Source organism: Tepidimonas fonticaldi, from assembly GCF_007556755.1.
Lineage (GTDB): Bacteria > Pseudomonadota > Gammaproteobacteria > Burkholderiales > Burkholderiaceae_C > Tepidimonas > Tepidimonas fonticaldi.
Genome location: NZ_VJOO01000019.1, coordinates 1 through 54,395 on the forward strand (window position 1 = coordinate 1; position 54,395 = coordinate 54,395).

At 70.4% G+C, this 54,395-nt stretch carries 53 protein-coding genes, 1 tRNA gene and 5 pseudogenes (1 of these 59 running past the window's edge); 30 read left to right on the plus strand and 29 right to left on the minus strand.

The features are described 5' to 3' along the window. Window positions 1-1,067, plus strand: a 1,067-nt coding sequence (locus Tfont_RS09720; protein ID WP_260682348.1) for an IS5 family transposase, incomplete at its 5' end; no start/stop codon positions are given. Here the strand turns inward: Tfont_RS09720 and Tfont_RS09725 are convergent. Both Tfont_RS09725 and Tfont_RS09730 read right to left on the minus strand, forming a co-directional pair. Beyond that, window positions 1,053-1,631: a cytochrome P460 family protein gene (locus Tfont_RS09725; RefSeq protein WP_143969289.1), complete on the minus strand. Its 579-nt coding sequence runs from the start codon at window positions 1,629-1,631 to the stop codon at window positions 1,053-1,055. The genes Tfont_RS09720 and Tfont_RS09725 overlap by 15 nt on opposite strands. A gap of 27 nt (window positions 1,632-1,658) precedes the next feature. Continuing rightward, window positions 1,659-2,192: a carboxymuconolactone decarboxylase family protein gene (locus Tfont_RS09730; RefSeq protein ID WP_143969290.1), complete on the minus strand. Its 534-nt coding sequence runs from the start codon at window positions 2,190-2,192 to the stop codon at window positions 1,659-1,661. A gap of 117 nt (window positions 2,193-2,309) precedes the next feature. Here Tfont_RS09730 and Tfont_RS14785 point away from each other — a divergent pair. From Tfont_RS14785 to Tfont_RS09740, 3 genes and pseudogenes are all read left to right on the plus strand, one after another. After that, window positions 2,310-2,715: pseudogene (locus tag Tfont_RS14785) on the plus strand (cupin domain-containing protein); the annotation flags it as partial. A 129-nt stretch (window positions 2,716-2,844) separates the two neighbouring features. Then, entirely contained in the window at window positions 2,845-3,153 is a 309-nt protein-coding gene (locus tag Tfont_RS14790) for a helix-turn-helix domain-containing protein (protein WP_453822417.1), read from the plus strand. Window positions 3,154-3,621: 468 nt separating this feature from the next. Further along, window positions 3,622-4,833: a M20 aminoacylase family protein gene (locus Tfont_RS09740; RefSeq protein ID WP_143969291.1), complete on the plus strand. Its 1,212-nt coding sequence runs from the start codon at window positions 3,622-3,624 to the stop codon at window positions 4,831-4,833. 18 nt (window positions 4,834-4,851) lie between these two features. Here the strand turns inward: Tfont_RS09740 and Tfont_RS09745 are convergent, their stop codons facing one another. From Tfont_RS09745 to Tfont_RS09755, 3 genes are all read right to left on the minus strand, one after another. Continuing rightward, window positions 4,852-5,688, minus strand: a complete 837-nt coding sequence (locus tag Tfont_RS09745) for a type III pantothenate kinase (protein ID WP_068607156.1) — start codon at window positions 5,686-5,688, stop codon at window positions 4,852-4,854. A gap of 39 nt (window positions 5,689-5,727) precedes the next feature. Continuing rightward, entirely contained in the window at window positions 5,728-6,852 is a 1,125-nt protein-coding gene (locus Tfont_RS09750) for an MBL fold metallo-hydrolase (protein ID WP_068607154.1), read from the minus strand. A 69-nt stretch (window positions 6,853-6,921) separates the two neighbouring features. Further along, entirely contained in the window at window positions 6,922-7,167 is a 246-nt protein-coding gene (locus Tfont_RS09755) for a metal-sensitive transcriptional regulator (protein ID WP_068607153.1), read from the minus strand. A 150-nt stretch (window positions 7,168-7,317) separates the two neighbouring features. Between Tfont_RS09755 and Tfont_RS15065 the strand changes: the two are divergent. The 4 genes and pseudogenes from Tfont_RS15065 to Tfont_RS09775 form a co-directional block, all read left to right on the plus strand. Next, window positions 7,318-7,437 (plus strand): annotated as a pseudogene (locus Tfont_RS15065) (C4-dicarboxylate ABC transporter); the annotation flags it as partial. Then, a pseudogene (locus Tfont_RS09765) lies at window positions 7,437-7,943 on the plus strand (TRAP transporter large permease subunit); the annotation flags it as partial. The pseudogenes Tfont_RS15065 and Tfont_RS09765, both read left to right, overlap by 1 nt. A gap of 224 nt (window positions 7,944-8,167) precedes the next feature. Next, on the plus strand, window positions 8,168-11,473 hold the full coding sequence (gene icmF, locus Tfont_RS09770; RefSeq protein WP_143969292.1) for a fused isobutyryl-CoA mutase/GTPase IcmF: 3,306 nt from the start codon (window positions 8,168-8,170) through the stop codon (window positions 11,471-11,473). Between the two features lie 40 nt (window positions 11,474-11,513). Continuing rightward, window positions 11,514-12,434 carry a DMT family transporter gene (locus Tfont_RS09775; RefSeq protein WP_068607147.1) on the plus strand — a complete coding sequence of 307 codons (921 nt, stop codon included), beginning with the start codon at window positions 11,514-11,516 and terminating at the stop codon, window positions 12,432-12,434. Window positions 12,435-12,487: 53 nt separating this feature from the next. Here Tfont_RS09775 and Tfont_RS09780 read toward each other — a convergent pair whose 3' ends face one another. Then, a complete protein-coding gene (locus Tfont_RS09780) occupies window positions 12,488-13,120 on the minus strand; it encodes a 5-formyltetrahydrofolate cyclo-ligase (RefSeq protein ID WP_068607145.1) in 633 nt (210 codons plus the stop codon). 10 nt (window positions 13,121-13,130) lie between these two features. Here Tfont_RS09780 and Tfont_RS09785 point away from each other — a divergent pair, with 10 nt between their 5' ends. Together Tfont_RS09785 and Tfont_RS09790 are read left to right on the plus strand one after the other, a co-directional pair. Continuing rightward, entirely contained in the window at window positions 13,131-15,212 is a 2,082-nt protein-coding gene (locus Tfont_RS09785; RefSeq protein ID WP_143969293.1) for a lytic transglycosylase domain-containing protein, read from the plus strand. A gap of 45 nt (window positions 15,213-15,257) precedes the next feature. Then, a complete protein-coding gene (locus Tfont_RS09790) occupies window positions 15,258-16,214 on the plus strand; it encodes a complex I NDUFA9 subunit family protein (RefSeq protein ID WP_143969294.1) in 957 nt (318 codons plus the stop codon). A 246-nt stretch (window positions 16,215-16,460) separates the two neighbouring features. Here Tfont_RS09790 and Tfont_RS15070 read toward each other — a convergent pair. Beyond that, window positions 16,461-16,991 (minus strand): annotated as a pseudogene (locus tag Tfont_RS15070) (OmpP1/FadL family transporter); the annotation flags it as partial. 257 nt (window positions 16,992-17,248) lie between these two features. On the opposite strand from Tfont_RS15070, the gene Tfont_RS09800 reads away from it, so the two are divergent. Together Tfont_RS09800 and Tfont_RS09805 are read left to right on the plus strand one after the other, a co-directional pair. Next, entirely contained in the window at window positions 17,249-17,578 is a 330-nt protein-coding gene (locus Tfont_RS09800; protein ID WP_082955302.1) for a metal-sensitive transcriptional regulator, read from the plus strand. 11 nt (window positions 17,579-17,589) lie between these two features. Beyond that, the gene (locus Tfont_RS09805) at window positions 17,590-18,897 is read left to right on the plus strand and encodes a multifunctional CCA addition/repair protein (protein WP_143969295.1); all 1,308 of its coding nucleotides are present in this window, start codon (window positions 17,590-17,592) and stop codon (window positions 18,895-18,897) included. Window positions 18,898-18,928: 31 nt separating this feature from the next. Here the strand turns inward: Tfont_RS09805 and trxC are convergent, their stop codons facing one another. The 3 genes from trxC to Tfont_RS09820 form a co-directional block, all read right to left on the minus strand. Then, entirely contained in the window at window positions 18,929-19,378 is a 450-nt protein-coding gene (trxC, locus tag Tfont_RS09810) for a thioredoxin TrxC (RefSeq protein WP_143969296.1), read from the minus strand. Window positions 19,379-19,487: 109 nt separating this feature from the next. Next, window positions 19,488-19,682: a DUF2905 family protein gene (locus tag Tfont_RS09815; protein WP_068607136.1), complete on the minus strand. Its 195-nt coding sequence runs from the start codon at window positions 19,680-19,682 to the stop codon at window positions 19,488-19,490. 12 nt (window positions 19,683-19,694) lie between these two features. After that, window positions 19,695-20,828, minus strand: a complete 1,134-nt coding sequence (locus Tfont_RS09820) for a class I SAM-dependent methyltransferase (RefSeq protein ID WP_068607134.1) — start codon at window positions 20,826-20,828, stop codon at window positions 19,695-19,697. Window positions 20,829-20,918: 90 nt separating this feature from the next. On the opposite strand from Tfont_RS09820, the gene Tfont_RS09825 reads away from it, so the two are divergent. The 5 genes from Tfont_RS09825 to Tfont_RS09845 are packed head-to-tail and all read left to right on the plus strand — an operon-like array spanning window position 20,919 to window position 24,199. Next, window positions 20,919-21,737, plus strand: a complete 819-nt coding sequence (locus tag Tfont_RS09825; protein WP_068607132.1) for an SDR family oxidoreductase — start codon at window positions 20,919-20,921, stop codon at window positions 21,735-21,737. Further along, window positions 21,734-22,147 carry a dihydroneopterin aldolase gene (locus Tfont_RS09830; RefSeq protein ID WP_143969297.1) on the plus strand — a complete coding sequence of 138 codons (414 nt, stop codon included), beginning with the start codon at window positions 21,734-21,736 and terminating at the stop codon, window positions 22,145-22,147. The genes Tfont_RS09825 and Tfont_RS09830 overlap by 4 nt, the downstream gene beginning before the upstream one ends. Window positions 22,148-22,154: 7 nt before the next feature. Beyond that, window positions 22,155-22,562: a dihydroneopterin aldolase gene (locus Tfont_RS09835; RefSeq protein WP_068607129.1), complete on the plus strand. Its 408-nt coding sequence runs from the start codon at window positions 22,155-22,157 to the stop codon at window positions 22,560-22,562. Between the two features lie 58 nt (window positions 22,563-22,620). Continuing rightward, window positions 22,621-23,550: a tRNA 2-thiocytidine(32) synthetase TtcA gene (ttcA, locus tag Tfont_RS09840; RefSeq protein WP_143969298.1), complete on the plus strand. Its 930-nt coding sequence runs from the start codon at window positions 22,621-22,623 to the stop codon at window positions 23,548-23,550. A gap of 1 nt (window position 23,551) precedes the next feature. Further along, the gene (locus Tfont_RS09845) at window positions 23,552-24,199 is read left to right on the plus strand and encodes a DUF4136 domain-containing protein (protein WP_068607127.1); all 648 of its coding nucleotides are present in this window, start codon (window positions 23,552-23,554) and stop codon (window positions 24,197-24,199) included. A 31-nt stretch (window positions 24,200-24,230) separates the two neighbouring features. Here Tfont_RS09845 and Tfont_RS09850 read toward each other — a convergent pair whose 3' ends face one another. Then, window positions 24,231-25,214 carry a chemotaxis protein gene (locus Tfont_RS09850; RefSeq protein ID WP_068607124.1) on the minus strand — a complete coding sequence of 328 codons (984 nt, stop codon included), beginning with the start codon at window positions 25,212-25,214 and terminating at the stop codon, window positions 24,231-24,233. Between the two features lie 116 nt (window positions 25,215-25,330). Here Tfont_RS09850 and Tfont_RS09855 point away from each other — a divergent pair, with 116 nt between their 5' ends. Then, window positions 25,331-25,987, plus strand: coding sequence for a histidine phosphatase family protein (locus tag Tfont_RS09855; protein WP_068607123.1), 657 nt, complete (start codon window positions 25,331-25,333; stop codon window positions 25,985-25,987). A 34-nt stretch (window positions 25,988-26,021) separates the two neighbouring features. Here the strand turns inward: Tfont_RS09855 and ruvB are convergent, their stop codons facing one another. Together ruvB and ruvA are read right to left on the minus strand one after the other, a co-directional pair. Next, window positions 26,022-27,089, minus strand: a complete 1,068-nt coding sequence (ruvB, locus tag Tfont_RS09860; RefSeq protein WP_143969299.1) for a Holliday junction branch migration DNA helicase RuvB — start codon at window positions 27,087-27,089, stop codon at window positions 26,022-26,024. Window positions 27,090-27,117: 28 nt separating this feature from the next. Beyond that, window positions 27,118-27,696: a Holliday junction branch migration protein RuvA gene (gene ruvA, locus Tfont_RS09865; RefSeq protein ID WP_143969300.1), complete on the minus strand. Its 579-nt coding sequence runs from the start codon at window positions 27,694-27,696 to the stop codon at window positions 27,118-27,120. 99 nt (window positions 27,697-27,795) lie between these two features. Here ruvA and ybeY point away from each other — a divergent pair, with 99 nt between their 5' ends. From ybeY to Tfont_RS09885, 3 genes and pseudogenes are all read left to right on the plus strand, one after another. Then, on the plus strand, window positions 27,796-29,118 hold the full coding sequence (gene ybeY / locus Tfont_RS09870; protein ID WP_143969301.1) for an rRNA maturation RNase YbeY: 1,323 nt from the start codon (window positions 27,796-27,798) through the stop codon (window positions 29,116-29,118). A gap of 98 nt (window positions 29,119-29,216) precedes the next feature. Then, window positions 29,217-29,408 (plus strand): hypothetical protein, encoded by a 192-nt coding sequence (locus Tfont_RS09875; RefSeq protein WP_068606784.1) that lies wholly within the window; start codon window positions 29,217-29,219, stop codon window positions 29,406-29,408. A gap of 385 nt (window positions 29,409-29,793) precedes the next feature. Continuing rightward, a pseudogene (locus tag Tfont_RS09885) lies at window positions 29,794-29,994 on the plus strand (sensor histidine kinase); the annotation flags it as partial. 41 nt (window positions 29,995-30,035) lie between these two features. Here the strand turns inward: Tfont_RS09885 and dtd are convergent. Genes dtd through tyrS form a run of 3 tightly spaced genes read right to left on the minus strand, consistent with a single transcriptional unit; the run spans window position 30,036 to window position 32,722 of the window. Continuing rightward, window positions 30,036-30,479 carry a D-aminoacyl-tRNA deacylase gene (dtd, locus tag Tfont_RS09890; RefSeq protein WP_068606782.1) on the minus strand — a complete coding sequence of 148 codons (444 nt, stop codon included), beginning with the start codon at window positions 30,477-30,479 and terminating at the stop codon, window positions 30,036-30,038. 22 nt (window positions 30,480-30,501) lie between these two features. Further along, window positions 30,502-31,428 (minus strand): cation diffusion facilitator family transporter, encoded by a 927-nt coding sequence (locus Tfont_RS09895; RefSeq protein ID WP_143969302.1) that lies wholly within the window; start codon window positions 31,426-31,428, stop codon window positions 30,502-30,504. A gap of 25 nt (window positions 31,429-31,453) precedes the next feature. Next, a complete protein-coding gene (gene tyrS, locus Tfont_RS09900; protein WP_143969303.1) occupies window positions 31,454-32,722 on the minus strand; it encodes a tyrosine--tRNA ligase in 1,269 nt (422 codons plus the stop codon). Between the two features lie 212 nt (window positions 32,723-32,934). Here tyrS and Tfont_RS09905 point away from each other — a divergent pair, with 212 nt between their 5' ends. Then, window positions 32,935-34,266, plus strand: coding sequence for a M23 family metallopeptidase (locus Tfont_RS09905; protein WP_143969304.1), 1,332 nt, complete (start codon window positions 32,935-32,937; stop codon window positions 34,264-34,266). Window positions 34,267-34,290: 24 nt separating this feature from the next. Next, window positions 34,291-35,433, plus strand: a complete 1,143-nt coding sequence (locus tag Tfont_RS09910; protein ID WP_260682350.1) for an anhydro-N-acetylmuramic acid kinase — start codon at window positions 34,291-34,293, stop codon at window positions 35,431-35,433. Between the two features lie 21 nt (window positions 35,434-35,454). Here the strand turns inward: Tfont_RS09910 and erpA are convergent, their stop codons facing one another. The 3 genes from erpA to rplM form a co-directional block, all read right to left on the minus strand. Continuing rightward, entirely contained in the window at window positions 35,455-35,832 is a 378-nt protein-coding gene (gene erpA / locus Tfont_RS09915; protein WP_068606776.1) for an iron-sulfur cluster insertion protein ErpA, read from the minus strand. 182 nt (window positions 35,833-36,014) lie between these two features. Then, on the minus strand, window positions 36,015-36,407 hold the full coding sequence (gene rpsI, locus Tfont_RS09920; RefSeq protein ID WP_068606774.1) for a 30S ribosomal protein S9: 393 nt from the start codon (window positions 36,405-36,407) through the stop codon (window positions 36,015-36,017). A 9-nt stretch (window positions 36,408-36,416) separates the two neighbouring features. Beyond that, the gene (rplM, locus tag Tfont_RS09925) at window positions 36,417-36,848 is read right to left on the minus strand and encodes a 50S ribosomal protein L13 (RefSeq protein ID WP_068606772.1); all 432 of its coding nucleotides are present in this window, start codon (window positions 36,846-36,848) and stop codon (window positions 36,417-36,419) included. Between the two features lie 176 nt (window positions 36,849-37,024). Here rplM and Tfont_RS09930 point away from each other — a divergent pair, with 176 nt between their 5' ends. After that, a complete protein-coding gene (locus Tfont_RS09930; protein WP_068606792.1) occupies window positions 37,025-37,957 on the plus strand; it encodes a 23S rRNA (adenine(2030)-N(6))-methyltransferase RlmJ in 933 nt (310 codons plus the stop codon). 36 nt (window positions 37,958-37,993) lie between these two features. Here the strand turns inward: Tfont_RS09930 and Tfont_RS09935 are convergent, their stop codons facing one another. Beyond that, window positions 37,994-39,265, minus strand: a complete 1,272-nt coding sequence (locus Tfont_RS09935; RefSeq protein WP_068606770.1) for an O-acetylhomoserine aminocarboxypropyltransferase/cysteine synthase family protein — start codon at window positions 39,263-39,265, stop codon at window positions 37,994-37,996. 111 nt (window positions 39,266-39,376) lie between these two features. On the opposite strand from Tfont_RS09935, the gene Tfont_RS09940 reads away from it, so the two are divergent. Beyond that, window positions 39,377-40,177 (plus strand): DUF3047 domain-containing protein, encoded by an 801-nt coding sequence (locus Tfont_RS09940; RefSeq protein WP_143969306.1) that lies wholly within the window; start codon window positions 39,377-39,379, stop codon window positions 40,175-40,177. Between the two features lie 174 nt (window positions 40,178-40,351). Here Tfont_RS09940 and Tfont_RS09945 read toward each other — a convergent pair whose 3' ends face one another. The 4 genes from Tfont_RS09945 to ahcY are packed head-to-tail and all read right to left on the minus strand — an operon-like array spanning window position 40,352 to window position 43,747. Further along, window positions 40,352-40,651 carry a nucleotidyltransferase domain-containing protein gene (locus tag Tfont_RS09945; RefSeq protein ID WP_143969307.1) on the minus strand — a complete coding sequence of 100 codons (300 nt, stop codon included), beginning with the start codon at window positions 40,649-40,651 and terminating at the stop codon, window positions 40,352-40,354. 57 nt (window positions 40,652-40,708) lie between these two features. Further along, window positions 40,709-41,545: a methylenetetrahydrofolate reductase [NAD(P)H] gene (metF, locus tag Tfont_RS09950; RefSeq protein WP_068606765.1), complete on the minus strand. Its 837-nt coding sequence runs from the start codon at window positions 41,543-41,545 to the stop codon at window positions 40,709-40,711. Next, on the minus strand, window positions 41,530-42,297 hold the full coding sequence (locus Tfont_RS09955; protein WP_068606763.1) for a TlyA family RNA methyltransferase: 768 nt from the start codon (window positions 42,295-42,297) through the stop codon (window positions 41,530-41,532). The genes metF and Tfont_RS09955 overlap by 16 nt, the downstream gene beginning before the upstream one ends. Before the next feature lie 13 nt (window positions 42,298-42,310). After that, window positions 42,311-43,747 (minus strand): adenosylhomocysteinase, encoded by a 1,437-nt coding sequence (gene ahcY / locus Tfont_RS09960; protein ID WP_143969308.1) that lies wholly within the window; start codon window positions 43,745-43,747, stop codon window positions 42,311-42,313. A 361-nt stretch (window positions 43,748-44,108) separates the two neighbouring features. Here ahcY and Tfont_RS09965 point away from each other — a divergent pair, with 361 nt between their 5' ends. Next, window positions 44,109-45,056: a polyprenyl synthetase family protein gene (locus Tfont_RS09965; protein WP_143969318.1), complete on the plus strand. Its 948-nt coding sequence runs from the start codon at window positions 44,109-44,111 to the stop codon at window positions 45,054-45,056. Between the two features lie 29 nt (window positions 45,057-45,085). Next, window positions 45,086-45,162 (plus strand) — tRNA-Pro (locus tag Tfont_RS09970). A gap of 110 nt (window positions 45,163-45,272) precedes the next feature. On the opposite strand, the gene Tfont_RS09975 is transcribed toward Tfont_RS09970, so the two are convergent. Next, window positions 45,273-46,481 (minus strand): HD-GYP domain-containing protein, encoded by a 1,209-nt coding sequence (locus Tfont_RS09975; protein ID WP_185974513.1) that lies wholly within the window; start codon window positions 46,479-46,481, stop codon window positions 45,273-45,275. 119 nt (window positions 46,482-46,600) lie between these two features. Between Tfont_RS09975 and Tfont_RS09980 the strand changes: the two genes are divergently transcribed. Both Tfont_RS09980 and Tfont_RS09985 read left to right on the plus strand, forming a co-directional pair. Continuing rightward, complete coding sequence (locus tag Tfont_RS09980) at window positions 46,601-47,911, plus strand: HD-GYP domain-containing protein (RefSeq protein ID WP_143969310.1); 1,311 nt, start codon at window positions 46,601-46,603, stop codon at window positions 47,909-47,911. Then, a complete protein-coding gene (locus Tfont_RS09985; RefSeq protein WP_143969311.1) occupies window positions 47,908-50,334 on the plus strand; it encodes a sensor domain-containing protein in 2,427 nt (808 codons plus the stop codon). Before Tfont_RS09980 ends, Tfont_RS09985 begins: the two co-directional genes overlap by 4 nt. Here the strand turns inward: Tfont_RS09985 and Tfont_RS09990 are convergent, their stop codons facing one another. After that, entirely contained in the window at window positions 50,335-50,853 is a 519-nt protein-coding gene (locus tag Tfont_RS09990) for a TlpA disulfide reductase family protein (protein ID WP_143969312.1), read from the minus strand. Continuing rightward, window positions 50,835-51,473 (minus strand): hypothetical protein, encoded by a 639-nt coding sequence (locus Tfont_RS09995; RefSeq protein WP_068606747.1) that lies wholly within the window; start codon window positions 51,471-51,473, stop codon window positions 50,835-50,837. The genes Tfont_RS09990 and Tfont_RS09995 overlap by 19 nt, the downstream gene beginning before the upstream one ends. 57 nt (window positions 51,474-51,530) lie before the next feature. Here Tfont_RS09995 and mpl point away from each other — a divergent pair, with 57 nt between their 5' ends. Continuing rightward, window positions 51,531-52,946, plus strand: coding sequence for a UDP-N-acetylmuramate:L-alanyl-gamma-D-glutamyl-meso-diaminopimelate ligase (gene mpl, locus Tfont_RS10000; RefSeq protein WP_143969313.1), 1,416 nt, complete (start codon window positions 51,531-51,533; stop codon window positions 52,944-52,946). On the opposite strand, the gene Tfont_RS10005 is transcribed toward mpl, so the two are convergent. Together Tfont_RS10005 and Tfont_RS10010 are read right to left on the minus strand one after the other, a co-directional pair. Further along, entirely contained in the window at window positions 52,940-53,260 is a 321-nt protein-coding gene (locus tag Tfont_RS10005; RefSeq protein WP_068606745.1) for a hypothetical protein, read from the minus strand. The two genes, mpl and Tfont_RS10005, sit on opposite strands and share 7 nt — an antisense overlap. A gap of 53 nt (window positions 53,261-53,313) precedes the next feature. Next, window positions 53,314-54,395, minus strand: the 3' portion of a protein-coding gene (locus Tfont_RS10010; RefSeq protein ID WP_143969314.1) for a 3-deoxy-7-phosphoheptulonate synthase. Its footprint extends 55 nt past the window's final position; only the last 1,082 of its 1,137 coding nucleotides appear in the window; its start codon lies beyond the right edge, outside the window; the stop codon is at window positions 53,314-53,316.

Genomic DNA, 54,395 nt, shown 5'->3' on the forward strand with positions numbered 1-54,395 from the left:
AAGAACTCCTGGCGCAGACGATCAACGTGGCGGTGGAAACCGGACTCATCAAGCCGCAGGAACTCAAGCGCGTGGTGGTGGACACCACCGTACAACCCAAGGCGGTGGCCCATCCGACCGACAGCCGGCTGCTGGAGACGGCACGCACCAAGCTGGTGGAGGCGGCCAAGGCCGCCGGCATCGCCTTGAAGCAGACCTTTGCCAAGGAAGGCAAAGACCTCAGCCGCAAGGCAGGACGCTATGCGCACGCGCGGCAGTTTGCGCGCATGCGCCGGGTCATCAAGCGTCAGCGCACGATCGTGGCCAGGCTGCAGCGGGAGATCGAGCGCAAGGCCAGCCGCCTGGGGCAGGCCATCCAGAGCGCTCTTGGCCACACCCTCAACAAGGCGGCGCGTCTGGTGGCGCAGACTGCCAACCGAAAGACCGCCGACGGGACTCGAAAGCTCTACGCCTGGCACGCGCCGGAGGTGGAGTGCATCAACAAGGGCAAGGCCCGCTGCCCTTACGAGTTCGGCGTCAAGGTCGGCATTGCCAGCACCCTGAAGCACAGCCTCATCGTCGGAGCCCGGGCCTTCCATGGCAACCCCTACGACGGGCACACGCTGCAAGCGCAGCTGGAGCAGGCCACGATCCTGATGCAGGACAGCGGCATCAAGCCCAACACGGCCTATGCCGACTTGGGCTACCGCGGGGTGGAGGCCGACATTGCGGATGTGCGCCTGGTGCACCGCGGCAAGATCAAGCGCCTCACGCAGCAGGAGCGCAAGCTGCTCAAGCGCCGCCAGGCCATCGAGCCGGTCATCGGGCACTTGAAGCAGGATCACCGCATGGACAGGTGCCACCTCAAGGGCGAGCAGGGTGACCGGCTGCACGCGGTGCTGTGCGCGGCGGGCTACAACATCCGCTGGCTGCTGCGCATGATCGCCAACAAGGGCGTGCCCTTCTTGAGGCGAGCTTTTTTGCGCCTCATTGCGGCCGTGCGCCTCATCGGCCGGTGGCTCGCCCAGCGGCGGCCAACCGAGTCCAGTGGCGCCAACCCTGCCCAGCTGCGGCTAAGGGCGGCGTGAAAATGAATTTTTCAGGGACGACTGGGTCAGTGTCGGATAGCCCTGGATGAATACGCGGTCGGTCTTGGCCGCCGGCACATGGCAGCCCATGCAGTCGGCTGCGTAGCTGACGGCGACATTCTTGGCGGGGGCGTCGGCCTTGAACAGCGCCCAGCCCCAGCCGTCGCCCCACAAGGGGTTGCTGGCGAAACGGCCTTTGGCGTCCTTGACCATCACGAACCACACGGCCGCATCGGAACCCCAGACCACAGGGTTGCCAGTGGTCATGGCGCTGGTTTCGAGCTTGCGGACCTCTTTCACCAGCGTTGCGCCGTCCGGGAACTTGCCGGTCTTGCGGTAGTGCTCGGCCGAGGCCTTTTCGGTGTACACATCGTGCAGGCCGCGAGAGGCGGATTTTTCGTCCAACACCACATATGAGCCCAGGTGGACGAAGTTTGTGCGGAAGTCTGTGGGGCGGCTGATGCCGCCCTGGCTGTCCACATAGGGCGAAAAGTCGCCGGCCGTGACGGCCAGTGGCAGGACGAGGGCGCTGGCGAGCAGAGCGCCGGTGAGTGCGATTTTCATCGTGTTCTCCTTATATGCCTATGGAGATCAGACGGCGACCACGGGGAAATCCACCGTGGTGTCGGCGATGTGGTTGGTGTAGTTGGTGAGCGTGTTCAGCGCGACGTTGGCGATCACTTCCAGTATCAGGCCGTCGTCGAGCCCCGCGCGGCGGTAGTTGGCCATGGCGTCGGCCGACACCACGCCGCGTTGCTCGACCAGCGCGCGGGCAAAGCCGGCAATTGCATCGTCAAGTGCGTTGGCCGCATGGCCGGTGCGGGCCGCGGCGATGGCCTCTGCCGACAGTCCGGCACCTTTGGCGATCAGGGTGTGTGCGCTCAGGCAGTACTGGCAGCGATTGGCTTGACCGACAGCCAGCGCAACGATCTCGCGCTGGGCGGCACTCAGGCGGCCGGTGCCCAGCGTTTCGGACAGGCCGAGGTAGCCGTTGAGCGCTGCCGGCGCGTGGGCCAGCGTGGCGAGCAGGTTCGGCACCATGCCGAGCTTGGCTTTGACGGCCTTGAGTGTGGCAGCGGTAGCGGCGTCAGCGGTGTCGATGGTCAGGGGGGCGATTTGGGTCATGTCTATCTCCGTAGTGGGTGAGGTGCAAGAGCACGTGGGCATGATAGCCCTTTGTTTGGTACGATATGGCACGTAAAGTATCAAATACGTAACCTATCGTCTTATATGGAGAGTGGAATGGCGGATCGACTGGCCGGCTTGCTCCGGCACTACTCGCTTTCGGCGCGCGTTTTTCACAGCGGCGCCTTCTGTGGGCAGCATCATTACGCGGCGCCGCATGGCTATATCCATCTGGTGCGGCGCGGCCCGATTACGGCGCGTTCGCCCGTGCATGAAGATCTGCTGGTTACCGAGCCGAGCCTGCTGTTTTATCCGCGCGTGGCGTCGCATCGGTTTTGTCGCCGCCCCCGGCGATACCGCTGAGCTGTTGTGTGCGGAGGTCGATCTGGGCGCTTCGACGGGCAATCCGTTGGCCATGGCCTTGCCGTCGATGCTGCTGATTCCGCTGGCGGACTTGCCCGGCCTCGGGCCGACGCTAGAGCTGCTGTTTGCCGAAGCCGAGCGCGACCAGTGCGGTCGGCAGGCCGCCATCGACCGCTTGTGCGAGTTGCTACTGATCCAGTTGCTGCGTTATCTGATGGATGGGCGGCTTGGCGCCACCGGACTGCTGGCGGGCCTGGCCGACCCGAAACTCGCGCGCGCCATAACCGCCATGCACGATGCGCCGCAGACCGCGTGGTCGCTCGAGGCGCTGGCGGCGAAGGCGGGCATGTCACGCGCGCGCTTCGCCGCCGCGTTCAAGGACGCGGTGGGCGTCACGCCGGGCGACTATCTGGCCGACTGGCGGATGAACGTCAGTTGCACCCTGCTCAAGCAGGGGCGGCCGGTGGCGGTGGTGGCCGACCGCGTCGGCTACGGCAGCCCGAACGCTCTGGCGCGCGCCTTCCGCGCGCGCATGGGCTGCGCCCCGCGCGACTGGCTGGCGCAGCAGCGCGGTGACGCGGCGCTCAGCGGTTCGTGAGTTTGAGTTCGATTCGCCGGTTCTTGGCGTAGGCGGCGCCGGTGTTGCGCTCGTCGAGCGGGTGAAATTCGCATCACGCCGGAACAACTGGCGGAACTCCAGGTGGCGATCCGTCAACGGCTGGTCAGTCTGTTCGTGCGGCGCGGCCGGCTGGACAAGGCTGAGTCAGTGGCGCAGGTAGCTGGATGACGCTGTCCCGCCCTGAGCCGACGCTCACAGGCGGGGATTTCCAGTGTCGTCATTGTCGGCTATTGGCCGGCAGCAGCCCGTCGTTGCCTGATGGATCCAACCCCTCCGCTGCTATAGTGCAGTCGGCTTCTGACGTTCAGTGCAGCCGTCTTCTGAAAACGACATCGTCGGTGGGTTCAGCGCCTGGGATGGCGGGGGAAACGGCGATGGCTAACATGGCCGCATGGTACGCGACCCACAGCGAACCCACGGCGGCACAAATCGCGCTAGGATGTCCCCATGAAGCTGATCGAGCCCATCGTCGAACAGGCCGCAGCGATTGCGGCCATCCGCCGCGACCTGCACGCCCACCCGGAGCTGTGCTTTCAGGAGGTGCGGACCGCCGACCGGATCGCGGCGCTGCTGACGGAGTGGGGCATCCCCATCCACCGCGGGCTGGGCACGACCGGTGTGGTGGGCATCGTGCACGGGCGCGACGGTGGCGCCTGTGGACGGGCCGTGGGGCTGCGCGCCGACATGGATGCGCTGCCGATGACGGAGCTCAACACCTTCGACCACGCCAGCCGGCACCCCGGGCGCATGCACGCCTGCGGACACGACGGCCACACGGCCATGCTGCTGGCCGCCGCGCAACACTTGGCGCGGTACCGCGACTTTGACGGTACGGTGTATCTGATCTTCCAGCCGGCGGAAGAAGGCGGCGGCGGCGCGCGCGAGATGATCGCCGACGGGCTGTTCGAGCGCTTTCCCATGCAGGCGGTGTTTGGCATGCACAACTGGCCGGGGCTGCCCGTGGGGCGCTTTGCGGTCAGCCCCGGGCCGGTGATGGCCTCGAGCAACGAGTTCGCCATCACCCTCCACGGCAAGGGAGGGCATGCCGCCCTGCCCCACAACACGGTGGACCCCGTGCCCATCGCCTGCCAACTGGTGCAGGCCTTTCAGACCATCCTGACGCGCAACCTGCGGCCGGTGGAGCCGGGTGTGATCTCGGTCACCATGATCCACGCGGGCGAGGCGACCAATGTCATCCCCGACCGTTGCGAAATCCAGGGTACCGTGCGCACCTTCACGGTGGAGGCGCTGGATCTGATCGAGCGGCGCATGCGCGAGTTGTCCGAGCAGCTGTGCGCAGCGTTTGGCGCCCGCGCGGACTTCCGTTTCCGGCGCAACTATCCGCCCACCGTCAACAGCGCGGCCGAAGCGGCCTTTGCGGCCGACGTGATGCGCGACATCGTCGGCCCGGACGGCGTGGTGGCCCAGGAGCCGACGCTGGGGGCGGAGGACTTTGCCTACATGCTGCAGGCCAAGCCGGGGGCGTATGTCTTCATCGGCAACGGGGATGGCGCCCACCGCGGCACCTATGGCCCGGGCCACGACGCCGGCCCCTGCACCCTGCACAACCCGCGCTACGACTTCAACGACGAGCTGATCCCGCTGGGCGCCACCTACTGGGTGACGCTGGCAACCCGCTGGCTGGCGCGGACCGCCTGACGCCGCGGGTGTGGCCGGTCACGGCCGCACATCGGCGGTCGCCCACGCCGGGCTGGCCGCCCCGAAGCGGTTGCGCGCGATGGCCAGCAGGCCGTCGAAGATCAGCCCCTCGACCAGCTCGAAGGGCACCGTCATGTGCGGCGCCATCTTCCAGCCGGCACCGCCGGTCATCAGGCAGACCGGCTCGTGGCCCGTGTGGGCGCGCAGGTTATCCACCATGCGTTGCACCGCCCCGGCAATGGCAAAGGTGCCGCCGCTGGTAAGCGCATCGCTGGTGTTGGTGGGAAAGGCCCGCACCTCGCCGGTGGGCACGTGCAGGCCGGCCGTGCCGGACTCCAGCGCCCGCAGCATGATGCCGTGGCCCGGCAGGATGATGCCGCCCAGGAAGCGCCCCTCGGCATCGATCGCCTCGACCGTGACGGCCGTGCCGACCATCACGACCACGCAGGGCCGCGGCTCGCCGCGGGCCAGCAGCCGCTGGCGCGCCCCGATCATGGCCACCCAGCGATCGGGGCCCAGCCGGGCCGGGTGGTCGTAGCCGTTGATCAGCCCGGCCTCGGCATTGCCCGGCACCACCCATTGCACCGGCGCATCCCACAGTTCGAGCTGCTCCTCCACCCGGTGGCGCACCCCGGCGCCAGCGACGATGCTGCCCAGCACCCAGCGCGGCGCGCGCAGCGGGCGCCAGTCGCCCTCGGCCAGGGTTTCGATGTTTTCCAGAAACTGCACCCCGTGCGCGAGCAGCCGCGCCCCGGGGGCCGGCGCCTCGTACAGCGCCCATTTGAGGCGGGTGTTGCCCACGTCCAGCGCAAGCAGCGCGGTCGATTCGGTGGCGGCGGTGTCCGGCGCAGTCATCAAAACATCATAACGGCGTGGCTGGTGGCCGAGCCGGGCTCAGTTTTGCCGCCAGGGCAGCCCCCGGTGGCGCCAGCCCCCGAGGTGCCCGCGCTGGCCGCGCTCGTCGGGATCGCCCTCGAAGCCTTCCAGCACGTTGTAGGCCGTGGCCCCCAGCTCGGTGGCGCGGCGCGCCGCGGCGATGGAGCGCGCCCCGCTGCGGCACAGCATCAGCAGCGGCTTGCCTTCGGCGGCCAGCTGGCGCACGCCATCGTCGAAGGCGGGATTGGGCTGCATGCCGGGCCACTGCTTCCACGCCAGCGCCTGCGCGCCGGGCACGTAGCCGACCCACTCGCGCTCGGCGTCGGTGCGCACGTCCACCAGCACGGCGCGGCCTTCCTGCACCCAGCGCCAGGCCAGCTCCGGCGCCACGTCGCCAGCGTAACCCTGCGCCGGGCGCGGCACCTCGCGCTCGGCGCCGTCCGCGTCGTGGCGAATGCCGCCGCGCAGGTTGGCCGGCACCGCCTCGTCCATGCGGCGCGGCCGCGGCAGGCCCAGGTGCTCCATGATGGCCACGAACTCCGCCAGCGACTTGCCGGCCAGGCGCGGGTTGTGCGCCTTCTCGTGCCCGATGGTGGAGTGGGTGCGGCCGTGGTAGTCGTGCCCGGGCCAGACGATGGCCTCGTCCGGCAGCGTGAACAGGCGCTCGGTGATGCTGCGGTAGAGCGCCTCGGCGCTGCCGGACTGGAAGTCGGTGCGGCCGCAGCCGCCGATCAGCAGCGTGTCGCCGGTGAAGACGTGCGTCTGGCCATCCACCTGCCAGACGTAGCTCATGCTGCCGGCGGTGTGGCCGGGGGTGGCCAGCGCACGCAGCCGCTGCGCGCCGAAGGCGAGTTCGTCGCCGTCGTGCAGCGCGCGGTGCACGGTGGTGATGCCGCAGGCCGCCGGTGCCGCGGTGTGGGCGCCGGTGTGCTCCGCGAGCTTGAGCGCGCTGGTGATGTGGTCGGCGTGCGCGTGCGTCTCCACCACCCAGACGAGCCGCAGGCCGTATTCGCGCAGCACCTGCAGGTCGCGCTCGAGCTGCTCGTCCACCGGGTCGATGATGACCGCCTCGCGCGTGTCGGCGTCGAACAGGACGTAGGTGTAGGTGCAGGAATCGGGATCGAAGCGCTGGATCGGATGCATGGCGCCGATGGTAGCGGCTCGCGCCCGCAGACGCGATCCACGAGCCCCACAAACACGCCCCGGCGGGCGTCAGGCAAAGCGGACCAGCAGCTCCGCCACGTCATCCGGCGGGGTATCCCCCTGGGCCATGACGCAGCCCACCATCATGAAGAACGATTTGTCCAGCGCCTTGCGCGCCGCCGCCAGTTGCTGGGCGACTTTTTCGCAATCCGTGTCGGCCTCGATGAGGCGCTGGATGCCGCGCAACTGCCCCTCGACACGCTTGAGGCGCAGCAGCAGGGCTTTCTTGCGATCGGGGTCTTGGACGGATTGCATGGCAAACGGCGAAAGCGGCGATGGGCTCGGTCTTTATACTCCATATGGTATTCAAGCGTTGCCAAAAGTCAATCATCGACTATGTGGTGCAGGCCGCCAGCGCCGACAGGAGCTGCAAGGCCGCGCACCGCCACTCGCAGGACGACCTGGATGCTGGACAGCCAGCGCGCCTTTGTCGAACGCGCCGGCGGCTGGTGGAACGACGACACGGTCGACTTCAAGATGGCGTGGAACCACTACTTCCTCCGCCCGGCCGGCAAACAGGGCTGATGCGCCGCGAACCGTGGTTTGGTTTCAGCCTGATGGGCCTGATGATGCTGGCGCTGGTGGTGGTGGCCATCATGCGCGGCTTCCCGACAGCGTTCACGCTGATGGGCATGGGCATCATCTTCACCTTCTTTGCCTACCACTCCGGCGGGCAAAGCGCGGCCGGCGCGGTCAAACAGACGCTGGACCTGATGGTGCAGCGGGCGTTTTCGGCCATGAGCAACGACGTGCTCATTTCGATCCCGCTGTTCGTTCTTCATCGGCTATCTGGTCGAACGCGCCAACCTGATCGAAAAGCTGTTCAAGAGCCTGCACCTGTCGATGGCGCGTGTACCGGGGTCGCTGGCGGTGGTGCAGTTGTACGCAGGGGCCTTCGTCCCCGGCCTGATGCTCGCCGGGCTGTACGTGGTATGTATGTGATCGTGCTGGCCAAGCTGCGGCCGCACACCATGCCGCCGCTGCCGGCGGAGCAGCGCATCGTGCCGCTGCCCCCGCTGACCGCGCGGCTGGCGCATCCAGATCCTGGCCATCGTGCTGCTGTATCTGCTCCCGGATATCGGGCTGTGGCTGCCCAAGGTGCGGTACGGCTGAGCCCCGCGCCGGCGGGGCGGGCGGCGGTTGGTTCGGCGCGGGTTCTGGGCTAATATTGACGTTTACGTAAACGTCAATACCAACCCGCCCCTGGCCCGCAGGCGATTGCGCCGCGGCATGCGCCCTCCGAGGAGACCTCTGCATGACCAACCTGTCCGCCGAATTCCAGGCCCTGGCCCAGTACCGGCCCACGCACAAGGTGCGCTTCGTCACCGCCGCCAGCCTTTTTGACGGTCACGACGCGGCCATCAACATCATGCGCCGCATCCTGCAGAGCATGGGGGCGGAGGTGATCCACCTGGGCCACAACCGCAGCGTGGACGAGGTGGTCACCGCCGCCTTGCAGGAGGACGTGCAGGGCATCGCGGTCAGCTCGTACCAGGGCGGGCATGTGGAGTATTTCAAGTACATGGTGGATCTGCTGCGCCAGCGCGGCGGCGAGCACATCCAGGTGTTTGGGGGCGGCGGCGGCGTGATCGTGCCCAGCGAAATCCGCGAGCTGATGGACTACGGCGTGGGCCGCATCTACAGCCCCGAAGACGGCCAGCGCATGGGCCTGCAAGGCATGATCGGCGAGATGGTCATGCGCTGCGACCGCGACCTCTCGCCCTATGCGCCGCGCGACATCGCGGCCATCCAGGGGCACAGCGACGCCGCCTGGCGGGCGCTGGCGCAACTGATCACGGCGGTCGAGAACGGTCAGGCCGACCCCAACCTGCTGGCGAGCCTGCGCGCGGCCGCGGCTGACACACGGGTGCCGGTGCTGGGCATCACCGGCACGGGCGGCGCGGGCAAGAGCAGCCTGACCGACGAACTCATCCGCCGCCTGCGGCTGGACCAGGACGATGCGCTGCGCATCGCCGTCATCAGCATCGACCCGAGCCGGCGCAAGAGCGGCGGCGCCCTGCTGGGCGACCGCATCCGCATGAACGCCATCGGCCCGTGGCAGCAGGGCCCGCGCGTGTACATGCGCAGCCTGGCCACGCGCGACTTCGGCAGCGAAATCTCGGCCGCCCTGCCGGACGTGATCGCCGCCTGCAAGGTGGCGGGCTTCGACCTCGTGATCGTCGAGACCTCCGGCATCGGCCAGGGCGACGCCGCCATCGTGCCGCACGTCGACGTGCCGCTGTACGTGATGACGCCGGAATTCGGCGCGGCCAGCCAGCTCGAAAAAATCGACATGCTGGACTTCGCGGAGTTCGTCGCGATCAACAAGTTCGACCGCAAGGGCGCGCTGGACGCCCTGCGCGACGTGGCCAAGCAGGTGCAGCGCAACAAGGAGGCCTGGGGCAAGCGGCCGGAGGACATGCCGGTGTTTGGCACCATGGCCGCGCGCTTCAACGACGACGGCGTGACCGCGCTCTATCAGGCGCTCAAGGCCCGGCTGGCCGAGCTGGGGCTGAACCTGCCGCTGGGCGTCGAGGGCGGCCGGCTGCCGCGGGTGGACGTGCGCCACAGCAGCAACCAGACCCCCATCGTGCCGCCGGCGCGCACCCGCTACCTGGCCGAAATCGCCGAGACCGTGCGCAGCTACAAGCGCAAGGTCCATGAGCAAGCCCGGCTGGCGCGGGAGATTCAGCAACTCCACGCCACGGCCGCGATGCTGCGCATCGGCAAGGCCGGCCGCGCCAAGGCGGCCGAAGCCGTGGACGAGCTGGCCCAGCAACGGCAGGAGCGGCAGGACCCCGCCGCCCGCAAGCTGCTGGCGCAGTGGCCCGCCATGCAGCAGGCCTATGCGGGCGACGAGTATGTCGTCAAGATCCGCGACAAGGAAATCCGCACCCAGCTCACCCACACGACGCTCAGCGGCAACAAGATCCGCAAGGTCGTGCTGCCCAAGTACGAGGACCACGGCGAGCTGCTCAAGTGGCTGATGCTGGAAAACGTCCCCGGCAGCTTCCCGTACACCGCGGGCGTGTTCGCTTTCAAGCGCGAGGGCGAGGACCCGACGCGCATGTTTGCAGGCGAGGGCGACCCGTTCCGCACCAACCGGCGCTTCAAGCTGCTGTCGGAGGGGATGCCCGCCAAGCGGCTGTCCACCGCCTTCGACTCGGTCACGCTGTACGGCGCCGACCCCGACCCGCGGCCGGACATCTACGGCAAGGTCGGCAACTCCGGCGTGTCCATCGCCACGCTGGACGACATGAAGGTGCTCTACAGCGGCTTCGACCTGTGCGATCCGTCGACCAGCGTGTCCATGACCATCAATGGCCCGGCGCCCACCATCCTGGCCATGTTCATGAACACCGCCATCGACCAGCAGATGGACAAGTTCCGCGCCGACAACGGGCGCGACCCGACCGACACCGAAGCGGCCAAGATCAAGGAGTGGGTGCTGGCCAATGTGCGCGGCACGGTGCAGGCCGACATCCTCAAGGAAGACCAGGGCCAGAACACCTGCATCTTCTCGACCGAGTTCAGCCTCAAGGTGATGGGCGACATCCAGGAGTATTTCGTCCACCACAATGTGCGCAACTTCTACTCGGTGTCGATCTCCGGCTACCACATCGCCGAGGCGGGTGCCAACCCGATCTCGCAGCTGGCGTTCACGCTGGCCAATGGCTTCACCTTCGTCGAGGCGTACCTGGCGCGTGGGATGCACATCGACGACTTCGCGCCGAACCTGTCGTTCTTCTTCAGCAACGGGATGGACCCGGAGTACACGGTGCTGGGCCGTGTGGCACGCCGCATCTGGGCGGTGGCGATGAAGGAAAAGTACGGGGCCAACGAGCGCAGCCAGAAGCTGAAATACCACATCCAGACCAGCGGCCGCAGCCTGCACGCGCAGGAGATCGCGTTCAACGACATCCGCACCACGCTGCAGGCGCTGATCGCCATCTACGACAACTGCAACAGCCTGCACACCAACGCCTACGACGAGGCGATCACGACGCCGACCGAGGAATCGGTGCGCCGCGCGATGGCCATCCAGCTCATCATCAACCGCGAGTGGGGGCTGGCGAAGAACGAGAACCCCAACCAGGGCAGCTTCATCATCGAGGAGCTGACCGAGCTGGTCGAGGAGGCGGTGCTGGCCGAGTTCGAGCGCATCGCCGAGCGCGGCGGGGTGCTCGGCGCGATGGAGACCGGCTACCAGCGCGGCCGCATCCAGGACGAGAGCATGCACTACGAGATGCTCAAGCACACCGGTGAGCTGCCCATCATCGGCGTCAACACCTTCCGCAACCCGCATGGCGACCCGATCCCCGAGTCGCTGGAGCTGGCCCGCTCCACCGAGGCCGAAAAGCAGTCGCAACTGCAGCGCCTGCGCGACTTCCACGCCCGCCACGCGCACGAGGCGCCGGCGATGCTGCAGCGCCTGAAGGACGCCGTGATCGAGAACCGCAACGTCTTCGAGGTGCTGATGGACGCGGTGCGCTGCTGCTCGCTGGGGCAAATCACGCAGACGCTGTTCGAGGTGGGCGGCCAGTACCGGCGCAATATGTGACGCCCCTGCAGGCGCGGCGTGTGCGTGGGATACTCGCCGGATGCTCCTGTTGTGGCGTACCTCTCTGGCCGACTCTGGCAACCTGCGCAGCATCGCCGCCATGCTGGCGGCGGTGGCTTTTTTTGCGCTGATGGACACGGTGCTCAAGCACCTGACGGCGCACTATCCGCCGGCGCAGGTGGCGTCGATGCGCGGCTGGGTCGCGCTGCCGCTGGTCATGGCGTATCTGACCTGGCGGCGCGCCTGGCACCGGGTGTGGCGGGTGCGGTGGCCGCTGCACGCCATCCGAGGCGTGCTCGCGGTGGTCATGCTCACGGCGTTTGCCTACGGCGTGTCGTCGCTGCCGCTGGCCAACGCTTACACGCTGTTTTTCATCGCGCCGCTGCTGATCACACTGCTGGCCATCCCCATTCTGGGCGAGCGGGTGCGGCGCGCGCACCTGGCGGCCATCGCTGCGGGACTGGTCGGCGTGGTGATCGCGCTGCGACCGACGCCGGATGCCTTCCTGGGGTGGGCGGGGCTGGCCGTGCTGCTGGCCGCGGGGGCGTATGCGGCCTCTGCCGTGCTGGGGCGGCTGGCTTGCCGCACCGACGCCCCGGAGAGCCTGGTCTGGTGGTCGATGGTGGCGCTGGCCCTGGGGGCGGGCGCCCTGGCCGCGCCCCATTGGAAGCCCGTGGCCGCGGATCACCTGCCCGCGCTGGCGGCCTTGGCCGTCACGGGCTTTGCCGCCCAACTGGCCATCACCGAGGCTTTTCGCCACGGACAGGCCTCGGCCGTGGCGCCGTTTGAATACACGGCCCTGGCCTGGGGCGTCGCCTTGGACGCGGCGATTTGGGGGGTGTGGCCCGATGCGCCCACGCTGGTGGGGGCGTCGGTGGTCATCGCCGCGGGGCTGTACCTGATCCGCCACGAACGGCTGCACGCCCGGCGCGACCTGCACACCAACACGCCTCACCCCTGACGGCGCGCAGCCCGGCCGGGGCGGCACGGGCGCTCCGGGCACCCCGCCACCGGTCAATCGATCGGCCAGGCCACGCCCTGATCGGTCAGGATGGCGTCCAGCGGCACATCGTGCGGCTCCGGCGCCAACCACGGCAAAAAGCCGTGCGCATACGCCAGCCCGACCGTGAACGGGCGGGGGCGCAGCGCCGCCAGCGTGCGGTCGTAAAAGCCGCCCCCGTAGCCCAGGCGTGTGCCGCCCGGGCCATACCCCACGCAGGGCACGAACAGCAGCGTCGGCTCGACCACCTCGGTGTCCTTGGGCTTGGGGATGCCGTAGGCGTCCTCCTCCATCGGACAGCCGGGGTACCAGACATGAAAGCGCAGCGTCTGCGCCACCTTGTCGATCACTGGCAGGGCGATGCGGCGGCGCTGCCGGGCGCTGGAGGCGTCCTCGACGTTGGCGGCCTCCTGCCAACGGTGCAGCGCGGGCAGCGGGTCGAACTCGCCCTTGATCGGCCAGTAGGCCCCGATCACCGCATCGGGCCGCTCCACCATCCACACCCGCATGACGCGCTGCAAGGCCTCGTTGCGCGCCAGCCGGTCGGACAGGCGCAGCCGCTCGGCCACCAGCCGCTGGCGCCACTGCCGCTTGCGGGCTGCGGGATCGGTCTCCTCGCCCTGGCGTTCGGGGTCGATGTTCTCCATAATCGCCTTTATGGGTCTGGTACATGTGCGCCGCTGGGCGCTGGCTTGGGGCAACACCGTCGCGGGGGTCACGACAGAGGCCGCTGCCATCTTACCGTCCCGCCGCTGGGCGGCACTCGCCTGCGTCGCGGTGGCGCTGCTGGGCGCCCCCCCGCTGTGGGCGGCCAGCGACACGGCGGCGCGCGCGGCAGCCGCGGAGCGCGCGCTGACCGAGATGCGCGCCGCCTTCCAGAAAGGCGAGGCCAGCCGCCTGGCCAGCCTGCTGCCGCAGGTGCAAGGGCATCCGCTGGAGCCGCTGGCCGCCTACTGGGCGCTGCGGGTGCGGCTGGACGTCGCGAGTGCGGACGATATCCGCCTCTTTCTGACGCGCTGGCGCGGCACCTACTGGGAAGACCGGCTGCGCAACGACTGGCTGCTGCTGCTGGGCGCGCGCCGGGACTGGCCGACGCTGCTGCAGGAGGTGGCGGCCTTCCGCATGAACGACGACGCCGAAGTGCGCTGCTACACCGCGCTGGCGCGCCTGGAGACCGGCTTGGTCGCCCCGGGCGACATCGCGGCCGAGGTGCGCGACACCTGGCTGGCACAGCGCGCGGCCGCACCCGGCTGTGCCGCCGCCGCGGGGCGGCTGATCCAGGCCGGTGCGCTAACGCCGGATGTGGCCTGGCAGCGCGCGCGCCTGGGCGTGGAGGCGGGGCGGCTGGCCATCGCCACGCAGGCGGTCGGGCTGCTGAATCCCGAATGGGTGCCGCTGGTGGAGCGGGCCTACCAGTCCCCGCAGCGCTATCTGGACGACAAGGTGACCGCTTTGCGCCACCGGACCAAGGAAATCGTCACCCTGGCGCTGATCCGGCTGGCCACGCAGGACCCGTCCGCCGCCGCGGAGGAGGCCGCGCACCTGCGCTGGCGCGCCCAGCTCACCGCCGAGGAACGGGCCTGGATCTGGGGTGCCATCGGCAAACGGGCCGCTCTGCGGCTGTCGGACGATGCGGTGCGCCACTTTGCCCGGGCCGACGACGCCCTGCTGCCCGACGACTGGCGGGCGTGGAAGGTGCGCGCCGCCCTGCGCGCCGGTGACTGGGCCACCGTGCGCCGCACCATCGAGCACATGGGCGACAAACAGCGCCAGGACCCGACCTGGACCTACTGGCTGGCGCGCGCGTTGCACGCCAGCGGCCGGCCCGAAGACGCCGCCGCCGCCCGCGAGGCGTATGCCCGCATCGCCGGCAGCGCCGGTTTTTACGAAAAACTGGCCGCCGAGACGCTGGGGCAGCCCTTTACCCTGCCGCCCGCCCCGCCGCCGCCCACCCCGGCCGAGCGCGCGGCCATCCGGGCCAACGCCGGCCTGCAGCGGGCGCTGCTGGCCATCGAGCTGGGGCTGCGCAGCGAAGGCGTGCGCGAGTGGCAGTACGAAATCGCGCTGCACACCCCCGGCGGGCTGAGCGAGCGCGAGCTGCTGGCCGCCGCGGAATGGGCGTGCGAGCGGGCCGTGTGGGACCGCTGCATCAACACCAGCAGCCGCACCCGCGACGCCATCGACATGGCGCAGCGCTTTCCCATGCCGCTGCGCGAGCTGGTCGTGCGCCGCGCGCGCGAGATCGGGCTCGACCCCGCCTATGTCTACGGCCTGATCCGGCAGGAAAGCCGCTTCGTCAGCGATGCGCGCTCCCACGTCGGGGCGTCGGGGCTGATGCAGGTGATGCCCGCCACGGCGCGCTGGACCGCGCGCAAGATCGGCCTCAACGGGTTCGAACCCAGCCAGATCACCGACCCCGAGGTCAATGTGCAGATCGGCACCGCCTACCTCAAGCTGGCGCTGGACGACTTCGAGGGGTCGATGGCGATGGCGGCGGCGGCCTACAATGCAGGGCCGGGACGCCCGCGCCAATGGCGCCAAGGGCCGGAGCTGGAAGCCGCGGTGTGGATCGAAAACATTCCGTTCGACGAGACGCGCGACTACGTCAAGCGGGTGCTGTCGAACACCACGGTCTACGCCGCCATCCTGACCGGTCAGCCGCAGCGCCTGAGCAGCCGGCTGGGGCGCATCGGCCCCCGTCTGGCGACGGCCCGGGCGCCTGACACGGATCTGCCGTGACGGCGGCCGCAGCGCCCGATACGGCCCCTGCGTAACGAGGACACCATGAAACACGTGCTGGTACTGGGCGGCACCGGCTTTGTCGGCCGCCACGTCTGCGAACAACTCACCCGCCTGGGCGTGCGCGTCACCGTGCCGACCCGTCACCCCGAACACGCCAAGGCCGTGCAAATGCTGCCCATGGTGGATGTGGTCACGGCCGACGTGCACCATGACCGCGTGCTGGAGCGGCTGCTGCCCGGCCACGATGCGGTCGTCAACCTGATCGCGGTGCTGCAGGGCAACCGGCGCCGCTTCGAGCAGGTGCATGTCAGCTTTCCGCAGCGGCTGGGCGAGGCGATGCTGGCGGCCCATGTGCGCCGGCTGGTGCACGTCAGCGCGCTGGGCGCCGATCCCGCGGGGCCGTCCCTTTACCAGCAAACCAAAGGCGAGGGCGAAGCCGTCCTGCAGCAGATCGCCACGGCCGGCCTGGCCCTGACCGTGCTGCGCCCCAGCGTCATCTTTGGCGCCGAGGACCGCTTCCTGAACCTGTTCGCGCGGCTGCAGCGCAGCCTGCCGGTGGTGCCGCTGGCCCGGGCGGATGCGCGCTTTCAGCCGGTGTGGGTGGGCGACGTGGCGCAGGCCATCGTCACCTGTTTGCAGCGCGACGACACCATTGGCCGCACCTTCGAGGCGGTCGGCCCGGAGGTCTGGACGCTGGCCGACCTGGTTCGGCTGGCCGGACGGCTGAGCGGCCACCCGCGGCCGGTGATCGGCCTGCCGCGGGCATTGGGTTACTTCCAGGCGCTGCTGATGGAACTGATGCCGGGCGAGCCGCTGCTGAGCATCGACAACCTGCGCTCGATGGAGGTGGACAACGTCGCCAGCGGCACCCTGCCGACCTTGACCGACCTGGGCCTGACCCCCAGCGCGGTGGAACCGGTGGCGGCCCGCTATCTGGACCTGGACGGCCCGGCCGATCCCCTGATCGCCATCCGCCGCACCGCGCATCAACGCCGGTAAAAAAGGGGCCGCCGCCCCGAGCGGCTGGCCGGCCATCACCTGGCTGAGGCTGCCGTTGGCGATCGCCGGCACGCCGCCGTACTTGCCGCGCGTGGCGTCCAGCGCCACCGTCAGCGCCGGGGTCAGCTGCACCGCCACGCCAACGCCGTAGTTCTCCGGGATGTCGAAGTCGCCGCCGCCGGCGAACAGCCCCTTGTACTTGTCGAAACGGCTCATGTCGGTCTTGGGCGAATAGGCCGCGCCGACCGTCACGCGGTCGCCGAGCTTGCCGAAATAGCCCAGGCGCACCCCGATGCCGGTGCTGGTGTCCTTGCCGCGGTTGGTGACGTCGCCAGGCGACTGCGACATCATCGAAAAGCCCTGCAGACCGTAGGCCTCGAAGCGCTGCAGCACCAGCAGCGGCGAGATGCCCAGCACATGCCCGTCGGCGACCTGGTAGGCCAGCGTCGGCGCGACGATCAGTTGCATCAGGTCCACGCCCAACTTGCCCTGCCCGCCCATCAGGTTGACGCCATTGGGAAACGGCGCGTACGAGGTATTCATGCCGCCGTTACCGTACACCGTCACGCCCAGCGCCAGCTTCTCGGACAGCTTGACGTTGGTGCCGAATGCCGGAATCGGGAACGCCGTGCGGCCGCTTTCCACCACCGGCGTCTGTCCGACGAACTGCGCGTCGCGGTAGGGGCGGAAGATCTCGGCGCCGGCGCCGTCCTCCAGCTTGCCGATCGTCGCGACGGTGCCGCAGCCGGTGGTGGCGCCCACGCTGACCACCAGCATCAGCGCGGCGGCTCCTCACCGCCAGGTTTGACGAAATGGGCTCATGTCCTCTCGCTCCTGCGCCCCTGGGGGGCTTTGATTTAAATCAAGACGGTGACGGCTTAGCGAGACCGGCGGGCCAACCGCATCGGCATTTACCCTAGAGGGTAGGGCTTCAAGTCGGTGACCACGCTCCACGCCGCGGCCGGCGTCCTGCCCAGCACGGCGGTTTTTTGGCACACTCGTGGTCCCACAGCGAATACCCGAAGGGCGTCGACATGAGTGACTCCACCGCAAGCGGCGACTGCCGCTCGGCCGAAGCAAACCGGCCCGACTCGCCGCCGTCGCGCTACCGCAACGAGCACCAGCGGGACGTGGTCAACCGCCTCAAGCGCATCGAGGGCCAGGTGCGCGCCCTGATCGAGATGGTGGAATCCGGCCGCCCGTGCGAGGACGTCGCCCAGCAGATGTCGGCGGCGCGCAAGGCCATGGACAAGGCCTTCTTTCGCATGATGGCCTGCTCCGTGATGGAGTCGGTGGCCGTCTCCGACGACGAGACGATGCGCGAGGTCGAACGCTCCACGCGCATCCTGGAAAAGTACGCCTGACGACAGCCGCGGTGGAGATTTACCTGGTCGGCGGCGCGGTGCGCGACGGCTTGCTTGGGGCTTTTCACCTGGCGCACCAGCGGCCCGACAGCGCCGCCCACGCCGACCGCGACTGGGTGGTGGTCGGCGCCACGCCCGAGGCGATGGTGGCGCAGGGCTTTCTGCCCGTGGGGCGGGACTTCCCCGTCTTTCTGCATCCGATCACGCGCGAGGAGTACGCGCTGGCGCGCACCGAGCGCAAGACCGCGCGCGGCTACCATGGCTTCGACTTCTTCGCCGACCCCGGCGTCACGCTGGAGCAGGACCTGGCGCGGCGGGACCTGACCATCAACGCCATGGCACTGCCCGCCGCGGCGCTGGATGCGCACGGTCGCTTCGATCCGGCCGATCCACGCCTGATCGACCCCTATGGCGGCCGGCGCGATCTGCGCGAGAAGGTGTTGCGCCATGTGACCCCGGCCTTTGCCGAGGACCCAGTGCGCATCCTGCGCATGGCGCGCTTCGCGGCGCGCTGGCCCGACTTTGCCGTGGCGCCCGAGACGATGGCGTTGATGCGCGCGATGGTGGAACACGGCGAGGTGGACCACCTGGTGCCCGAGCGGGTGTGGCAGGAGCTCTCGCGCGGGCTGATGGAGCAACGCCCCTCGCGCATGCTGGCGGTGCTGCGGGAGTGCGGAGCGTTGCGCGTGCTGCTGCCCGAGGTGGACCGCCTGTGGGGCGTGCCGCAGCGCGCCGACTACCACCCAGAGGTGGACACTGGCGTGCATGTGGGCATGGTGCTGGACATGAGCGCCCGCCTGGGCGCACCGCTGGCCACCCGCTATGCCTGCCTGTGCCACGACCTGGGCAAAGGCACGACACCGCGGGACGTGCTGCCCCGCCACATCGGCCACGAGGAGCGTAGCGTCAAACTGCTGCGCGTGGTGAGCGAGCGCTGGCGCGTGCCGCGCGACTGCCGCGAGCTGGCCGAGGTGGTGGCGCGCGAGCATGGCCACATCCACCGCTGCGACACGCTGGGCGCCGCCGCCACCCTGCGCCTGCTGGAGCGGTGCGATGCGCTGCGCCGCCCCGAGCGGTTCGAACAGGTGCTGCTGGCCTGCGAATGCGATGCCCGCGGGCGCCTGCACCACGAAGCGCACCCCTACCCCCAGGCCACCCGCTTGCGGGCCGCCCTGCGCGCGGCGCTGGCGGTGGACACGGCCACCGTGGCGCAGCAGACGCAGGCCCGCCACCCCCATGCGCGCGACCTGGGCCTGCGCATCCGGGCGGCCATCGAACACGCGCGCCAGCACGCCGTCGCCGCGGCACTCGCGGCTTGAGTGCCGCCCAGCCAGGGCCGGGCGGCGGGGTTCACTGCGCGCGGGCCAGGGCGGCCCCCACCCACCGCACGATGTCGGCCTGCCCCATGGCGCCCGCCTGACGGGCGACCTCGCGACCGCCGACGAACAGGGCCAGCGTCGGGATGCTGCGGATGCCAAAGCGCGCCGCCAGACCCTGCTCGTCCTCGGTGTTGACCTTGGCCAGCCGCACGCGCGGCTCCAGTTGCCGCGCGGCTGCCTCGAAGGCCGGGGCCATCATGCGGCACGGGCCGCACCACGGGGCCCAAAAATCCACCAGCACCGGAATCTGGCTGCGCCCAACGTGGCGTTCGAAGGCCTCGGCATCCAGCGCGACGGGGTGCCCATCGAACAGCGGGCGGTGGCAACGGCCGCAATCCGGCGCCTGGTCGAGCTGGTCGGCCCGGACCCGGTTGGTGGTGTGGCAATGGGGACAGACGATGTGCAGCGGCTCGGCGGTCATGCAGCGCTCCAGGCAAAACGGTGATGCCCCTCAGATGGGGTGCAACGCGGCGGATTCAAGAGATACCCCAGCGGGTACACCACCCCCACCCCGCCCGAGCGCGTGGGCGTCAAATCCAGCGCGCGATCGCCGAGGCCAGCAGGCTCAGCACGATGGTGCTGGTCAGCGGGATGAACCACTCGCGCCCGAACAGGCGGAAGTGCAGATCCCCCGGCAGGCGCCCCAAGCCCAGGCGGCGTAGCAGCGGCGTCATCCAACTGATCAGCACCAGGGCCAGAAAAATGACGATCATCCAGCGGATCATGAGCGGCCTCCGTCACAGGGTGTGGGTGCGGTCACCGTGGGCAAAGCCCATCGGCACCCAGCCCCGGCTGCTGGCGCGCGGCGCCAGGCCGATGACCTTGAACAGCTCGCCCATCTCGTGCTCATGCACCAGCTTCAGGGTCGCGGCGCGCTCGGGCAGCGGCGCCTCGTCCAGGCCGTCGAGCACCCCGGCATTCAGCAGAAAACGCCCCTGGCTGGTGTAGCCCAGCACCTCCAGCCCCACCTGCTGCGCCGCCAGGGCGATGCCGGTGAAATTGACGTGCGCGGTGATGTCCTTGCTGCCCACGTCGCTCAGTGGATCGGCATCGGCGCGGTGCGCCCGGTGGCACATCAGCGTGCCCATCGCGCGTTGGGGGTGGTAGTACTCGTGCTCGGGAAACCCGTAGTCGATGAAGAAGGCCGCCCCGCGCCGCAGACGCTCGCCCACGGTGCGCACGAAGGCTTCGGCCTGCGGGTGCACTTCGGTCAGGTAGTCGTGCTCGCCCGGGATCTCCAGTGGCGGCCGGCGGTCGGTGGGTCGGTCCGCCCAGACCAGGCGCGCGGCGCTCGCATCCCACGCCACGCCGCGCTCGTGCCAGCGGCCGCCGACCCGGTGCAGCAGGGTCACGGGCATGGCGTCGAGCACCTCGTTGCCGATCAGCACCCCCTCCAGCGCGTCCGGCAGGCGGTCGTGCCAGGTCACGCGGTCGGCCCAGGGCGCCAGCCGCTCGGCCTGGCGTTCGCGCAGCGCGGCCGACAGCTCGACGATGTGGTAGCGCACGGCCTGAGCCCCCCCGGGGTCGGCCGCGGCCAGACCCGCCAGCACCTGGGCCGCCAGCGCGCCGTTGCCGGCGCCAAACTCCCACACCGCACGGGTGTCGGTCGCCCGCAGCGCCTGCGCCACCGCCCGCGCCAGCGTGGCGCCAAAGCGCGCGCTCAGCACGGGCGCGGTGACGAAGTCGCTGCCATCCCCCGGGCCGGTGCCAAAGACGGGCGCGCCGCGCGTGTAGTACCCCAGCCCCGGCGCGTACAAGGCCAGGGCCATGAAGCGCTCGAACGGCAGCCAGCCGCCGGCGGCGGCAATCTCGGCCACGATGCGCTCGCGCAGAATCCCCTGCGCCTGGGGGTCACCCGGTGCGGCTTGCATAATCGGCCCCAATTGTCGCCGTGATCGTGGCCGCGTTCATGGCCGCAGACGCCCCCGGACACCCCGCACCCGCACGTTCCGACCCCTCCCATGACCGTTGCCGTCCCCTCGACACCCCGCTGGGCTCTGGTCACCGGCGCCGCGCAGCGCCTGGGGCGCGAGATCGCCCTGGCCCTCGCCCGCCAGGGCTGGCACGTGGCGGTGCACTATCACCGCTCGGCCGACGCCGCGCAGCGCACGGTGGCCGAGCTGCAGGCCCTGGGGGTGAATGCGGTGGCCGTGGCGCAGGCGCTGGACGCCCCGGGCGCCGCAGACGCGTTGCTGGCCGCCGTGCGCACCGCCACGGGGGCCATCCCCCGGTGCGTGGTCAACAACGCCTCGACCTTCGAGCCCGACGCGGGCACCGACGTCACCGAGGAGGGGCTGCTGCGCCAGTTGCGCGTCAACACGGTGGTGCCGGTGCTGCTCGGCCGGGCGCTGTGGTCGGCACTGGACGGGGCGGACGCGCAGGCGATCGACGCCGCACCGGGGGCGTACAGCGTGGTCCATGTGCTGGACCAGAAGGTGCACAACCTGAACCCGGACTACTTCTCGTACACCATCAGCAAGCTGGCGCTGGAGCGCACGGTGGCATTGCAGGCGCAGGCGCTGGCGCCGCGGGTGCGGGTGTGCGGCGTCTCGCCCGGGCTGATCTACGTCAGCGGCCCGCAGTCGGAGGCCAATTTCCAGCGGGCGCGCTGCGTCAACCTGTTGCGCGCGCCCATCGACCCCGCGCGCGTGGCCCAGACCGTCGCCTTTCTGGCCGACAACCCCAGCCTCAACGGCGCCGTGGTGCCGGTGGACAACGGCCAGCATCTGGTGCCGCTGGCCCGCGATGTCATGTTCGTGGTGGGAGACGACGCGCCATGAGTTCCGCCCTGCTCGCCTTCGCCGCACTGGACCCGCGGCTGGCCACCGAATGCCGCGCCATGCGGCTGGTCCGCCACGAGCGGCCGGTGCGCATCGGCATCCACGACTTCGAACGCACCGGCGCGCAGCGGCTGTGGTTCGACGTCGATCTGTGCGTGCGGCTGGCGCATGCGCCGGCGGCGCGCGACCACATCGGCGAGACGCTGGATTACGACTTCATCCGCGAGGTGATCGCCGAGCTGGCCGAGCGCCAGCACTTCGAGCTGCAGGAGACGCTGTGCGACGCGATCGTGGCGCGGCTGGCGGCGCAGCCCGGTGTGCAGGCGGTGCGCGTGGCCACCGGCAAGCCCGACGTCTACCCCGACTGCGAGAGCGTCGGCGTCGAGCGCGTCCACCTCAACCCGTGGTGAGCCCGCCATGACCCGCCCCGACACCGCCGCGGCCGCCGACACCGCGCGCCAGAAAATCGGCCGCCAGGTGCTGGCGCTGACCGGCCTGCGCTTCAACGCCAACCTGGGCATCCTGGAGCACGAGCGCCAGGGGCCGCAGCCCATCCAGGTGGATGCCGAGCTGAATCAGGGCTTTCAGCCGCTGATGCCGCACGACGACGACATCCACCATGTGCTGGACTACCGCAAGGTGCGCCAGATCATCATCGACGAGTGCACCGCCGAGCACGTCAACCTGCTGGAGAGTCTGATCGGCAAACTCGCGCACCGGCTGATGCAACTGCCCGGTGTGATCGGCGTGCGCGTGCGCATCGCCAAACTGGAAATCTTCGACGACTGCGAGGTGGCGATCCGCATGGAATGCGGTCAGTGGTGAGCGCACGCGCGCCGTTTGCGGGACAATCGCCGACCGATTCCGCCACACATTCCGCCCCATGGACGTCGCGTTCGAGAACCGCAAGCTGGAAAAGCGCCTGTGCCGCCTGGTCGGCCAGGCCATCGACGACTACCGCATGATCGAGGACGGCGACCGCGTGATGGTCTGCCTCTCGGGCGGCAAAGACAGCTACTCGCTGCTGGACATCCTGATGCGGCTGCAGCGGCGCGCGCCGGCGCGCTTCGAGCTGATCGCCGTCAACCTCGACCAGAAGCAGCCCGGCTTTCCGGCCGAGGTGCTGCCCAACTACCTCAAGGGCCTGGGCATCCGCTTTCATATCGAGACGCAGGACACCTACTCCATCGTCAAGCAGGTCATCCCCGAAGGCAAGACGATGTGCAGCCTGTGCAGCCGGCTGCGCCGCGGCATCCTCTACCGCGTCGCGCGCGAACTGGGCGCCACCAAGATCGCGCTGGGCCACCACCGCGACGACATCCTGCAGACGCTGCTGCTCAACATGTTCTTCGGCGCCAAGCTCAAGGGCATGCCGCCCAAGCTGGTCAGCGACAACGGCGAGCACGTCGTCATCCGCCCGCTGGCCTACGTGCCGGAGAAGGACCTGATCCGCTGGGCGCAGGTGCGCCAGTTCCCCATCATCCCCTGCACCCTGTGCGGCAGCCAGGACAATCTGCAGCGCAAACAGGTCGGCGACCTGCTGCGCGAGTGGGACCGGCGCTTCCCCGGCCGCATCGACAACATGCTCAAGGCGCTGCAGAACGTGGTCCCCAGCCATTTGATGGACCGCGGGCTGTACGACTTTGCCGGCGTGCGCGCCACCGGCCGCCCGGATGCGGACGGCGACCATGCCTTCGATGCAGAGGAACTGCCGATGCCGCAGCCCTTTGCCGCCACGCCGGACGAGGACGATGCCCCGCCCGCCACACCGGGCCCCGAACGCCGGGTGTTCGCCCTGACGCCGGAGGACTGATGTGACACGCGCCCGGCGATGGGGGTGGCTGGGGGCGCTGCTGGCGGCCGCGGCCCTGCTGGGCGGCTGCGCCACGCCGCTTCGGCTGGAGCACACCGTGCGCAGCCAAGCGGCCTGGGCGCCGACCGCCCGCCCCGCCACCGGCGACCGCTACCTGTTCGAGCGCCTGCCATCGCAGCGCAGCGGCGACGCCATGCGCGAGCAGGACGCCCTGGAGTCGCTGGCCGAGCCGCTGCTGGCCGCCAAGGGTTTGCAGCGCGCCGAGGCCGCGCCCGGGGCGGGGGTCAGCGCCGTGCCGTGGGGCGTGCAGCTGGTCGCGCGCTCGGTCAAGTACCCCTACGCGCCGTGGGACGCCCCCGAGCCGCGCCCCGGCTGGATGCCGTATGGCCAGGTCATCGTCGGCCGCGGGGTCGTCACGTCGCTCGGCCTGCAGTGGCAGGTGCGCCCGCCCTACTATGTGCGTGAGCTGGCGCTGACCGTGCGCGACCGCCGCAGCGGCGAGGTGGTGTACGAAACCCGCGCCACGCAGGACGGCCCGTGGGCCGATGCGCCGACGCTCTGGCGCGCGCTGCTGGAAGCGGCGCTGGAGGGCTTTCCCGATCCGCCCCCCGGCCCGCGCCGCGTGGTCATCGAAGCGCCCCGGCCCTGAACCGTCCCGGGGGCTTATCCCCAGTGGTGGATCACGTCGACGCGGCCGCCTTGGCCAGCACCTGGCGCAGGGTCTCGGCCAGTTCCTTGGCCGCGAACTTGGCGACATAGCCGTCGGCGCCGGCGCGCTGCACATGCTGCTCGTTGGTGTCGCCGGTCAAGGACGAGTGGATGATGACCGGTATCGTGCGCAGCGCCGGGTCGCCCTTGATGCTGCGCGTGAGGGTGAAGCCGTCCATCTCGGGCATCTCCAGATCGCTGAGCACCACCGCCACACGGTCCGTGACGGGCACGCCCTTGGCCCGGCAATCGGCGGCCAGATCCTGCAGGGTGGACCAAGCCTCCTGCCCGTTCTTGGTCATGATGTAGGGCAGGTTCAGCGCCTTGAGCTCCTGCTCGATCATGGTGCGGGCGACGAAGGAATCGTCGGCCGCCAGCACCACCGCACCGGGCTTGAGGCGCGGCCCGGTGCCCACGTCCTCTTTCTTGACTTCCAGGGCCTCGCTGGGCATGACGCGCTGCAGGATGGACTCCACGTCCAGCACCTGCACCAGCTTGACGCCGCCCTGCCCGTCGTCGAGCCGCGCGATGCTCGTGACCAGCCCGCGCGCCACCGACGCCGTGTGGTCGGCCGGCAGGATCTTGCCCCAGTCCAGCCGCACGATGTCCTCCACCGACTCGGCCGCAAAGGCTTGGGTAGAACGGGCAAACTCCGTCACCAGCATCAGGTTGAGCCCCGTCTCGGGCGTGCAGCCGATGACCGCCGGCAAATCGATCACGGGGATGACCTGGCCGCGCAGGTTGACCATGCCCAGCACATGCTGCGGCGCGCCCGCCATGGCCGTCAGCGCCGGCATGGCCACGATCTCGCGCACCTTGAAGACGTTGATACCGAACAGCTCCGCGCGCTCGCCCCCGGGCGCCTTGCCGAGCCGGAACAACAGCATCTCGAACTTGTTGGAGCCGGTCAGATTGGTCCGTTCGTCGACTTCTTTCTGGAATGCGATGCCGCTCATGGAGACGCCTTTACGGGGTTGGGGGCTGGATCGGTCTGCCTGCCATCGGGGATCGGGGCTGACCGAGGCGGCTACCATTCTAGGCAGTTCCATCGGCCCTGAGCAAGGCAACCTTCATGCACGTCACCCGCATTCTGGCCATTCGTCACGGCGAGACCGCCTGGAACCGCGATGCGCGCATTCAGGGCCAGATCGACATTCCGCTCAACGACACGGGACACTGGCAGGCCGAACGCACCGCCGCCGCCCTGGCCGATGAGCCGATCGACGCCCTCTACAGCAGCGACCTGAGCCGCGCGCGGCAGACGGCAGAGGCCCTCGCGCGCCAGCGCGGACTGGCGGTGCAGACGCACCCCGGCCTGCGCGAGCGCCACTTCGGCGCCTTCCAGGGCCGCACCTGGGCCGAGCTGGAGCAGGAGCACCCCGACGTCGTGCACGCGTGGAAGACGCGCGTGCCGGACTTCGCCCCGCCCGGCGGCGAGTCGCTGCTGGCGCTGCGCGCGCGGGTGGAAGCGACGTTCGCGGAGCTGGCCGCGCGCCACCCGGGACAGGCGATCGCGGTGGTGGCGCACGGCGGCGTGCTGGACATCCTGTACCGCGCCGCGGCGCGCGTGGACCTGCAGGCGCCGCGCGCCTGGGCGATGGGCAACGCCGCCATCCACCGCCTGCTGTGGACCGCCGACAGCGGCTTTGCGCTGCTGTCCTGGGGCGACACGCGCCACCTGGAGGAAGCCGACGAGGCCGGCCCGCGCGACGAGCAGGCCGCGGCCTGACGCCGCGCCCGCGCGGCGGCGGCCGGCGCGCCGCTCAGGCGCCGTCGTCGAACAGCGTGGCGCCGCCCTGCGCCGGCGGGGCCACGCCCAGGTGGCGGTACGCCGCCAGCGTCGCGCAGCGGCCGCGCGGCGTGCGCTGCAGGTAGCCCTGCTGGATCAGGTACGGCTCGATCACGTCCTCGATCGTGCCCGGCTCCTCGCCGATGCTGGCGGCGATGTTGTCCAGCCCCACCGGGCCGCCGTCGAACTTGTGGATCACCGCCTCCAGCAGCTTGCGGTCCATCAGGTCCAGCCCGATCGGGTCCACGTCCAGCATCGCCAGCGCGCGCTGCGCGATCTCGCGCGTGATGCGACCCTGGCCCTTGACCTCGGCGTAGTCGCGCACGCGGCGCAGCAGCCGGTTGGCGATGCGCGGCGTGCCGCGCGAGCGCCGCGCGATCTCCAGCGCCCCCTCCGGCTCGATCGGCGCACCCAGCAGCCCGGCCGAGCGCGTGACGATGCGAGAGAGCTCCTCCGGCGTGTAGAACTCCAGCCGCGCCACGATGCCGAAGCGATCGCGCAGCGGGTTGGTCAGCATGCCGGCGCGGGTGGTGGCCCCCACCAGCGTGAACGGCTGCAGGTCCAGCTTGATCGAGCGCGCCGCCGGCCCCTCGCCGATCATGATGTCGATCTGGTAGTCCTCCAGCGCCGGGTAGAGGATCTCCTCCACCACCGGCGAGAGCCGATGGATCTCGTCGATGAACAGCACGTCGTTGGGCTCGAGGTTGGTCAGCAGCGCCGCCAGGTCGCGCGGCTTTTCCAGCACCGGGCCGCTGGTCTGGCGCAGGTTGACGCCCAGCTCGTGCGCGATGATGTGCGACAGCGTCGTCTTGCCCAGCCCCGGCGGGCCGAACAGCAGCACGTGGTCCAGCGCCTCGCCGCGCTTCTTCGCCGCGCCGATGAAGATCTCCAGCTGCTCGCGCGCCTTGGCCTGGCCGACGTACTCGTCCAGCCCCTTGGGCCGCAGCGCGCGCTCCAGCGCCTCCTCGCGGCTGGACTCGGGCGCTGCCGACACCAGCCGCTGCCGCGGCGCGAACGCGAAGTCATCGGTCTCGATCGTCATGCCTGCCGCCTTCGTCTGGAACCCTGCGTCACTTGGCCAGCGCCTTCAGCGCCAGCTTGATCCCCTCAGCCACGCCGACGCCGGCCGGCAGCCCCTTGATCGCCGCGGCGGCCTCGCGCTCGCTGTAACCCAGCGCCAGCAGCGCCTGCTGGATGTCGGCCTGCGCATCGTCCAGCGGCGCGCCGGCCGCCACCGGCCCCAGGTCGGGCGCAAGGCGCCCGCGCAGCTCCAGCAGCAGCCGCTCGGCGGTCTTCTTGCCGATGCCCGGGATCTTGATGAGCCGGCCGGCCTCCTGCGCCGCCACGGCCTGGGCGAGCTCGGCCACGCTCAGGCCCGACAGCACCGCCAGCGCCGTGCGCGGCCCCACGCCGCCGATCTTGATCAGCTCGCGAAACGCGCCGCGCTCGGCCGTGGTGGCAAAGCCGTAGAGCAGCTGCGCATCCTCGCGCACCACCAGGTGGGTCAGCAGCGCCACCGGCTGGCCCAGCGCCGGCAGACCGTAGAAGGTGCTCATCGGCACCTCCACCTCGTAGCCGACGCCGCCGCAGTCCACCAGGATCTGCGGCGGCTGCTTGTCGATCAGGGTGCCCGTCAATTTGCCTATCATTGCCCCACCTTGCGCCGCTGCGCGCCCGACCGCCACCAGGGTGGCCGGGCGCGCCGGGCCGGCGCCCTCGCCAGCCCACCTCACCGGGGATTATCCGCCTTGATCCTGCGCCACGCCTTCACCCCCACCGACGCCAGCCGGCTGGCGCACGTCTGCGGCCCGCTGGACGCGCACCTGCGCACCATCGAGGCGGCGCTGCAGGTGCGCATCACGCACCGCTTCGGCCACTTCCGCGTCGAGGGGCGCAAGGCCGCCGCCACGCAGGCGCTGGAGGTGCTGCAGGCGCTGTACGAGATCGCGCGCGACCCGGTGCCGGCCGAGACGGTGCAGCTGATGCTCGCCGGCGACAGCCCGCCGCCGCAGGCCGACCCGGCCGCGCCGGTGCTGCAGACGCGCCGCGGCGAGATCCGCGGCCGCACCGCCAACCAGGCGCGCTACCTGGCCGCCATCGCCGGGCACGACATCACGTTCGGCATCGGCCCCGCGGGCACCGGCAAGACCTATCTGGCGGTGGCGTGCGCAGTCGACGCGCTGCAGCGCAGCGCGGTGCAGCGGCTGGTGCTGACGCGCCCGGCGGTGGAGGCCGGCGAGCGGCTGGGCTTCCTGCCCGGGGATCTGGCGGCCAAGGTGGACCCCTACCTGCGCCCGCTGTTCGACGCACTGTACGACCTGATGGGCTTCGAGGCGGTGCAGAAGGCGCTGGAGCGCCAGCAGATCGAGATCGCGCCGCTGGCCTTCATGCGCGGGCGCACGCTCAACCACGCCTTCGTGATCCTGGACGAGGCGCAGAACACCACGCCGGAGCAGATGAAGATGTTCCTGACGCGCATCGGCTTCGGCTCCAAGGCCGTGGTCACCGGCGACGTCAGCCAGATCGACCTGCCGCGCTCGCAGCTGTCGGGCCTGATCGACGCCGAGCGCGTGCTGCGGCGCGTGCCGGGCATCGCATTCGCGCGGCTGACCAGCGCCGACGTGGTGCGCCACCCGCTGGTGGCGCGCATCGTCGACGCCTACGAGGCGCACCGCGCCGCGCTGCCGCGCCACGCGGTAGCGCGCTGGCTGCGCCATGCGCTGGAGCGCCCGGCCGAACTGACCGTGCGCATCGTCGATGCCGAGGAGGGCCGCAGCCTCAACCGCACCTGGCGGCAAAAGGATTACGCCACCAACGTGCTGACCTTCGACTACCAGGCCGAGCCGGTGGTGCTGGCCGACCTGGTGCTGTGCGCGCCGGTGGTGGCGCGCGAGGCCGCCGAGCAGGGCAAGACGCTGCAGGCGCACTACGCGCACCTGCTGGTGCACGGCGCGCTGCACGCGCAGGGCTGGGACCACGAGCGCGGCGAGGCCGAGGCCGAGGCGATGGAGGCGCGCGAGATCGCCATCCTGGCGCGGCTGGGTTTTGCCAACCCGTACACGGTGCGCTGAGGGCTCGCCGGGTTCGTTTCTTCAACCTGGCTTAATGGTGGTCCGCGACACTGGCGACACCGACGTCCCGTCGGTGGTCATCCCCATCAGTAGTCTTCATGAAAACGCTGATCGCCACCGCGCTGGTCTCCCTCGGTCTGCTGGCTTCGGCCCCCACGTTTGCGGGCCCGTTGACCGCGACCGATGGGGTTTCCGTCTCCGCCCAGGCCAATGCCCCGGCCAAGAAGAAGAAAAAGGCCAAACCCGCGAAAAAGAAGTCGCACAAAGCCCGCAAGGCCGCCGCGCAGTAACCCGACGGGCACGGCACAGGGCGGCGCATGCCGCCCTTTTTTGTTGCGGCCATGACGGTGCGGCCATGAAACTGCTCCTCGTCGAAGACGACCTGGCCATCGGAGAAGGCCTGCGACTCGGGCTGCAAGGGGCGGGCTGCCGGGCGCAATGGGTGCGCCGTGGCGCTGGGGCTGGCCGCGCTGCTGCTGGCCATGCTGCGCGGGGCGACCCGGCGCTCGCTGGAGCCCCTCGAGCGGCTGGTGTCGCGCGCCGCGCACGAATTCCGCACCCCCTTGGCGGCCGTGCGGCTGCACGCGCAACTGATGGCGCGCGCCCCCGCGCCCGACGTGCGGCTGGAGGTGTCGCTGCCCGACGACGCCACCCTGCACGGCGGACGGCTGGGAGTGGTGCTGCATCGACCACGTCCCGGGCATGGATGCGGCACAGAAAGCGACCGCCGGCACGGGCTTCGCCCAATCCCCCCACGGCAGCGGGCTGGGACTGACCATCGCGCGGCGCGTCACCGAGCGGCACGGCGGCCAAATCCACTTCGAGGACACGCCCGGCGGTGGCCTGACGGTGCGGATCGTGCTGCCAGACGCCTGAGGTGCCTGAGACCGAGCCCCAGGCACCGGGTGCCGGACGGCTCACGCCCGCAGCTCGAGGGGAATGGTCACCGGCCCGTCGTTGATCAGATGCACCTGCATGTCCGCCCCGAAGCGGCCCGTCGCCACCTGCGGGTGGCAGGCGCGCGCCGCGGCGACGAAGTGTTCGTAGAGCCGCTCGCCCTCGGCGGGGGGCGCGGCGCCGGCAAAGCTGGGCCGGTTGCCGCCGCGCGTGTCGGCCGCCAGGGTGAACTGGCTGACCACCAACAGCCCGCCGCCGACGTCCTGCAGGCTGCGGTTCATCTTGCCCGCGGCGTCGGCAAAGATGCGCAGCTTCAGGATCTTGGCGAGCAGCCGTTCGGCCACGGCGGGGGTGTCGCCCGGCTCGGCGCACAGCAGCACCAGCAGACCGGGGCCGATGGCCCCCACCGTCTCGCCACCCACCTCAACGTGCGCCTGGCGCACCCGTTGCAGCAAGGCCTTCATCGCCGGTCGCCGCTCACGTGACTCATTTGAGGTCGCGCGGATCGTCGAAGTGCGCCTCGACGTCGCTGGGCAGGAGCTGGATCGTGGCCCGCAAGCCCGGCACGGCGCTCATCAGGGCCTGCTCCACACTGGCGCGCAACGCGGCCGCCCGCCCCAGCGTCCAACTGGCGGGCATGTGCATGTGCAGGTCCACATAGCGGCGCTGACCCGCCTTGCGCGTGTGCACATGGTCGAAGCGGATGATGTCGCTGCCGTTGCGCTGGTGCGCAAAGCTGGCCAGCACGTCGTCGATGGCGGTGCGGACATCCGGCTCGACCGCCTCGTCCATCAGCCCCTGGCTGGAGCGCCACAGCAGATGCGCCCCCTCGCGGCCGATGTTCAGGGCCACGCCGATGGCCACCACCGCATCCAGCCAGAGCCAGCCCGTCGCCCAGGCCAGCGCCAAGCCCACCACCACGCCGGCCGAGGTCCAGACGTCGGTGAACAGGTGCCGGGCATCCGCCTCCAAGGCCAGCGAGCGGTGCACGCGCGAGGCGCGCAACATCACCCACGCCAGCCCGCCGTTGAGCGCCGAGCTCAACACCGACAGCCCCAGGCCCCAATCCAGGCGCTGCAGCGGCTGCGGATCCCACAAGCGCCCCAGCGACGCCCAAATGATGCCCAGCGCGGCGACGATGATCAGGATGCCCTCGAACCCCGAGGAAAAGTACTCCGCCTTGTGGTGGCCGTAGGGGTGCTCGTCGTCGGCCGGCCGCGCCGCCACCGTCACCATCCACAGGCCGAACATGGCGCTGGCCAGATTGACCACCGACTCCATCGCATCGGACAGCAGCCCGACCGAATCGGTGATCCACCACGCCAGCGTCTTGAGCAGGATGGTCGCCAGCGCCACCCCCACCGAGGCCGCGAGCAGCCGCTGGGGCGTCAGGCGATGCCAAACCGCGTTCATGGCCGTGAGGGCGACCGCCGGCGCGTCAACCCAGGGTCACGCGGGCAAACTTGCGCTTGCCCACCTGGACCACATAGGTGCCCGCCCCGAGCTTGAGGCCTTTGTCGCTGACCACGCTGCCATCGACCCGCACACCGGCGCCGTCGACCAGGCGGTTGGCCTCGCTGCTGGACGGCGCCAGCCCGGCCTGCTTGAGCACCACCGCGATGCCCAGGGGCGCGCCGCCTTCGCCCAGCGAAAGACGGACCTCCGGAATCTCGTCCGGCACACCGCCCTTGCTGCGGTGGATGAAATCCTGCTCGGCCGCCTCGGCCGCCGCCGCGCTGTGAAAGCGCGCCGTGATCTCCTTGGCCAGCATCACCTTGGCCTCTTTGGGGTTGCGCCCCTGCGCCACTTCGCGTCGCAGCGCGTCGATCTCGGCCTCGGACTTGAAGGACAGCAGCGTGTACCAGCGCCACATCAGCTCGTCGCTGATCGACAGCACCTTGGCGAACATGGTGTTGGCGTCCTCGGTGATGCCGATGTAGTTGCCCTTGGACTTGGACATCTTCTCGACGCCGTCCAGCCCCTCCAGCAGCGGCATGGTCAGGATGCACTGCGGCTCCTGACCGTACTCGGCCTGCAGGTGGCGGCCCATGAGCAGGTTGAACTTCTGGTCGGTGCCGCCCAGCTCCAGGTCGCTCTTCAGCGCCACCGAGTCATAGCCCTGCATCAGGGGGTACAGAAATTCGTGCACGCTGATGGGGGTACCCGCCGTGAAGCGCTGGTGGAAGTCGTTGCGCTCCATCATGCGGGCCACGGTGTACTTGGCCGCCAGCTGGATCATCCCGCGCGCGCCCAGCGCATCGCTCCATTCGCTGTTGTAGCGGATCTCGGTCTTGGCCGGGTCGAGCACCAGGCTGGCCTGTTTGTAATAGGTCTCGGCGTTGGCCTTGATCTGCTCCGGCGTCAGCGGCGGGCGCGTGGTGTTGCGACCGGACGGGTCGCCGATCAGGCTGGTGAAGTCCCCAATCAAAAAGATCACCGTGTGCCCCAGATCCTGCAACTGGCGCATCTTGTTGAGCACCACGGTGTGGCCCAGGTGGATGTCCGGCGCAGTGGGGTCCAGCCCGAGTTTGATGCGCAGCGGCTGGCCCGTGGCCTCGCTGCGGCGCAGCTTGCGCACCCAGTCGGCCACCGGCAACAGCTCCTCGCAGCCGCGCCGGGTGACGGCCAGCGCGGCGCGCACGGCGTCGGAGGCGCCCTGCAGCGCCTCCTCGGTCGCCTCCGCGGCGGGTACTGTGGAAATGTTCATGAGGGTTTGCACAGGTGACGGCGGCCGCGCGGCGGGTATACTCCAGTCCACTCGACCGCCGGGATGGGCGCAGCATTGCGCACTGCAATGCGATCGCCTGGATTGTAGTCGGCGGACGTCCCTCTTCCATGCACGCCCCGCGGGCCTGCCCGGCAGGTACCGCGGTATGGGCGGCGTTGTCGTGTACAACCCGCCCGCCCACCGGATACGGCATGATTGAACGGCTACACACATGGCAGCGCTGGCTGCAGCGCCATCCCCGCCGGGTCATGGCGGCACTGGGCGCGCTGCTGCTGGGCACGGGGGTCACGGCCTTCGGCACCGGTTCGCTCGACGCCGCCATCGACGACCTGCCGCGGCGCCAGCTCACCGAAGCGGTGGAGGTCGCCTTCGCCGACCCTGCGGCGAGCGCGCCGGTCGCCCCCTTCATCCTCTACCGCACGGACGTCACCCGCCGCGACGACACCCTGGCCACGCTGCTGCAGCGCCTGGGCGTCGATGACCGCGCGGCGGCCGACTTTCTGCGCCGCGATCGGCAGGCCGCCGACGTCTGGCGCGGCCGGCCCGGCAAGCTGGTGAGCGCCGAGGTCGACGACGACGGGCGTCTGCAACGGCTGACGGTGCGCTGGCTGCCCCGCGACGACAGCCCGACCTACCAGCGGCTAACCGTGCATCGCGACGGCGATACCTGGCGCTCCAGCCTGGAAAGCCCGGCGCTGACGCCCACGGTGCGGCTGGCCAGCGGGACCATCCGCACGTCGCTCTTCGCCGCCACGGACGCAGCGCGCCTGCCCGACGGCATCGCGTCCCAACTTGCCGACCTGTTCTCCGGCGAAATCGACTTCCGGCGCGACCTGCGCGCCGGCGACGCCTTCCAGGTGGTGTACGAGGCGCTGGAGGCCGACGGCGAAGTCCTGCGCTACGGCCGTTTGCTGGGGGCCGAATTCGTCAACGCCGGGCGGCGCCACCAGCTCGTGTGGTTCCAGGCACCCGGCACCAAGGGGGCCTACTACAACTTCAAGGGCGAAAGCCTGCAACGGGCCTTTCTGGCGTCGCCCCTGGCCTTCTCGCGGGTGAGCAGCGGCTACGGCATGCGCTTCCACCCGGTGCACGGCGACCAGCGCGCCCACCTGGGGGTGGACTATGCCGCCCCCACCGGCACACCGGTGCGCAGCGTGGCCGATGCGGTGGTGGAGTTTGCCGGCTGGCAGCGCGGCTACGGCAACGTGGTCATCCTGCAGCACAAGCAAAACCGCAAGACGCTTTACGCCCACCTGAGCCGCGTGGATGTGCGCAAGGGGCAGCGCGTCGAGCAGGGGCAAACGCTGGGGGCCGTCGGCGCCACCGGCACCGCCACGGGGCCGCACCTGCATTTCGAATACATCGTCGGCGGCGCGCACCGCGATCCGCTGATCCTGGCGCGTGACAACACCGGCGGCGAGCCCATCGAGGCGCGCTGGCGGCCCGCGTTCGAGCGGGTGGCCGTCGCGATGCGCGAGCAACTGGCCGCCGCCGCCACCCTGGTGCAGGCCAGCGCCGAGTAACGCCCGCGCCGGCAGCCTACCCCCGTGCGCTGCATCGGCCTGATGTCCGGCACGTCGCTCGACGGCGTCGACGGGGTGTTGGTCGAGTTTGGCGGCGGCACCGAAGCCGGGCGGGTGTTGGCCGATGCCAGCGCACCGCTGCCCGAGCCCCTGCGCGCGCTGCTGCTGGACCTGCAGCAACCGGGCCCCGACGAGCTGCACCGCGCCGCCCAGGCCGGCGCCGCGCTGGCCGACGTCTATGCCGCGGTCGTGGGGCAACTGCTCGAGCGCAGCGGCACCGCTCCCAGTCAGGTGGCGGCCATCGGTGCGCATGGGCAAACCGTGCGCCACATGCCACCGGGTCACCCCCGTCTGGGGCCGCACGAGGCGCCCTACACCCTGCAACTCCTGGCGTCGGCCCGGCTGGCCGAGGCCACCGGCATCGCGGTCGTGGCGGACTTTCGCAGCCGCGACATTGCCGCGGGCGGCCAGGGGGCGCCGCTGGTGCCCGCATTCCACCGCGCGGCCTTCGGCCAGCCGGGCATGGCGGTGGGCGTGGTCAACATCGGCGGCATCGCCAACCTGACGGCGCTGTGCGCGGACGGGGCCCTGCGCGGCTTCGACACCGGGCCGGGCAATGTGCTGCTGGACGGCTGGTGCGCCCGCCACACCGGGGCGCGCTACGACGCGGGCGGTGCCTGGGGCCGACAAGGCCACGTCGTGCCCGCACTGCTGGCCGATCTGCTGGCCGACCCCTACTTCGGCCGCACCGGCGCGCGCAGCACGGGGCGGGATCACTTCAATCTGGCGTGGCTGGACGAGCGCTTGGCGCGACACCCCGGCTTGCGCCCGGTGGATGTGCAGGCGACACTGGCGGCCCTGACGGTGGACAGCATCGCGCGCGCCGTGGAAGGGGTGCCCTGGGGCACCCCGGCGGGGACGGGCCCGCAGCGGCTGTGGGTGTGCGGCGGCGGCGCGCACAACCGTGCCCTGCTGGATGGACTGGCGCAGCGCTTGCCTGCCACGACCGTGGGCACGACCGCCGAGCTGGGCTGGCCCGTGCAGTGGGTGGAGGCGGCGGCGTTTGCGTGGCTGGCGCACCAAACCCTGTTGGGCCAGCCGGGCAACGCCACCGAAGTCACCGGGGCGCGCGGGCCGCGCATTCTGGGCGCGATCTACCCCGCCTGAGGACCGCGCCCCGCGGGCGCGTCAGCCGACGCTGAAGCTGGAGCCGCAGCCGCAGGTCGTGGTCGCGTTGGGGTTGCGAATCACGAACTGCGCGCCCTGCAGGTCTTCCTTGTAGTCGATCTCGGCGCCGACCAGATACTGGTAGCTCATGGCGTCGATCAGCAGCGTGACCCCGTTCTTGGTCATCTGCGTGTCGTCGTCGTTGATCACCTCGTCGAAGGTGAAGCCATACTGGAAGCCCGAGCACCCCCCGCCCTGCACGAAGACGCGCAGCTTGAGGTCGGGGTTGCCCTCTTCGGCGATCAGTTCGGCCACCTTGGCAGCGGCGGCGTCGGTGAAGACGAGCGGCGCCGGCATCTCGGTCTCGGGGGTAGCGACGGTTTCGGCAAGGGCGGACATGACTCGGTTCCTGACTGTGATGGACGAAAAGGATAGCAAAACACTCGGGTTTTTCCCAAACGACGGGGGGTCAATACCCCTGCCGCGGTCAGGGATACCCGGGCAACCGGCCCCACGGCCATAAAAAAAAACCGCCCCCCACGAGGCGTGGTGGGCGGTTGGACCGGACCCGGGGCCGCGGATCAGCGCTTGCTGAACTGCTTGGCGCGACGGGCCTTGCGCAGACCGACTTTCTTGCGCTCGACTTCGCGGGCGTCGCGGGTGACGAAGCCGGCGGCGCTCAGCGCGGGCTTGAGGCTCGCGTCGTAATCGATCAGCGCGCGGGTGATGCCGTGGCGCACCGCGCCGGCCTGGCCGGATTCACCGCCGCCGTGGACGTTGACCTGGATGTCGAACGTCTCGAGGTGGTTGGTCAGCACCAGGGGCTGCTTGGCGATCATGATCGACGTCTCGCGGCCGAAGTAGGCCTGGATGTCGCGACCGTTGATCGTGATCTTGCCGGAGCCCTTCTTGAGGAACACGCGCGCGACGCTGGACTTGCGACGGCCCGTGCCATTGTTCCATTCACCAATCATGGCCGCTCCTTAGATTTCCAACGCCTTGGGTTGCTGGGCGCCGTGCGGATGCTCGGGGCCGGCGTAGACCTTGAGCTTCTTGATCATGGCGTAGCCCAGCGGGCCCTTGGGCAGCATGCCCTTGACGGCCTTCTCCAGCGCGCGGCCGGGGTGCTTAGCCTGCATGTCGCGGAAGTTGATCGAGCGGATGCCGCCCGGGTAGCCGGTGTGGCGGTAGTAGATCTTGTCGAGGGCCTTGTTGCCGGTGACTTTGATCTTGTCGGCGTTGACGACGATGATGAAGTCGCCCGTGTCGACGTGAGGGGTGTAGATGGCTTTGTGCTTGCCGCGCAACCGGAGTGCCACTTCGCTGGCGACACGTCCGAGCACCTTGTCGGTGGCGTCAATCACAAACCACTCATGCACCACCTCAGCGGGCTTGGCGCTGAAGGTTTTGGTCATGTCAGTTTCCTGTGGTTTGGGCGGGCCCTTTTCCACGGTCGGCGCTGCTCTGCCGGCAGCCTCTTAGGTGGGGGGAGATTTCGCCGCGGGGCCCAGGCTTTCGCTGCGAAACACGAGATTCTAGCCGGATCTCGGCAAACATGCGCATCCGGGCGTCACTCGGCTACCATCGGGCCATGTTCAGCTACCGACACGCCTTTCACGCCGGCAACCATGCCGATGTGCTCAAACACATCGCGCTGCTGGCCACGCTGCGGCATCTGCAGGCCAAGGATGGCGGACTGCTGCTGGTGGACACCCATGCGGGCGCCGGCCTGTACCGGCTGGACCAGGAGCAGGCCCGCACCTCCGGCGAGGCGGCCCAGGGCGTGGGCGCGCTGTGGCAGGCTGCGGCAACGGCCACTGCGGCGGGAGCCGCCCTGCCCGCGGCCGTGCAGGACTACATCGACTGCCTGCGCGCGCTCAATCCGGATGGGGTGCTGCAGCACTACCCCGGCTCGCCAGCGCTGCTGCAAGCGGCGCTGCGGCCGCAGGACGCGCTCAAATTGTTCGAACTGCACCCTACCGACGGGCGGCTGCTCGACCGCACCGTGCGCGAGTGGCGCGCGCGCACGCCACGCCCGGCCATCGATCTGCGGCGCGACAACGGCTTCGACGGCCTGAAGGCGCTGCTGCCTCCGCCATCGCGGCGCGCGCTGGTGTTGATCGACCCCAGCTACGAGCTCAAATCCGACTATGGCCTGGTCGCGGCCGTCGTGGCCGACGCCCTACGGCGCTTGGCGGTCGGCTGCTACGTCGTCTGGTACCCGGTGATCGCGCGCGAGCAGGCGCACGCGCTGCCCAGGCGGCTGCGGGCGCTGGCGCAGCACCACGGCCGCGCGTGGCTGCAGGCCGAGCTCAACATCGGCACGCCGGCCGACCCGGCGGCCAAGGCCGCCGCCGCGCGCGGCCGCCCGGCCGGCAGCCTGCGCGCCAGCGGCGTGTTCGTCGTCAACCCGCCCTACACCCTGGCCGGCCAGCTGCGCGAGGCGCTGCCGTGGCTGCTGGCGGCGCTGCGCCAGGGGCCGGCGGCGGCGTGGAAGGTGGATGCCGGCGAACCCAAGGCCTGACGTCCAGACCGGCCCCTGAACCCCGCGCGGCCGGGATCAGGCCGCCGCCAGCGCCTGCGCCAGGTCGGCCTGCAGGTCCTCGATGTGCTCGATGCCGACGCACAGGCGCACCGTGTCCTCGGTGACGCCGGCCTTGGCCAGTTCCTCGGGCGAGAGCTGCCGGTGCGTGGTGCTGGCCGGGTGCGTGGCCAGCGAGCGCACGTCGCCGATATTGACCAGCCGCGTGAACAGCTGCAGCGCATCCAGGAAGCGCTCGCCGGCGGCGCGCCCGCCCTCGATGCCGAACGTCAGCAGGCCCGAGGCGCGCCCGCCCAGGTAGCGCTGGGCCAGCGCATGGTAGGGGTCGTCCGGCAGCCCGGCGTAGCGCACCCAGCGCACCTTGGGGTGCTGGCGCAGGAACTGCGCCACCGCCAGCGTGTTGTCGCAGATGCGGTCCATGCGCAGCGGCAGCGTCTCGATGCCCTGCAGGATCAGGAAGGCGTTGAACGGCGAGATCGCCGCGCCCATGTTGCGCAGCGGCACCACGCGCGCCCGCGCGATGTAGGCCGCGGGCCCCAGCGCCTCGGTGTAGACGACGCCGTGGTAGCTGACGTCCGGCTCGTTCAGGCGGCGAAAGCGCGCCTTGTGCTCGGCCCACGGGAACTTGCCCGAGTCGACGATCGCGCCGCCGACGCTGGTGCCGTGGCCGCCCAGGTACTTGGTCAGCGAGTGCACGACGATGTCGGCGCCATGCTCGAACGGGCGGCACAGGTAGGGGCTCGGCACCGTGTTGTCCACGATCAGCGGCACGCCGTGGCGGTGCGCGATGGCCGCCAGCGCCGCGATGTCGGTGACGTTGCCGCGCGGGTTGCCCATCGATTCGCAGTAGATCGCCTTGGTGCGCGCGTCGATCAGCGGCTCGAAGGTCTCGGGCCGGTCGCTGTCGGCGAAGCGCACCTCGATGCCGTACTGCGGCAGCGTGTGCGCGAACAGATTGTAGGTGCCGCCGTAGAGCGCGCTGGCCGAGACGATGTTGTCGCCGGCCTCGGCGATGGTCTGGATGGCGTAGGTGATGGCCGCCTGCCCGGAGGCCAGCGCCAGCGCGCCGATGCCGCCTTCCAGCGCCGCCAGCCGCTCCTCCAGCACCGCCTGCGTCGGGTTCATGATGCGCGTGTAGATGTTGCCCGGCACCTTCAGGTCGAACAGGTCGGCGCCGTGCTGCGCGCTGTCGAACGCGTACGCCACGGTCTGGTAGATCGGCGGCACGACGGCCTTGGTCGTCGGATCGGGGCGGTAGCCGGCGTGCACGGCCTGGGTCTCGAATCGCATCGGCAAGCTCTCCTCAAAAAACGCAACGGCGGCAACGATAGCGCACCGGCCGCGGCAGCGTCCACGACATTTGCGTCATGACGGCATGACCGTGCGCTATAACGTCGCGCCATGCCAAGCCACCTGTCCGAAACCCTGCACTCCGCCAACCGCCGCCAAACGCTGGCATGGCTGGGCGCCAGCGCCGCCGCGGCGCTGGCCGGCTGCGCCGGGCGGCCGCGGCCCGCGGGTGACGCCGACGGCGGCGAGGCCGCGCTGGCCGACTCCGCCTGGGCGCAGACCAGCCAGCTCGCCCCCGGCGCGCGCTGGGAGCACCACGTCTTTCCGCAGCGGCGCATCACGCACTACCGCGCCGGCCAGCACGGCGGCCGGCCGGCCCTGCGCGCCGACAGCGACGCCGGCACCTCCGCGGTGCGCATGCGCCTGCGCGTGCCGGCCGCCGAGATCGCGGCGCTGCGCTGGTCGTGGTGGGTGGACGATCTCAACCCGGCCTTTGACCTATCCGACCGCGACACCGACGACGCGGTGGCGCGCGTGATCCTGGCCTTCGAAGGCGGGCGCGAGCACTGGACGCCGCGCGACCACCACCTGTCGGAGCTGGCGCGCCTGGTCACCGGCGAGCCGCTGCCGGATGCCACGCTGATGTATGTGTGGGATGCGCGGCTGCCGGTCGGCACCGTCGTGCGCCACCCCGGCACCGGCCGCATCCGCAAGCTGGTCGCCGCCAGCGGCGCGCAGGATCTGGGCCGCTGGCTGGAGCTGGAGCGCGACCCGTTGGCCGACATGCGGCTTGCGTTTGGCGAGACGCCGACGGCGCTCGTCGCCGTCGGCCTGATGACCGACGCCAACAACACCCGCTCCCGCGCGGCGGCCTGGTACGGGCCGCTGGCGCTGATCCGCCGCGGGGGGTGACAGCGCTACGGCCCGCCTCCCTCGACGAACCAGTGCGCCCAAGAGGGCGTCGTAGCACAGCGCCACGCCATATGGCACCCAGCGCGGCCAGCGCCTCCGGTGGCTGCGGCAACGGCAGCCCGGCATCCTCCAGCGACTGCGCCAGCAGCTGCCGTGCGTGGGCCAGCGCATCGCTCACAGTGCCCGCCCCTCGCGCTGGACCCTCCACGCCAGCGTGTTGACGACGCCCGCCTGCCGCTCGAAGGCCGCCGCGCTCATCACCACCACGTCAGCCGGGATGCGCGCTCGCCCCAGCAGGGCCGCCAGCCGCGCCATCTCGGCGTGACGGTCGGCCACCTCGGGCTCGACAACCAGCAGATCGAGGTCGCTGTCAGGCCGGGCCTGACCACGCGCGTGCGAACCGAACCAGATCACGCGGCTGCCCGCCGGCAGCGCGCCGTCCAGTTGCCGGCGGGCTTCTTCGATCCAGTCCATCGCGCCCTTTCCACGAGGCGTCGGCCTGTTCGCCGTGGTGTGCGGCGCCGACCCTCGTCACTCGCCGATCATACCCAGCCGCTGCAGGATCGCCAGCGTCGGCTCAGCCTGGTTCATGGTGTAGAAGTGCAGGCCCGGCACGCCGGCGGTGCGCAGCTGGTCGCACAGGTCGGTGACGACGTCCAGCCCGAAGGCGCGGATCGAGGCCACGTCGTCACCGTAGCCCTGCAGCCGCAGGCGGATCCAGCGCGGGATCTCGGCGCCGCAGGCGTCCGAGAAGCGCATCAGCTGCGTGGCGTTGGTGATCGGCATGATGCCGGGCACGATCGGCACCTCCACGCCCAGCGCATACGCGTCATCGACGAAGCGGAAGTAGGCGTCGGTGTTGAAGAAGTACTGCGTGATGGCGCCGTCGGCCCCGGCGCGCACCTTGTCGGCGAACGCCTGCAGGTCGGCCTGCGGCGAGCGCGCCTGCGGGTGCATCTCGGGGTAGGCGGCGACCTCGATGTGGAAGGCGGCGCCGAACTCGGCGCGGATGAAGGCCACGAGGTCGCGCGCGTAGGTGAACTCGCCGCCCAGCCCGTAGCCGCTCGGCAGGTCGCCGCGCAGCGCCACCAGGCGCTTCACACCCATGCGCTGCAGCTCGGCCAGCTGCGCGCGCACGCGCTCGCGCGTGGCGCCGATGCACGAGAAGTGCGCCGCCGCGTCCATGCCCTCGGCCAGGATCTCCGCCACCGTGGCCAACGTCCCTTCCTGCGTGGAGCCGCCGGCGCCATAGGTGACGGAGCAGAACTGCGGCCGCGCCGCGTACAGCCGCTGCCGCGCCGCGCGCAGCTTGGCCGCGCCCTCCGGCGTCTTCGGCGGAAAGAATTCGAAACTCAACGGCAAAGCCATGCCAGAAACTCCCGGTTGCCGTCGCCCCCGGCGATCGGACTGTCGAAGTAGTCGCGCAGCACAAGACCCTGCGCCGCCGCGGCGCGCTCGATGCGCTGGCGCACGCGGGCGAGCGCCCCTTCGTCGCGCACCACGCCGCCCTTGCCGATGTCGCCCGGTTGCAGCTCGAACTGCGGCTTGACCAGCATCAGCATCGAGCCGCCCGGCGCCAGCAGCGGCACCAGCGCCGGCCACACCAGCGTCTGCGAGATGAACGAGAGGTCGCCCACGATCAGGTCGAACGGCGGCGCGGCCGCGGGGCCGCCGGCGGCCAAGAGCCGCTCGGCACTCAGCTCGCGCGCGTTGCAGCCTTCGATGGCCACCACGCGCGCGTCCGCGCGCAGCCGCGGGTGCAGCTGGCCGTGGCCGACGTCCACCCCGACCACCTGGGCGGCGCCGGCCTGCAGCAGGCAGTCGGTGAAGCCGCCGGTGCTCTGCCCGACGTCCAGGCAGCGCCGCCCGGCCACCGGCACCCCGGTGCGCTGCAGCGCCGCCGCGAGCTTGAGCCCGCCGCGCGAGACGTAGCGCACCTCGGCGTCGTCCGCCAGCTGCCACTGCGCCTGCGGCGGAACCGCCTCGCCCGCCTTACGCAGCGGCTGCCACGGTGCGCCGTCGCCCGCGCGCCAGCGCACCGCGCCGGCGGCGATCAGCCGCTGCGCCGCCGAGCGCGACGCCGCAAGGCCCGCCTGCACCAGCGCCTGGTCGGCCCGCATGCCCCGCGCGCCGTCAGTAGCGGTAGGTGTCGGGCTTGTAGGGCCCCTCCTTCGGCACGCCGATGTAGGCGGCCTGCTCGTCGGTCAGCTCGGTCAGCATCGCGCCGAGCTTCTTGAGCTGCAGCCGCGCCACCTTCTCGTCCAGGTGCTTGGGCAGCACATAGACTTTGCCCTTCTCGTAGAAGTCGCGGTGCGTGAACAGCTCGATCTGCGCGATCGTCTGGTTGGCAAACGAGCTGCTCATCACGTAGCTCGGGTGGCCGGTGGCGCAGCCCAGGTTGACCAGCCGCCCCTTGGCCAGCAGGATGATGCGCTTGCCGTCCTCGAAGATGACGTGATCGACCTGCGGCTTGATCTCCTCCCAGCGGCAGCGCGCCTCCAGCGCCGCCACGTCGATCTCGTTGTCGAAGTGGCCGATGTTGCAGACGATGGCCTGGTCCTTCATCCGGGCCATGTGCTCGTAGGTGATGACGTGCTTGTTGCCGGTGGCGGTGACGAAGATGTCGGCCTTGTCGCACGCCCAGTCCATCGTGACAACCTTGTAGCCCTCCATCGCCGCCTGCAGCGCGCAGATCGGGTCGATCTCGGTCACCCAGACCTGGGCCGACAGCGCCCGCAGCGCCTGCGCGCTGCCCTTGCCGACGTCGCCGTAGCCGCAGACGACGGCGATCTTGCCGGCGATCATCACGTCGGTGGCGCGCTTGATGCCGTCCACCAGCGACTCGCGGCAGCCGTAGAGGTTGTCGAACTTGCTCTTGGTGACGCTGTCGTTGACGTTGATGGCGCGAAACATCAGCTCGCCACGCGCGGCCATCTGCTTGAGGCGATTGACGCCGGTGGTGGTCTCCTCGGTCACGCCGATGATCTGCGCCGCCTTGCGGCTGTACCACGTCGGATCCTGCGCCAGCCGCGCGCGGATCGCGGCGAACAGCACGCGCTCTTCCTCGCTGGCCGGATGATCCAGCACCGACGGATCGCGCTCGGCCTGCTTGCCCAGGTGCATCAGCAGCGTGGCGTCGCCGCCATCGTCCAGGATCATGTTCGGGCCCTCGTCGGGGCTGCCGGCCGGGCCGAACTCGAAGATGCGGTGCGTGTAGTCCCAGTACTGCTCCAGCGTCTCGCCCTTGAAGGCGAACACCGGCGTGCCAGCGGCGGCAATCGCCGCCGCCGCGTGATCCTGCGTCGAGAAGATGTTGCACGAGGCCCAGCGCACCTGCGCGCCCAGCGCCTGCAGCGTCTCGATCAGCACGGCGGTCTGGATCGTCATGTGCAGGCTGCCGGCGATGCGCGCGCCCTTGAGCGGCTGGCTCGGCGCGTATTCCTCGCGGATCGCCATCAGGCCGGGCATCTCGGTCTCGGCGATGCGGATTTCCCTGCGGCCCCAGTCGGCCAGGCCGAGGTCGGCCACGACGCAGTCGGTCGGCAGGGGGGGGTGCAGCGGTGCGTTCATGCGGTGACTCCTACGCTTTGAGGGGGCCACCGGCGGGGGCTTGCAAGCTCACGCCACACGCCGGTGGGTGAGCGTCGTTGCCAGCATCGCCGCGGCGCGCCGGGGTGCGCGCGGGCGGCGGTTCCGTCGAGCCTCGCGCCGGGGGAACCGATCCCAGTCCGGACGCTGCAACGCTCCTCGCGAAACTGCCGCCATTATAGGGGGCCAGGGCGCGATCGGTTTCTATAATCCAGGGACAACCCGGCGGACCCGTGCCCTGCCTGCGGTCACACCGCCCCAGCCGACATCCACCATCTTGGACACCTCAGCCACCGCTTCCCCCCCATCCGCCACCCAGGCGCTGCAGCTGGTGGCCGCCGACATGCAGGCGGTCGATGGCGTGATTCGCGCGCGCCTGGGCAGCGACGTGCCGTTGGTGGGCCAGGTGGCGCACTACATCATCGGCTCGGGCGGCAAGCGCGTGCGGCCGGCGCTGCTGCTGCTGACCTGCGGCGCGCTGGGCTGCGCCGATGCGCGCCGGCACACGCTGGCGGCTGTGGTGGAGTTCATCCACACCGCCACGCTGCTGCACGACGACGTGGTGGACGAGTCCACCCTGCGCCGCGGGCGCGACACCGCCAACCAGGTGTTCGGCAATGCGGCCAGCGTCCTGGTCGGCGACTTCCTCTACTCGCGCGCCTTCCAGATGATGGTGGACTGCGGCGACATGCGCATCATGCGCGTGCTGGCCGACGCCACCAACGTCATCGCCGAGGGCGAGGTGCTGCAGCTGATGAACATGCACGACGCCGCGCTGGACGAGGCGGCGTACCTGCGCGTCATCCGCGCCAAGACGGCCAAGCTGTTCGAGGCCAGCGCCCGGCTGGCCGCGCTGCTGGCCGGCGCGGACGAGGCCACCGAGGCGCTGTGCGCCACCTACGGGCAGGCGCTGGGTGCGGCGTTCCAGATCGTCGACGACGTGCTCGACTACGAGGGCGACGCGACGGAGCTGGGCAAAAACCTGGGTGACGACCTGCGCGAGGGCAAGGTGACGCTGCCGGTCATCTGCGCACTGCGCCGCTGCGCGCCGCACGAGGCGGCGCTGATCCGCGACGCCATCGAGCAAGGCGGCGGCGATCGCCTGGACGAGATCGTCGCCATCGTGCGCACGAGCGGCGGCCTGGCCGAGGCGCGCGCCCACGCGGCCGCCGAAGCCCAGCGCGCCATCGACGCCGCGCAGGCCCTGCCCACCGACGGCGATGCGCAGCGCGAGCGATACCGCGAAGCTCTGCTACAATTAGCGGCTCAGCTGCTGTTGCGACGATCCTGACGCGATTCGTCGCAAGCAGTTGCAGACCTCGGGGTGTAGCTTAGCCTGGTAGAGCGCTACGTTCGGGACGTAGAGGCCGGAGGTTCGAATCCTCTCACCCCGACCAGTTTTCCGGTCATTGGACCACGACGCAAGCCCTGCATCGCAGGGTTTTTTCGTTTTTGCGGCGCTGCCGGTAGGCCAGACACCTGGCGCCCCCTTGCCCACGCAACCTCGCTACAACCGCGCCAACAAACGGGCCGGCTGCAGGCGCACTTTCACTTCATCCGGCACCACGGCGCGGCGGATCTCGTAGGCGGGTTCGCTGGTGTCGCGCAACGGCGGCTCGCCCCGCGGCAGGCCGTCGCGCGTGACGATGGCCAGCACCAATGGCGTGTTCGCGCGCCGGCCGCGGCGGGCGACGACGCCCACCTCGCCGTTGACCAGTTCGACGAAGGTACCCGGCAGGTACAGGCCCAGCGCCTTGATGAAGGCGGTCCCGAGCGGCGTCGGCGCCCCGCTCGCATCCAGGTAGACATCGCGCGCGGCGCGCGGGGACGGTAGACCCGAGCGGGCGTGGCGCGGGCTGATGCGGGCGACGTACACGTCGATCATGCGCAGCAGTTGCGCAGCCACGCCCACCTCGGCACGCCCCTGCGGGTAGCCCGTGCCGCCCGCCTGCTCGTGGTGATCGCGCACCAGTTCCAGCCAGACCGCATCGATCACCCCCAGCCGGCGCAGGATCGCCTCACTGCGCAGGGGATGCTCCCACACCGCCCGGCGCTGCTCGGGATGGAGTGCGGCGTCCTGCCGGGCCAGATCGTCGTGCAACCGGGCCATGCCCAGGTTCATGGTGAGCGCGGCGCGCTGCAGGCTCTGCTGGCGCGTCTCGTCCCAGCCCAGGGTCTGGGCCACCAGGCGGCCGATCACGGCGCACAGCAGCGCATGGCTGGCGCTGTAGCCCATGCCGCGGTCGAACAGCATCTGCACCAGCACGAACAGGCTGTCGTCGATGCGCGAGCGCAGCAGGGTCTGCATGCGCTGCTCCAGCCGCAAAAACCGGCCCACGAAGTCCTGCGCCTGCTCGCCCTGGTGCAGCAGCAGCGTGAGCACGGCATGCAGATCGGCCCAGATTTCGTCGATGGGCCGGGCGTCGGGCTCGACCTCGACCGCGTCGTCGAACCCCATCGGACGGGTGACGCCCGCGATGGCTTCCAGACTTTGGTTGCCGCGCAGAGCGCGGTCGATGGCGGTGGTGTAGCGGTAGGTCCAGGCGCGGTACTCGTCTTCCTTGACCTGGGGGTTGTGCATCAGCAGCCACTGGCGGTGGCGCTCGTCGCGAATGGTGTGCCCCTTGCGCAGCAGCAACTGGCCCTGCGGATCCCACACGTTGACGGGCAGGGGCTCGCCCAGGGTGATGTCGTCGATCGGAAGCGGTACGTACATGGTGCTGTGCCCAGGCCGTACTGTAGTACGACTGATACCCCGTGGCGACGGGTTGACCTGTGGCGCCGGGTTCATTGCGATAATGGAACCATGCGCTGCTACTTCCAGGAATTTTCAACATGTCCGATCTGTTGCTGCCCCTGATCCCGGTGTCGGATCTGCGGGTGGGGCATTTCGTGCTCCTGGACCTGGGCTGGATGGAGCATCCGTTTCCGCGCAACAGTTTTCGCATCGGGTCCGAGCGGCAGATCGAGACCATCCGCGCACTCGGCCTGACGCGGGTGCGCATCGACCCCGCGCGCAGCGACGCGCTGACCCCCGAAGCCGCCGCCCACACCTCTGGCGCCCCGGGCGAGGCCGCTGCTACCACGACCCCCGCCGCCACGGCGGCCACCCAGGCACCGGCCGACACGGCGGCGCAGCAACGCGCCCAGGCACTGGCCGAGCAGCGGCGCGCTCTGCAGCGCTGCGAACGCCAGTACCACGAGGGCGCGCGGCGCTACCGCGCCCTGCTGGACGAAATGGATCGCGCCCCCGTAGCCGCTGGGCAGCAGGCCCGGGCACTGGTGGACTCGATGCTGTCCGAGATCCAGGACCACGGCGAATCCGCCATCCGGCTGCTCAGCGACGTGCAAGGCGACCGGGCCGCGCAGCACGCGATGAATGTGACGGTACTGGCCGTGCTGCTTGGCCGGGCACTCGGACTGGAAGGCGAGGAACTGGAAGCGCTGGGGATCGCGGCATTTCTGCACGACATCGGCAAGACGCGGCTGCCCGACCTCGTGCGGCACAAAGACGACGCCTTCACCGCGGCGCAGGCCAAGGTCTACCAGGAGCACGTCGCCCATGGCGTGGGCTTGGCCCGCGCCATGGGCCTGGGGCCCATCGCGCTGCAAGCCATCGCCCAGCACCACGAGGCGGCCGACGGCAGCGGATTCCCGCGCGGCTGCCGGGGCGAGGACATGAGCCGCTGCGCCCATGTGCTGGCGCTGATCAACCGCTACGACGGCCTGTGCAATCCGCTCAACCCGGCGCGCGCGCTCACCCCGCACGAGTCGCTGTCGCTGCTGTTCGCCACGCAAAAGGCGCGCTTCGACCCGGTGACGCTCAACGCCTTCATCCGTATGGTGGGGGTCTATCCCCCGGGCTCCATCGTGCAACTGAGCGACGGCCGCTTTGCGCTGGTGCAGGCGGTCAACTCGGCGCGGCCGCTCAAGCCCCGCGTGCTGGTGCACGACCCGCGCACGCCGCGCAGCGAGGCGCTGCTGCTGGACCTGCAGGCCGAGCCGTCGCTGTCGATTCAGCGCAGCCTGCGCGCCGACCAACTGCCGCGCGCCGCGCTCGACTATCTGGAGCCGCGCCCCCGGTACTGCTACTTTTTCGAGCGCGCCGTCCGCCCCGACAGCGGACCTGCGGGGACGCCGACATGAGCTATGTGCACTGGGCCCCGATCACCGAGGGGTTGATCGAAGCGGTGTGGGTGGTGGATCCGCGCACCCGGCGCATCTTGACCGTCAACACCGCGGCCGCCCGGCTGCTGGGAGTGGAGCGCGGCGCGCTGGTGGGCAGCGCGGTGCAGGACTGGATTGCCGATCCGCAGGACCATGTGTACTGGCAGGAGTGGCAGGCCGGCATCGAGCAGACGCTGGAATCCGAGGCCACGGTGCGCCGCGCCGACGGCGAACTGGTGCGTGTGCAGCGGCGCGTCAGCCCGGTCACGCCGGAAGGCGGCGAGACCGTGGTGCTGGTGGCGATGCAGGATCTCAGCGAATGGCAACAGACGCGCCAGCGGCTGGAGACCCTGCTGGCGGAGCTGCGCGCCGCGCTGGAATCGTCGTCCGACGGCATTCTGGTTTGCGACCTGGACGGGCGCATCCGCGCCTTCAACCGCACCTTCGCCACCCTGTGGGACCTTCCCGAAGCCCTGCTGACGCACCAGGACGACACCGCCATCTGGAGCCACCTGGCCGCCTGCGTGCCCGACCCGGGCGGCTTTCACAGCCGGCTGGGCGAGCTGCAGCGCGCCCCGCTGCTGGAGGCGAACGACGTCGTGCTGCTGCGCAACGGCCGCATCCTGGAGCGGGCCTCGCGGCCCCAGCTCGCGCGCGGCCGGCCCATCGGGCGCATTCACGTCTACCGCGACGTGACGGAGCGCACGGCCACCGAGGCCAAACTGCGGCTGGCCGCCAAGGTGTTCGAATCCAGCCTCGATGCCATCGTGGTGACGGACCCCGAGCGCCGCATCGTGGCCTGCAACCCGGCCGCCCTCAAGCTCGCGGCCATGGAGCGGGACCCGCAGGGCGAGCGGCTGGACGACCTGCTGTATGCCCCGTCGCAGCCGCAGTGGCCCCACCACGTCGCCCAGGCCTTGGCCGACAAGGGCTACTGGGAAGGCGAGCTGTGGTTGCGCCGCCCCGAAGGCCCGGGGGTGGCGCTGCTGGCCTCGTGGGTGCTGCTGCGCGACGGGGACGGGCGCCCGCTGAACACGGTGCTGTTTGCCAAGGACCTGTCCGAAAAGCTGGAAGCCCAGCGCCGCATCGAACAGCTCGCCTACAGCGACTCGCTGACCGGCCTGCCCAACCGCCTCATGCTGGGCGAGCGGGTCGGACACGCCATCCGCCTGGCGCAGCGCAGCGGCCGCGGGTTTGCGCTGCTGTTTCTGGACCTGGACCGCTTCAAGAGCATCAACGACTCGCTCGGCCACATGTTCGGCGACCAGGTGCTGGTGGAGGTGGCCGCCCGCCTGCAGCGCTGCCTGCGGCAGACCGACACCCTGTCGCGGCTGGGCGGTGACGAGTTCGTCATCCACCTGCACGAGGCCGACCGCCACGCCGCCGAAGTCACCGCGCAGCGCATCATCGAGGCGATCACCCGCCCCGTCACCATCGACAAGATGCAGTTCACGCTGTCGTGCAGCATCGGCATCGCCATGTATCCGCAGGACGGCGCCACGCTGGACGAGCTGATCCAATGCGCCGACACGGCCATGTACCAGGTCAAGGAGCGGGGCAAGGGGCACTACCGCTTCTATCAGCCGGAGATGAACGCCAACCTGCTCGGACGCATCCAGATGGACCATGCGATGCGCCAGGGCCTGCAGCGCGGCGAGTTCGAGCTGCACTACCAGCCCCGGGTGGACCTGCGCGCGGGCACCGTGCCGGCCTGCGAGGCGCTGGTGCGCTGGCACCGCCCCGGCCAGGGCCTGGTGATGCCGGGCACGTTCATCAGCGTGGCCGAGGAAACCGGCCTGATCGCGCTGCTCGGGCATTGGGTGCTGCAAAACGCCATCGCACAGGCGGCCCGCTGGGCGGCGGAGGGCCGTCCGCTGCAAGTCGCGGTCAACGTGTCGGCGCTGCAGTTCCAGCAGGCCCGCTTCGTGCAGGACGTGGCGGACGCCCTGCAGCAGCACCGGCTGCCCCCGCACCTGCTGGAGCTGGAGCTGACCGAATCCATCCTGATCCGCGATGCGGAGGAGGCACTGGGCAAGCTGCAGGCGCTGGCCGAGCTCGGGGTCGAGCTGTCGCTGGACGATTTCGGCACGGGCTACTCCAGCCTCACCTACCTCAAGCGCTTTCCGCTGCACCGGCTCAAGATCGATCGCAGCTTCCTCGTGTCCATGCCCGAGGACGGGGCCGATGCGGCCATCGTGGCGGCCATCGTGCAGATGGGCCATGCGCTGTCGATGGAAGTCGTGGCCGAGGGGGTGGAGCGCCCCGAACAACTGCAGCGGCTGCACGCCCTGGGCTGCGACCATTACCAGGGCTTTTTGTTCGCCCGGCCAATGCCGGCCGATGCGCTGCGCGCACGGCTGGCGTCGCCCGATGGCGAGCCGGCGCAGACGCCGCCGCCGTGATCAGACGCCCTGCGCCCAGGCCTGCAGGTCCTGCGGCTTGACCTGGCCGAGCTTGCGGTGCGCGATGCGGCCGGCCCGGTCGAACACCACGGTGAACGGCAGCGCCCCATTGTCGTTGCCGAGCTGGCGCCCCAGATCGGTCCCGCCAAAGCCCGCCAGCCCCACCGGGAAGGACAGAGGCTGCCGCTGCAGAAATTGCCGCACGGCACTGGGCTGGTCGATGGCCAGCGCCAGCACCTGCCAGCCGTCGGCCTGCCGTTCGCGGTAGAAGCGATCGAGCAGCGGCAGCTCTTCCACGCACGGCGGGCACCACGTGGCCCAGAAGTTGAGCAGCAACGGCCGGCCGCGAAACGCCGCGGCGGCCACGGTGCCCCCCTCCGGCCGGTCCCACTGTTGGGTCCACAGGGCCTGCTCCGCCCCCGCCGCGGGCGCACCGGGGGTCAAGCGCCAGCCGGCGACGCCCGCCCCCAGGGCCGCCGCGGCGGCGGCTATGCCGATCGTCATTGCCCGTCGTTGCATCGGTAGCGCTCCTCGTTGCAGGGGTCGGAGTCGGGTGCGGCCAACAAAGTTCGCACCTCGGCCGCGGTGCCGCGCGGCACGCGGCCCAGATCGTCGGGCAGGCGGGCGCCCCGCCCCGCCCCGGTGTCGTTGACCCACAGGTGCAGGCCCACCGCCTCGCCCAGTCCCTCGCAGGGCACGGCCAGACTCAGCACCTCGGCCTCGCGGCCGCGCATGCCGCGCGCCGTCTGCGCGTCGTAATCGAGCCCGGCATTGATGAGGGCGATCTCCACCGCCTTGGGGTCGTCGGCAAAGAGTTGCAGGTGGATGTCCGACAGCCGGGTCGCAGTGCCGTGCCAGACGGCCCCGCCGAGCAGCGGGGCAAACTCGGCCAGCCGCTCCATCCAGACCAGCGCGGTCTCGCGCAGGGCGCGCAGCTCGGCGGGCTGCGTCCCGGCATGAAAGATCGCCAGATGCTCGCGCACGGCGGCATCGATGAGCGCCGGACCGGGCAGCGGGGTGCGCGACGGCAGGCGCAATTGCTCGAGCGCGCGCTGCAGGGCGCGTCGCACCTCCAGCCCCTCGTCCACCATCAGCCCGGCGGCGACGGCGGCCAGCTCGCGTTGCGTGTCATCGTCCATGGGCAGGATTGTCCGCGATGGGCGGTAGCCCGCCGGCCGGCCGCGATAATGCGCCCCATGCACATCCACATTCTGGGCATCTGCGGTACCTTCATGGGCGGGCTGGCGGCGCTGGCACGCGAGGCCGGCCACCGCGTCACCGGCTGCGACGCCGGCGTCTACCCGCCGATGAGCGATCAGCTGCGCGCGCTGGGCATCGATTTGATCGAGGGCTATGGGGCCGACCAGCTCGCCCTGCGGCCGGACGTGTTCGTCATCGGCAATGTGGTCAGCCGCGCGCGCGGCCCGGACGGGGCGCCCAAGTTTCCCCTGATGGAGGCGATCCTGGACGCCGGGGCGCGCTACACGAGCGGCCCGCAGTGGCTGGGCGAGCAGGTGCTGCACAGCCGCCACGTGTTGGCCGTCGCCGGCACCCACGGCAAAACGACGACCACGGCCATGCTGGCCTGGATACTGGAGCATGCCGGGCTGGCCCCCGGGTTTCTGGTCGGGGGGGTGCCGCTCAATTTTGGCGTCTCGGCCCGGCTGGGGCGGCTGCCGACGGATGGCACGCGCGCGCCGTTCGTGATCGAGGCCGACGAGTACGACACCGCGTTCTTCGACAAGCGCAGCAAGTTCGTGCACTACCGCCCGCGCACCGCGGTGCTGAACAATCTGGAGTTCGACCACGCGGACATCTTCGACGACCTGGCGGCGATCGAGCGGCAGTTCCACCACCTGCTGCGCACCGTCCCCCCCAGCGGCCGGGTGATCGCCAACGGGCTGGAGGAGTCGATCGCGCGCGTGCTGCACATGGGGCTCTACAGCGAGCTGCGCACCTTCGGCGCCGCCGACAGCGACTACACCGCCGAAGGCGATCCGCAGGACTTTGCCGTGCTGCGCCGGGGCGAAGCGGTGGCCCGCGTGCGCTGGTCGCTCAGCGGCACGCACAACCAGCTCAACGCGCTGGCCGCCCTGGCGGCGGCCGAACACCTGGGGGTGGCGCCGGACGTGGCGGCCGAGGCGCTGGCCGGCTTTGCCCATGTGCGCCGGCGGCTGGAGGTGCGCGGGACGGTGGCGTTGCCCGGCGGCGCGGTCACGGTCTACGACGATTTCGCCCACCATCCGACGGCGATTCGCACCACGATCGACGGCCTGCGGCGCCGCCTCGACCGCGAGGGGCGCCGGGATGAGCGCATTCTGGCGATCTTCGAGCCGCGCTCCAACACCATGAAGCTGGGCACGATGAAGGCACAACTGCCTTGGGCGCTGGAGAGCGCGGCGCTGGCCTTTTGCCACGCGGGCGGGCTGGACTGGGATGCGGCCGCGGCGCTGGCGCCGCTGGGCGAGCGCGCGCAGGTGGCGCCGGACATCGACACCCTGGTGGCGCAGGTGGCGGCAGCGGTGCGCCCCGGCGACCACCTGCTGTGCATGAGCAACGGGGCGTTTGGTGGCGTGCATGGGCGGCTGCTCGCCGCCCTGCGCCCTCAGTAACCGACCGACAGGCCGGGCACGTCCACCTTGATGACCGGCTTGGCCAGCAGGCTGCTGGCCGCCCGGGCATAGACCATCGCCCAGGGGCGGTGCGCCGGATCGGCAAAGCGCGTCTCGCCCACGGCCTGGGCGATGGCCAGCACCTTGTCCGCCGTCAGCACCTTGCCGCTGAGGCGCAGCGGCTCGCACCCCAGTTCGGTGAACTGCTGGTCCAGCCACTGGCGCGCCATGTCGTGCGGCATGGGCTGCACCTCGTCGAGGTCGAAGGTGTACTCGCGGTCAGGGCCAAATTGGACGATCACGTGGCTGCGCATGGCGACTTCCGGTGGATCTGAACAGGACGGCCCTATCGTACACCCGCGGCTGCTCAGCCGCGGCGGGCGCGCCGCGCCGCCACCGCATCGGCCAGCGTCTGCAGCACCTGCACCGAGGCATCCCAGTCGATGCACGCATCGGTGATGCTGCGGCCGTACTCCAGCGCGGACGGATCGTCCTTGCCCGGAGTGAATTTCTGCGCGCCGGCCTGCAGGTGGCTCTCGATCATCACGCCGAACACCCGGTCCGACCCGCCGGACAACTGGTCGGCGATGTTGCGCGCGACGTCGATCTGGCGCTCGTGCTGCTTCTGGCTGTTGCCGTGGCTGCAGTCCACCATCACGCGCGCCGGCAGCTTGGCGTCGGCGAGCTGCTGGCAGGCGATCGCCACGCTGTCGGCGTCGTAATTGGGCAGCTTGCCGCCGCGCAGGATGACGTGGCAGTCCGGGTTGCCCTTGGTGCGCACGATGGCCACCTGTCCGTTCTTGTGCACCGACAGGAAGTGGTGCGGGCGGCTGGCGGCCAGGATGGCGTCGGTGGCGATGCGGATGTTGCCGTCGGTGCCGTTCTTGAAGCCGATCGGCGCCGACAGGCCCGAGGCCAGCTCGCGGTGCACCTGGCTTTCGGTGGTGCGCGCGCCGATCGCCCCCCACGAGATCAGGTCGGCGATGTACTGCGGGCTGATGACGTCGAGGAACTCGCTGGCCGCCGGCAGCCCCAGGCGGTTGATCTCGATGAGCAGCTGGCGCGCGATGCGCAGCCCCTCATCGATGCGAAAGCTCTCGTCCAGGTACGGGTCGTTGATCAGGCCTTTCCAGCCCACCGTGGTGCGCGGCTTCTCGAAATAGACGCGCATGACGATCTCGAGCCGGTCGGCGAAGCGGTCGCGCTGCTCCTTCAGGCGGCGTGCGTACTCCATCGCGGCGGCCGGGTCGTGGATCGAGCACGGCCCGATGATGACCAGCAGCCGGTCGTCCTTGCCGTGGAGGATCTGGTGGATGGCGCGGCGGGTGTGGGTGATGAGCTTTTCGATCCCCGTCCCCCGGATCGGGAAGAAGCGGATCAGGTGCTCGGGCGGCGGCAGCACGGTGATGTCCTCGATGCGTTGGTCGTCGGTCTGGCTGGTGCGGTCGG

Excerpts from the sequence above, each read along its gene's own strand:
- Tfont_RS09725 (WP_143969289.1), bottom strand. The coding sequence starts at position 1,631 with ATGAAAATCGCACTCACCGGCGCTCTGCTCGCCAGCGCCCTCGTCCTG.
- Tfont_RS09730 (WP_143969290.1), bottom strand. The coding sequence starts at position 2,192 with ATGACCCAAATCGCCCCCCTGACCATCGACACCGCTGACGCCGCTACC.
- Tfont_RS14790 (WP_453822417.1), top strand. The coding sequence starts at position 2,845 with ATGCACGATGCGCCGCAGACCGCGTGGTCGCTCGAGGCGCTGGCGGCG.
- Tfont_RS09740 (WP_143969291.1), top strand. The coding sequence starts at position 3,622 with ATGAAGCTGATCGAGCCCATCGTCGAACAGGCCGCAGCGATTGCGGCC.
- Tfont_RS09745 (WP_068607156.1), bottom strand. The coding sequence starts at position 5,688 with ATGACTGCGCCGGACACCGCCGCCACCGAATCGACCGCGCTGCTTGCG.
- Tfont_RS09750 (WP_068607154.1), bottom strand. The coding sequence starts at position 6,852 with ATGCATCCGATCCAGCGCTTCGATCCCGATTCCTGCACCTACACCTAC.
- Tfont_RS09755 (WP_068607153.1), bottom strand. The coding sequence starts at position 7,167 with ATGCAATCCGTCCAAGACCCCGATCGCAAGAAAGCCCTGCTGCTGCGC.
- icmF (WP_143969292.1), top strand. The coding sequence starts at position 8,168 with ATGACCAACCTGTCCGCCGAATTCCAGGCCCTGGCCCAGTACCGGCCC.
- Tfont_RS09775 (WP_068607147.1), top strand. The coding sequence starts at position 11,514 with ATGCTCCTGTTGTGGCGTACCTCTCTGGCCGACTCTGGCAACCTGCGC.
- Tfont_RS09780 (WP_068607145.1), bottom strand. The coding sequence starts at position 13,120 with ATGGAGAACATCGACCCCGAACGCCAGGGCGAGGAGACCGATCCCGCA.
- Tfont_RS09785 (WP_143969293.1), top strand. The coding sequence starts at position 13,131 with ATGGGTCTGGTACATGTGCGCCGCTGGGCGCTGGCTTGGGGCAACACC.
- Tfont_RS09790 (WP_143969294.1), top strand. The coding sequence starts at position 15,258 with ATGAAACACGTGCTGGTACTGGGCGGCACCGGCTTTGTCGGCCGCCAC.
- Tfont_RS09800 (WP_082955302.1), top strand. The coding sequence starts at position 17,249 with ATGAGTGACTCCACCGCAAGCGGCGACTGCCGCTCGGCCGAAGCAAAC.
- trxC (WP_143969296.1), bottom strand. The coding sequence starts at position 19,378 with ATGACCGCCGAGCCGCTGCACATCGTCTGTCCCCATTGCCACACCACC.
- Tfont_RS09815 (WP_068607136.1), bottom strand. The coding sequence starts at position 19,682 with ATGATCCGCTGGATGATCGTCATTTTTCTGGCCCTGGTGCTGATCAGT.
- Tfont_RS09820 (WP_068607134.1), bottom strand. The coding sequence starts at position 20,828 with ATGCAAGCCGCACCGGGTGACCCCCAGGCGCAGGGGATTCTGCGCGAG.
- Tfont_RS09825 (WP_068607132.1), top strand. The coding sequence starts at position 20,919 with ATGACCGTTGCCGTCCCCTCGACACCCCGCTGGGCTCTGGTCACCGGC.
- Tfont_RS09830 (WP_143969297.1), top strand. The coding sequence starts at position 21,734 with ATGAGTTCCGCCCTGCTCGCCTTCGCCGCACTGGACCCGCGGCTGGCC.
- Tfont_RS09835 (WP_068607129.1), top strand. The coding sequence starts at position 22,155 with ATGACCCGCCCCGACACCGCCGCGGCCGCCGACACCGCGCGCCAGAAA.
- ttcA (WP_143969298.1), top strand. The coding sequence starts at position 22,621 with ATGGACGTCGCGTTCGAGAACCGCAAGCTGGAAAAGCGCCTGTGCCGC.
- Tfont_RS09850 (WP_068607124.1), bottom strand. The coding sequence starts at position 25,214 with ATGAGCGGCATCGCATTCCAGAAAGAAGTCGACGAACGGACCAATCTG.
- Tfont_RS09855 (WP_068607123.1), top strand. The coding sequence starts at position 25,331 with ATGCACGTCACCCGCATTCTGGCCATTCGTCACGGCGAGACCGCCTGG.
- ruvB (WP_143969299.1), bottom strand. The coding sequence starts at position 27,089 with ATGACGATCGAGACCGATGACTTCGCGTTCGCGCCGCGGCAGCGGCTG.
- ruvA (WP_143969300.1), bottom strand. The coding sequence starts at position 27,696 with ATGATAGGCAAATTGACGGGCACCCTGATCGACAAGCAGCCGCCGCAG.
- Tfont_RS09875 (WP_068606784.1), top strand. The coding sequence starts at position 29,217 with ATGAAAACGCTGATCGCCACCGCGCTGGTCTCCCTCGGTCTGCTGGCT.
- dtd (WP_068606782.1), bottom strand. The coding sequence starts at position 30,479 with ATGAAGGCCTTGCTGCAACGGGTGCGCCAGGCGCACGTTGAGGTGGGT.
- Tfont_RS09895 (WP_143969302.1), bottom strand. The coding sequence starts at position 31,428 with ATGAACGCGGTTTGGCATCGCCTGACGCCCCAGCGGCTGCTCGCGGCC.
- tyrS (WP_143969303.1), bottom strand. The coding sequence starts at position 32,722 with ATGAACATTTCCACAGTACCCGCCGCGGAGGCGACCGAGGAGGCGCTG.
- Tfont_RS09905 (WP_143969304.1), top strand. The coding sequence starts at position 32,935 with ATGATTGAACGGCTACACACATGGCAGCGCTGGCTGCAGCGCCATCCC.
- erpA (WP_068606776.1), bottom strand. The coding sequence starts at position 35,832 with ATGTCCGCCCTTGCCGAAACCGTCGCTACCCCCGAGACCGAGATGCCG.
- rpsI (WP_068606774.1), bottom strand. The coding sequence starts at position 36,407 with ATGATTGGTGAATGGAACAATGGCACGGGCCGTCGCAAGTCCAGCGTC.
- rplM (WP_068606772.1), bottom strand. The coding sequence starts at position 36,848 with ATGACCAAAACCTTCAGCGCCAAGCCCGCTGAGGTGGTGCATGAGTGG.
- Tfont_RS09930 (WP_068606792.1), top strand. The coding sequence starts at position 37,025 with ATGTTCAGCTACCGACACGCCTTTCACGCCGGCAACCATGCCGATGTG.
- Tfont_RS09935 (WP_068606770.1), bottom strand. The coding sequence starts at position 39,265 with ATGCGATTCGAGACCCAGGCCGTGCACGCCGGCTACCGCCCCGATCCG.
- Tfont_RS09940 (WP_143969306.1), top strand. The coding sequence starts at position 39,377 with ATGCCAAGCCACCTGTCCGAAACCCTGCACTCCGCCAACCGCCGCCAA.
- Tfont_RS09945 (WP_143969307.1), bottom strand. The coding sequence starts at position 40,651 with ATGGACTGGATCGAAGAAGCCCGCCGGCAACTGGACGGCGCGCTGCCG.
- metF (WP_068606765.1), bottom strand. The coding sequence starts at position 41,545 with ATGGCTTTGCCGTTGAGTTTCGAATTCTTTCCGCCGAAGACGCCGGAG.
- Tfont_RS09955 (WP_068606763.1), bottom strand. The coding sequence starts at position 42,297 with ATGCGGGCCGACCAGGCGCTGGTGCAGGCGGGCCTTGCGGCGTCGCGC.
- ahcY (WP_143969308.1), bottom strand. The coding sequence starts at position 43,747 with ATGAACGCACCGCTGCACCCCCCCCTGCCGACCGACTGCGTCGTGGCC.
- Tfont_RS09965 (WP_143969318.1), top strand. The coding sequence starts at position 44,109 with ATGCAGGCGGTCGATGGCGTGATTCGCGCGCGCCTGGGCAGCGACGTG.
- Tfont_RS09975 (WP_185974513.1), bottom strand. The coding sequence starts at position 46,481 with ATGTACGTACCGCTTCCGATCGACGACATCACCCTGGGCGAGCCCCTG.
- Tfont_RS09980 (WP_143969310.1), top strand. The coding sequence starts at position 46,601 with ATGTCCGATCTGTTGCTGCCCCTGATCCCGGTGTCGGATCTGCGGGTG.
- Tfont_RS09985 (WP_143969311.1), top strand. The coding sequence starts at position 47,908 with ATGAGCTATGTGCACTGGGCCCCGATCACCGAGGGGTTGATCGAAGCG.
- Tfont_RS09990 (WP_143969312.1), bottom strand. The coding sequence starts at position 50,853 with ATGCAACGACGGGCAATGACGATCGGCATAGCCGCCGCCGCGGCGGCC.
- Tfont_RS09995 (WP_068606747.1), bottom strand. The coding sequence starts at position 51,473 with ATGGACGATGACACGCAACGCGAGCTGGCCGCCGTCGCCGCCGGGCTG.
- mpl (WP_143969313.1), top strand. The coding sequence starts at position 51,531 with ATGCACATCCACATTCTGGGCATCTGCGGTACCTTCATGGGCGGGCTG.
- Tfont_RS10005 (WP_068606745.1), bottom strand. The coding sequence starts at position 53,260 with ATGCGCAGCCACGTGATCGTCCAATTTGGCCCTGACCGCGAGTACACC.